Origin of the sequence: Pantoea sp. B550 (assembly GCF_024158165.1) — a bacterium.
Lineage (GTDB): Bacteria > Pseudomonadota > Gammaproteobacteria > Enterobacterales > Enterobacteriaceae > Pantoea > Pantoea alfalfae.
The window spans coordinates 57,672-115,342 of the sequence record NZ_JAMYXI010000002.1; the positions used below are offsets into that span (position 1 = coordinate 57,672).

General features: G+C 53.3%; 45 protein-coding genes (2 of these 45 cut by a window edge). 30 read left to right on the forward strand and 15 right to left on the reverse strand.

All coding sequences use genetic code 11. From position 1 onward, the window contains the following. Positions 1-1,305, reverse strand: partial view of an efflux RND transporter permease subunit gene (locus NIM72_RS02685; RefSeq protein ID WP_253418500.1) — the start only. Its footprint begins 1,800 nt before the window's first position; the window shows 1,305 of its 3,105 coding nt (coding positions 1-1,305); its start codon is at positions 1,303-1,305; its stop codon lies off the left edge, out of view. Positions 1,306-1,589: 284 nt separating this feature from the next. Here NIM72_RS02685 and NIM72_RS02690 point away from each other — a divergent pair, with 284 nt between their 5' ends. Next, positions 1,590-1,757 carry a hypothetical protein gene (locus tag NIM72_RS02690; RefSeq protein WP_190285975.1) on the forward strand — a complete coding sequence of 56 codons (168 nt, stop codon included), beginning with the start codon at positions 1,590-1,592 and terminating at the stop codon, positions 1,755-1,757. Positions 1,758-1,989: 232 nt separating this feature from the next. Next, positions 1,990-2,337 (forward strand): HNH nuclease YajD, encoded by a 348-nt coding sequence (gene yajD, locus NIM72_RS02695; RefSeq protein WP_013356513.1) that lies wholly within the window; start codon positions 1,990-1,992, stop codon positions 2,335-2,337. A gap of 54 nt (positions 2,338-2,391) precedes the next feature. Here the strand turns inward: yajD and NIM72_RS02700 are convergent, their stop codons facing one another. Next, entirely contained in the window at positions 2,392-3,120 is a 729-nt protein-coding gene (locus NIM72_RS02700) for a 2-phosphosulfolactate phosphatase (protein WP_253418503.1), read from the reverse strand. 202 nt (positions 3,121-3,322) lie between these two features. Here NIM72_RS02700 and NIM72_RS02705 point away from each other — a divergent pair, with 202 nt between their 5' ends. The 4 genes from NIM72_RS02705 to NIM72_RS02720 all read left to right on the forward strand — a co-directional run bounded on the left by NIM72_RS02705 (position 3,323) and on the right by NIM72_RS02720 (position 8,728). After that, entirely contained in the window at positions 3,323-3,661 is a 339-nt protein-coding gene (locus tag NIM72_RS02705) for a cupin domain-containing protein (protein ID WP_161736674.1), read from the forward strand. A 526-nt stretch (positions 3,662-4,187) separates the two neighbouring features. Further along, a complete protein-coding gene (locus tag NIM72_RS02710) occupies positions 4,188-6,515 on the forward strand; it encodes an FdhF/YdeP family oxidoreductase (protein ID WP_161736675.1) in 2,328 nt (775 codons plus the stop codon). A gap of 219 nt (positions 6,516-6,734) precedes the next feature. Further along, on the forward strand, positions 6,735-7,850 hold the full coding sequence (locus tag NIM72_RS02715) for a metallophosphoesterase (protein WP_253418506.1): 1,116 nt from the start codon (positions 6,735-6,737) through the stop codon (positions 7,848-7,850). Between the two features lie 77 nt (positions 7,851-7,927). Further along, positions 7,928-8,728, forward strand: a complete 801-nt coding sequence (locus NIM72_RS02720; protein WP_161736677.1) for an MBL fold metallo-hydrolase — start codon at positions 7,928-7,930, stop codon at positions 8,726-8,728. Between the two features lie 51 nt (positions 8,729-8,779). On the opposite strand, the gene NIM72_RS02725 is transcribed toward NIM72_RS02720, so the two are convergent. Continuing rightward, positions 8,780-10,705, reverse strand: a complete 1,926-nt coding sequence (locus NIM72_RS02725) for a methyl-accepting chemotaxis protein (protein ID WP_253418509.1) — start codon at positions 10,703-10,705, stop codon at positions 8,780-8,782. A gap of 614 nt (positions 10,706-11,319) precedes the next feature. Then, positions 11,320-12,978 (reverse strand): methyl-accepting chemotaxis protein, encoded by a 1,659-nt coding sequence (locus tag NIM72_RS02730; protein ID WP_161736642.1) that lies wholly within the window; start codon positions 12,976-12,978, stop codon positions 11,320-11,322. A gap of 620 nt (positions 12,979-13,598) precedes the next feature. On the opposite strand from NIM72_RS02730, the gene NIM72_RS02735 reads away from it, so the two are divergent. Beyond that, positions 13,599-13,928: a hypothetical protein gene (locus tag NIM72_RS02735; RefSeq protein ID WP_161736643.1), complete on the forward strand. Its 330-nt coding sequence runs from the start codon at positions 13,599-13,601 to the stop codon at positions 13,926-13,928. A gap of 80 nt (positions 13,929-14,008) precedes the next feature. Here the strand turns inward: NIM72_RS02735 and NIM72_RS02740 are convergent, their stop codons facing one another. Beyond that, positions 14,009-14,242, reverse strand: a complete 234-nt coding sequence (locus NIM72_RS02740; RefSeq protein WP_161736644.1) for a DNA polymerase V subunit — start codon at positions 14,240-14,242, stop codon at positions 14,009-14,011. A gap of 944 nt (positions 14,243-15,186) precedes the next feature. Between NIM72_RS02740 and NIM72_RS02745 the strand changes: the two genes are divergently transcribed. The 3 genes from NIM72_RS02745 (at position 15,187) to NIM72_RS02755 (ending at position 17,748) form a co-directional block, all read left to right on the forward strand. Further along, complete coding sequence (locus NIM72_RS02745) at positions 15,187-16,401, forward strand: diguanylate phosphodiesterase (RefSeq protein ID WP_222925688.1); 1,215 nt, start codon at positions 15,187-15,189, stop codon at positions 16,399-16,401. Positions 16,402-16,573: 172 nt separating this feature from the next. Then, positions 16,574-16,783: a CsbD family protein gene (locus NIM72_RS02750; RefSeq protein WP_010256969.1), complete on the forward strand. Its 210-nt coding sequence runs from the start codon at positions 16,574-16,576 to the stop codon at positions 16,781-16,783. 200 nt (positions 16,784-16,983) lie between these two features. After that, complete coding sequence (locus NIM72_RS02755; protein WP_253418512.1) at positions 16,984-17,748, forward strand: MerR family transcriptional regulator; 765 nt, start codon at positions 16,984-16,986, stop codon at positions 17,746-17,748. Positions 17,749-17,821: 73 nt separating this feature from the next. Here NIM72_RS02755 and NIM72_RS02760 read toward each other — a convergent pair whose 3' ends face one another. Next, positions 17,822-18,310, reverse strand: a complete 489-nt coding sequence (locus NIM72_RS02760; RefSeq protein ID WP_253418515.1) for an Hsp20 family protein — start codon at positions 18,308-18,310, stop codon at positions 17,822-17,824. Between the two features lie 173 nt (positions 18,311-18,483). Next, complete coding sequence (locus tag NIM72_RS02765; protein WP_161736648.1) at positions 18,484-18,723, reverse strand: transcriptional regulator; 240 nt, start codon at positions 18,721-18,723, stop codon at positions 18,484-18,486. 371 nt (positions 18,724-19,094) lie between these two features. Here NIM72_RS02765 and NIM72_RS02770 point away from each other — a divergent pair, with 371 nt between their 5' ends. The 3 genes from NIM72_RS02770 (at position 19,095) to NIM72_RS02780 (ending at position 23,122) form a co-directional block, all read left to right on the forward strand. Continuing rightward, on the forward strand, positions 19,095-19,319 hold the full coding sequence (locus tag NIM72_RS02770) for a DUF3606 domain-containing protein (protein ID WP_013356498.1): 225 nt from the start codon (positions 19,095-19,097) through the stop codon (positions 19,317-19,319). Positions 19,320-19,831: 512 nt separating this feature from the next. Next, positions 19,832-21,616 (forward strand): bifunctional diguanylate cyclase/phosphodiesterase, encoded by a 1,785-nt coding sequence (locus NIM72_RS02775; RefSeq protein WP_253418518.1) that lies wholly within the window; start codon positions 19,832-19,834, stop codon positions 21,614-21,616. Between the two features lie 318 nt (positions 21,617-21,934). Next, positions 21,935-23,122 (forward strand): diguanylate phosphodiesterase, encoded by a 1,188-nt coding sequence (locus NIM72_RS02780; RefSeq protein WP_161736650.1) that lies wholly within the window; start codon positions 21,935-21,937, stop codon positions 23,120-23,122. Positions 23,123-24,559: 1,437 nt separating this feature from the next. On the opposite strand, the gene NIM72_RS02785 is transcribed toward NIM72_RS02780, so the two are convergent. After that, a complete protein-coding gene (locus NIM72_RS02785) occupies positions 24,560-25,633 on the reverse strand; it encodes a RepB family plasmid replication initiator protein (protein ID WP_222925685.1) in 1,074 nt (357 codons plus the stop codon). Between the two features lie 1,996 nt (positions 25,634-27,629). On the opposite strand from NIM72_RS02785, the gene NIM72_RS02790 reads away from it, so the two are divergent. From NIM72_RS02790 to NIM72_RS02820, 7 genes are all read left to right on the forward strand, one after another. After that, on the forward strand, positions 27,630-28,832 hold the full coding sequence (locus NIM72_RS02790) for an AAA family ATPase (RefSeq protein ID WP_161736566.1): 1,203 nt from the start codon (positions 27,630-27,632) through the stop codon (positions 28,830-28,832). Then, positions 28,829-29,800 (forward strand): ParB/RepB/Spo0J family partition protein, encoded by a 972-nt coding sequence (locus tag NIM72_RS02795; RefSeq protein ID WP_253418521.1) that lies wholly within the window; start codon positions 28,829-28,831, stop codon positions 29,798-29,800. The genes NIM72_RS02790 and NIM72_RS02795 overlap by 4 nt, the downstream gene beginning before the upstream one ends. A gap of 220 nt (positions 29,801-30,020) precedes the next feature. Then, complete coding sequence (locus tag NIM72_RS02800) at positions 30,021-30,947, forward strand: aminoimidazole riboside kinase (RefSeq protein WP_253418524.1); 927 nt, start codon at positions 30,021-30,023, stop codon at positions 30,945-30,947. A 161-nt stretch (positions 30,948-31,108) separates the two neighbouring features. Continuing rightward, positions 31,109-32,644: a carbohydrate porin gene (locus NIM72_RS02805; RefSeq protein WP_253418547.1), complete on the forward strand. Its 1,536-nt coding sequence runs from the start codon at positions 31,109-31,111 to the stop codon at positions 32,642-32,644. A 67-nt stretch (positions 32,645-32,711) separates the two neighbouring features. Next, positions 32,712-34,082: a sucrose-specific PTS transporter subunit IIBC gene (locus NIM72_RS02810; protein WP_161736562.1), complete on the forward strand. Its 1,371-nt coding sequence runs from the start codon at positions 32,712-32,714 to the stop codon at positions 34,080-34,082. After that, the gene (locus NIM72_RS02815; protein WP_253418550.1) at positions 34,082-35,491 is read left to right on the forward strand and encodes a sucrose-6-phosphate hydrolase; all 1,410 of its coding nucleotides are present in this window, start codon (positions 34,082-34,084) and stop codon (positions 35,489-35,491) included. The genes NIM72_RS02810 and NIM72_RS02815 overlap by 1 nt, the downstream gene beginning before the upstream one ends. Positions 35,492-35,520: 29 nt before the next feature. Next, a complete protein-coding gene (locus tag NIM72_RS02820; protein WP_161736560.1) occupies positions 35,521-36,525 on the forward strand; it encodes a substrate-binding domain-containing protein in 1,005 nt (334 codons plus the stop codon). Between the two features lie 28 nt (positions 36,526-36,553). On the opposite strand, the gene NIM72_RS02825 is transcribed toward NIM72_RS02820, so the two are convergent. From NIM72_RS02825 to NIM72_RS02840, 4 genes are all read right to left on the reverse strand, one after another. After that, the gene (locus NIM72_RS02825; protein WP_161736559.1) at positions 36,554-37,744 is read right to left on the reverse strand and encodes a cytochrome P450; all 1,191 of its coding nucleotides are present in this window, start codon (positions 37,742-37,744) and stop codon (positions 36,554-36,556) included. Between the two features lie 22 nt (positions 37,745-37,766). After that, a complete protein-coding gene (locus NIM72_RS02830; RefSeq protein ID WP_161736558.1) occupies positions 37,767-38,312 on the reverse strand; it encodes a chorismate mutase in 546 nt (181 codons plus the stop codon). A gap of 321 nt (positions 38,313-38,633) precedes the next feature. Continuing rightward, positions 38,634-39,806, reverse strand: coding sequence for a zinc-dependent alcohol dehydrogenase (locus tag NIM72_RS02835; protein WP_253418553.1), 1,173 nt, complete (start codon positions 39,804-39,806; stop codon positions 38,634-38,636). Next, a complete protein-coding gene (locus tag NIM72_RS02840; RefSeq protein ID WP_253418556.1) occupies positions 39,807-40,340 on the reverse strand; it encodes an SRPBCC family protein in 534 nt (177 codons plus the stop codon). Positions 40,341-40,555: 215 nt separating this feature from the next. On the opposite strand from NIM72_RS02840, the gene NIM72_RS02845 reads away from it, so the two are divergent. After that, the gene (locus NIM72_RS02845; protein ID WP_161736555.1) at positions 40,556-40,801 is read left to right on the forward strand and encodes a hypothetical protein; all 246 of its coding nucleotides are present in this window, start codon (positions 40,556-40,558) and stop codon (positions 40,799-40,801) included. Between the two features lies 1 nt (position 40,802). On the opposite strand, the gene NIM72_RS02850 is transcribed toward NIM72_RS02845, so the two are convergent. Then, positions 40,803-41,714, reverse strand: coding sequence for a GNAT family N-acetyltransferase (locus NIM72_RS02850; RefSeq protein WP_161736554.1), 912 nt, complete (start codon positions 41,712-41,714; stop codon positions 40,803-40,805). Between the two features lie 476 nt (positions 41,715-42,190). Here NIM72_RS02850 and NIM72_RS02855 point away from each other — a divergent pair, with 476 nt between their 5' ends. Both NIM72_RS02855 and NIM72_RS02860 read left to right on the forward strand, forming a co-directional pair. Beyond that, entirely contained in the window at positions 42,191-42,400 is a 210-nt protein-coding gene (locus tag NIM72_RS02855) for a hypothetical protein (RefSeq protein ID WP_061061018.1), read from the forward strand. A gap of 396 nt (positions 42,401-42,796) precedes the next feature. Then, entirely contained in the window at positions 42,797-44,380 is a 1,584-nt protein-coding gene (locus NIM72_RS02860; protein ID WP_161736553.1) for a diguanylate cyclase, read from the forward strand. A gap of 24 nt (positions 44,381-44,404) precedes the next feature. Here the strand turns inward: NIM72_RS02860 and NIM72_RS02865 are convergent, their stop codons facing one another. After that, positions 44,405-46,186, reverse strand: coding sequence for a GGDEF and EAL domain-containing protein (locus NIM72_RS02865; RefSeq protein ID WP_253418558.1), 1,782 nt, complete (start codon positions 46,184-46,186; stop codon positions 44,405-44,407). Positions 46,187-46,533: 347 nt separating this feature from the next. Here NIM72_RS02865 and NIM72_RS02870 point away from each other — a divergent pair, with 347 nt between their 5' ends. The 3 genes from NIM72_RS02870 to NIM72_RS02880 all read left to right on the forward strand — a co-directional run bounded on the left by NIM72_RS02870 (position 46,534) and on the right by NIM72_RS02880 (position 51,128). Further along, complete coding sequence (locus tag NIM72_RS02870) at positions 46,534-47,916, forward strand: methyl-accepting chemotaxis protein (RefSeq protein ID WP_161736629.1); 1,383 nt, start codon at positions 46,534-46,536, stop codon at positions 47,914-47,916. Between the two features lie 415 nt (positions 47,917-48,331). Then, positions 48,332-48,571 (forward strand): transcriptional regulator, encoded by a 240-nt coding sequence (locus NIM72_RS02875; protein ID WP_161736630.1) that lies wholly within the window; start codon positions 48,332-48,334, stop codon positions 48,569-48,571. A gap of 427 nt (positions 48,572-48,998) precedes the next feature. Beyond that, a complete protein-coding gene (locus NIM72_RS02880) occupies positions 48,999-51,128 on the forward strand; it encodes a bifunctional diguanylate cyclase/phosphodiesterase (RefSeq protein WP_253418562.1) in 2,130 nt (709 codons plus the stop codon). Between the two features lie 59 nt (positions 51,129-51,187). Here NIM72_RS02880 and NIM72_RS02885 read toward each other — a convergent pair whose 3' ends face one another. After that, on the reverse strand, positions 51,188-51,766 hold the full coding sequence (locus NIM72_RS02885) for a GNAT family N-acetyltransferase (RefSeq protein WP_222925672.1): 579 nt from the start codon (positions 51,764-51,766) through the stop codon (positions 51,188-51,190). Between the two features lie 253 nt (positions 51,767-52,019). Between NIM72_RS02885 and NIM72_RS02890 the strand changes: the two genes are divergently transcribed. From NIM72_RS02890 to NIM72_RS02910, 4 genes are all read left to right on the forward strand, one after another. Next, positions 52,020-52,589 carry a pyridoxamine 5'-phosphate oxidase family protein gene (locus tag NIM72_RS02890; RefSeq protein WP_253418572.1) on the forward strand — a complete coding sequence of 190 codons (570 nt, stop codon included), beginning with the start codon at positions 52,020-52,022 and terminating at the stop codon, positions 52,587-52,589. A gap of 276 nt (positions 52,590-52,865) precedes the next feature. Beyond that, on the forward strand, positions 52,866-54,329 hold the full coding sequence (locus NIM72_RS02895) for a YsnF/AvaK domain-containing protein (RefSeq protein ID WP_253418575.1): 1,464 nt from the start codon (positions 52,866-52,868) through the stop codon (positions 54,327-54,329). Positions 54,330-54,683: 354 nt separating this feature from the next. After that, entirely contained in the window at positions 54,684-55,076 is a 393-nt protein-coding gene (locus NIM72_RS02905; RefSeq protein ID WP_222925669.1) for a type II toxin-antitoxin system HigA family antitoxin, read from the forward strand. 220 nt (positions 55,077-55,296) lie between these two features. Further along, a protein-coding gene (locus NIM72_RS02910) for an excinuclease ABC subunit UvrA (protein WP_253418578.1) crosses the window boundary here: on the forward strand, positions 55,297-57,671 show its 5' portion. It continues 163 nt past the right edge of the window; 2,375 of the gene's 2,538 nt are visible here — the first part of the coding sequence; the start codon lies at positions 55,297-55,299; its stop codon lies off the right edge, out of view.

A 57,671-nucleotide genomic window follows, 5' to 3' on the forward strand; every position in this document is an offset into this window, starting at 1 on the left:
CGACTTTTCCGTTGCCTCACGCGCCGGCAAACCTTCGTCATGCATAATGCGCTCGACGTTTTCCACAACCACGATCGCATCATCCACCAGTAGCCCGATAGCCAGTACCATCGCAAACAGCGTCAGGGTATTGATGGTATAGCCGCACAGCGCCAGTACACCAAAGGTGCCGAGCAGCACGACCGGCACCGCCAGCGCCGGGATCAGCGTCGCGCGGATGTTTTGCAGGAACAGGTACATCACCACCACCACCAGCGCGATGGCTTCAATCAGGGTGATCACCACATCCTCAACGGAGATTTTGATGAAGTCGGTGCTGTCGAGCGCATAGGCCACTTCGTAGCCCTGCGGCATCGAGTGGCGATACTCTTCAACTTTGTTTTTGACCAGCGTCGCCGTGGCCAGCGCATTCGCACCCGGTGCCAGCATTACGCCGACACCCGCCGCAGGATGCCCGTTGAGTCGGGTGGTCATGTCATAAGATTCGCCGCCCAGCTCTACCCGCGCCACATCCCCTACCCGCACGATGGCGCCGCTTTTATCACTTTTAACAATGATGTTGCGAAATTGTTCCGGCGTCTGCAGCCGTGACTGCGCTCTGACCGTGGCCGTGAGTTGTTGATTGTCAGGTGATGGAAGGCCGCCGATTTTACCGGCTGAAACCTGAATGTTCTGCGAGCGTATTGCTGCCGACACGTCAGAGGGCTGCAACGCATAAGAGTTTAGCTTGTAGGGATCGAGCCAGATGCGCATCGCATACTGGCCGCCAAACACCTGGATGTCACCGACGCCTTCAGTCCTGGCCAGCGGCTCCTGCATATTACTGACCAGCCAGTCGCCGATATCGGTGCTGTTGCTTTTACCTGTCGTGTCATACAGCCCCATCACCAGCAGGAAGTTCGACTGTGATTTGGTCACGGTGACGCCAAGCTGCTGCACCTCGCTGGGCAGACGCGAGAGCGCCTGCTGCACCTTGTTCTGCACCTGCACCTGCGCGGTATCCGGATCGGTGCCCTGACTGAAAGTGACGGTGACCGACACATTCCCCTGCGAGCTGCTGCTGGAGGTAAAATAGAGCAGATTATCCAGCCCGGTCAGCTGCTGCTCAATCACCTGAGTGACGCTGTTCTCCAGCGTCTCCGCAGAGGCACCGGTGTAAGTCGCACTGATATTTACCGAGGGCGGTGCAACATCAGGATATTGTTCAACCGGCAACAGGGTGATGGAAAGCGCACCAAGCAGCATAATTAAAATGGCAACAACCCATGCGAACACGGGACGATAAATAAAAAAGCGAGAAAACATCAGCGGGATCTCATCCTTTGGGGCGGGAGTAAAACCTGCATTCCTGCAGGTCAACAAACTGCGTTGATTATAGGTTGTCACATCCGGTTAAACATCCTGACATGATCTTTTCCTCAACCGGGCTGATCGCGACGCGGTGCCGCCAGTTTATTTTGTAGCGGCCTGATCGGGTCATATCCGGTGTGATTGCTAAAAACATCGGTGTAGAACGAATCTGATGATGAACTGAGCAAAATAGTCATCCCTGACTATCCTGAAAAAAGGATATCAATCAGGAGAGAACAATGAAATTTTTCTACTTCGTTTCGCTTATCGCCTCTGCACTCTATTTACTGATCTTTCTGCCCAAACTCCGTACCCGACGCGAACCCATTGCCTACTGGGGGTGCTGGATTTATCTGGGAGCCAACGCGATTTTCTGGGCAGTTTATGGCATCCGGCATTACATTTAGCGCGGAATTTTAAGCAAAGCGGTAAATCTTCATGTTTCTGGCGTTATCCTGCTGATAGGCAGGGCTAGCGCTGGCAACAGGTTAAGTTTTTAGTAGCGGGTAGCTGCCGGTTATCGCTTTGAGCTTGTCAGCCCGCCTTCCCGCGTAACAGGATGATTTTTCCTCTGGTTCCGTTGTGGGATATAGTGTCTGCACTATCGTGAACACCTCTGCAAAACAGGTAATCAATGCCATGGCTCTGATCCCTAAAAACTATTCGCGGCTGGAAAGCGGCTACCGTGAGAAAGCACTTAAAATCTATCCGTGGGTGTGTGGGCGCTGCTCACGCGAATTTGTTTATTCAAATCTGCGCGAGCTGACGGTTCACCATATTGATCATGACCACACCAATAATCCGGAAGATGGCAGCAACTGGGAGTTGTTGTGTCTCTATTGTCACGACCATGAGCACTCGAAGTACACCGAAGCTGACCAGTATGGCACCCGCGTGGTCGCAGGCGAGGATGCACAAAAAGATGTTGGTGAGGCGACCTACAATCCCTTTGCCGATCTGAAGTCGATGCTGAATAAGAAGAAGTAACCACTTAATTTTTGGGCCTGTCAGGACAACAATGCGCTGACAGGCTCAGCCTCGTTACGAACCTGCCGCATAAAAATCACCCTGCAACTGACAGGCCCACTGCGCGCTATTCAGATCCAGACAGAGATCGACATCCTCCTGAAATCCGCGCTGTTGAAGTTCCAGCGCTGAAGCGCATTCGCGAAGAGATAATAGATTCAACTGCTGCCAGGCGGCAACCGCACCTGCTGCTTCCGGGGAGCAACGGTCATGCCCGATTGCCGCAATAATGCCACCGGCTGCAGCATAGTCCTCTGTGGCCGGCCGAAGCGTGCCATCGGGCCAGCGCTCCCCACAGGGGATAACCAGAATGCGTTTAAAGTCCCGGCAGGCCATTGCAGTCTGCGAGAGGTTCCTGAAGCAACCGCTGAATACGGTGACGTCCGTATCCACATCCCGGGCCAGGAATGAAATCGCTGATCCATTGGGAGACGGCAGTACCAGTTTCTCGCCCTCTGCTATTTTCCTGATCGACGCAGGCGAGAGACTAAAACCGTCCCTGTCAGATAACCTGTCGAAGCTGGCGAGCCGTGCGCCGATGTTGTTTGCAAAACCGATGGCAGATGCATCCTTCCAGGGGTAAGGATAAACCTGTGCGCCATTATCGACCGCTATGCTGACACAGGTGGAGAAAGACATCACATCGACGATCACGATACACTCCACATTCTTTGCCGCGTAACGGACTGCTGCTGTCCCCCACTCAAGGCGAACGTCAAATCTGTCCTGATTAAACCAGTGCATATCTCATCCTCCGTTACAGCCTGTCAGGCGTGCACCGCTCAATCTATGACACGCCATTGGCGGGTCATGATCGATTAGGTTACCACCACAGCCAAAAATCCATTGAGGTTATTACCAACACTAAAATTTGAGCGTCAACAACCTGGCCTTGTATAGTTAGCCGGGGTTTGAATCCTTACAACAACAATCAGGGCGCAGGACGATGATTTCAAAAGAGAATGCAGAACATTATGTCTGGGGAGACGGGTGCGATGGCTGGTATCTGATAAACCGCAAAGATATGTTAGTCATTCATGAAAAAATGCCGCCCGCCACCCGTGAGAAAAGACACTATCATGCTTCATCCCGGCAGTTTTTCTTTGTTCTTCAGGGCGTACTGTCGATGGAGCTGGAGGGCGAAGTGCATGATATCAGTGCGCAACAGGGAATCGAAATTCCGCCACACGCTAAACACCAGGCCAGAAATAACAGCGATGCGCCAGTGGAGTTTATTGTGATTTCTCATCCGACAACACGAGGCGATCGTACAGACCTCTCCTGATCGGCCAACAACGCCCGGCAACGGTGCTGTCTCATGATGTGAACAGATACCTGCAGAACGATACTTTAAATACCAGAGCGGGTTGTTAATTTGTGCGGTAATAACGATCTGTTATATTTTCCTGTGCCCGGATCCCGTTACACCAACACTGCCGTTGTGAATATTTTTTCCGCTTTAGTGTACAGGTAGAAATATTAACCGTAATGACTTTCCCCCTAAGAAATTAAATACTTCAGGCTCGCTATCAGATTATCAGCCTTCTATAACAACCATTTACCTGCCATCGTTTTATTACCAGTCATAGTAACCTTTCAGTCTCTGATAAATTACCCTGATGATAACGCAGTACCGTCTCGTTTATTATCACCTGACCCTCCCTCTTATTTCATACCAGAAAAACAGAGTGCAGGATCCCTGCCGAAACATTTTGAGAAAAAATTTTGCTGAATAATAGCCACAATCCACATTGCTGTTCCTTTTTATGTACCAGGCTTAGCCGATAACAATAGAGACAATGTGGAGCATTATGAAAGAGCAAAATCGCACAAATGGCATCGCCCCTTATGGGGGTGCTGCCGGTGGTTGGGGCGCACTAAAGGCGGTTGCCGATGCTATCCGCGGCCAGATGTCAGTAAAGCAGGATGTGATTGCCCTGTTTAAAGTCAACCAGCCGCAGGGCTTTGACTGTCCGGGCTGTGCCTGGCCAGACCCGCAACACGCCTCATCTTTTGAATTCTGCGAAAACGGGGCGAAAGCCGTCTCGTGGGAAGCCACCAGCAAGCGCACCACGCCAGACTTTTTTGCTGCGCATACCGTGACTGAATTGTGGGAGCGCAGCGCACTGCATCTGGAGGGAGAAGGACGGCTGACCCATCCCATGAAGTACGATGCCACTACCGACACCTATCAGCCCATTGAGTGGGAAACGGCGTTCCAGGAGATTGGTGAGCATCTGCGCAGCTATGACGATCCCGATAGCGTGGAGTTCTATACGTCGGGCCGCGCCTCCAATGAAGCGGCGTTCCTGTGGCAGCTGTTCGCCCGCGAATATGGCACCAACAACTTCCCGGACTGTTCAAACATGTGCCACGAACCGACCAGCGTCGGGCTACCGGAGTCGATTGGCGTTGGTAAAGGTACGGTAGAGCTGGAGGATTTTGACCACTGCGATCTGGTGCTCTGTATCGGTCATAACCCTGGCACCAACCATCCGCGCATGCTCGGCACGCTGCGTGAAGTCTCTAAACGCGGGGCCACTATCGTGGCGATAAACCCACTGCGTGAGCGCGGGCTGGAACGCTTTACCTCGCCGCAAAGTCCGATTGAAATGCTGTCAATGAGCTCTACTGAGCTGGCGTCGACCTATTACAAAGTGCGGGTTGGCGGCGACGCGGCAATGCTCAAAGGCGTGATGAAGATCCTGCTCACTATGCACGAGGAGGCATTGAGCCAGGGCAAACCCGGCGTCATTGATGACGCATTTATCAGGGAGCACACAGAAGGTTTTGATGCCCTCAAGGCCGACCTGGAGAGCACCGACTGGGAGCATATCCTGAAAGTCTCTGGCATGGCGCGCGAGGAGATCCAGCATATCGCCCGGCTGTATGCCAGCGCCGAACGGACCATCATCTGTTATGGCATGGGGATTACCCAGCACCAGTATGGCACCCAGAACGTGCAGCAAATCGCCAACCTGCTGCTGATGCGCGGCAATATCGGTAAGCCGGGCGCAGGTATCTGTCCGTTACGTGGACACTCCAATGTGCAGGGCGACCGCACTGTAGGCATCACTGAGATTCCGCCGCAGTCGCTACTGGATGGTATTGAGAAGGTGTTTGGTTTCAGGCCGCCGCAAAAGCATGGTCATGGCGCAGTGGAGGCGATAAAGGCCATGCGCGATGGCAAAGCTAAAGCGCTGCTCTGTCTGGGGGGTAACCTGGCAGAAGCAATCTCCGATCCCCAGGTGACGTTCCCGGCCATGCGTAATTTAGATCTGGTCGTGCATATGGCCACCAAACTCAACCGCTCACACCTGTTACTCGGCAGGCACAACTATCTGCTGCCGGTGCTGGGCCGGACTGAGACCGATGTTCAGGCTACCGGCGCGCAGAGCGTAACCGTTGAAGATTCCATGTCGATGGTACATGCCTCGCGCGGTTCGCTGAACCCGGCTTCACCTCATCTTAAATCTGAACCCGCGCTGGTCGCCTCACTGGCTAAGGCAACCCTGCCAGACAGCGTGGTTGACTGGTCAGCCATGGTCGCCGATTACAGCCGCATCCGTGATGCCATTGAAGCGGTGTTCCCGGCGTTCGAAAACTTTAACGAGCGGATTAAGCATCCGGGAGGTTTCAGGCTCCATAACGCCGCATCAGAACGGGTCTGGCTCACGCCTTCCGGTCGTGCGCAGTTTAAAGTGATGCAGGGCATTAACGAAGATCCCCGCTCGCTGAAATGCCATGATCTGGTCCTCACCACCCTGCGCAGTCACGACCAGTACAACACCACGCTGTACGGACTAAATGACCGCTATCGGGGCGTGACAGGCCGCCGCGATGTGCTGTTTATCAATGCCGAAGAGGCAGAGAAACGAGGACTGCGGGTGGGTGACCGTGTCGATCTTATGGCACTGGATCCGGAGGGTAATCCCACCTCGCGTCAGATGAAAAACCTGACCATCGTGATTATTGATATGGCACCAGGTTCAGTCGGCGCTTACTACCCGGAAGCCAATGTGATGGTTCCGCTCGACAGCCACGATACGAAAAGCGGCATTCCCGCCTATAAAAGTATTCCGATCGCTATGACGCGGGTAACCGACGAGACGCACACCACCTCAGGTATGCTTCGCTAGTCTGACCTGCCAGACAGTGAATGTTGTCAGCGTGGCCAGTGTTCCGGTCACGCTGTTTTTACTTTTTCGGCCCTCAGCTTCTTTTATCACCGGTAAAGCACCCCGCGCGAAGTAACCCGAACGGCAGCATCGTATACACTGATGTGCGGAAAACAGTTCTATAAACGATTGTCTCATATTTGCCTGCGCTGACGTTTAGCGCCCTACCGGAAGACTGCCATGTTTCACCTGATTTTCAGCTTACCCAGCTGGTATGTTATTGCGCGCGTGATCATTCCCTTATCCCTGCCACTGGCCATCAAGGTCCTGCTCTCAGCACTGGTGCTGCTGGCCTCACAATATCTGCTGGTAAGCCGCTTTACGTCAGGCGGCATTTTCTCGGCAGAAATGCCCCGCATTATCATCATCCTGTTTAACTGGGCGTACAGCACCGTGCTGCTGCTGGCGCTGCTGCAGATGCTGATGGATGCAGTCATGCTGATCGCGCTGCTGTTGCGGCATCCGCTGGAGCTGGTGCCTGGTGTTCGCTATCTGGCTGCGGTGCTGGCGATGGTGCTGGCTGCTGTTGGAGTGCAGCAGGCGATTCGGGTGCCGCCGGTCAAAGAAGTGACGCTGGTCCTGCCCAATCTTCCGGCTGAGTTCGAGGGCTATCAGCTGCTGCAGCTGACCGACCTGCATATCACCCGGTTGTTTAATGCGGCCTGGACCGCCGCGATGGTTCAGCGAGCGATGTCTCTTAACGCCGATCTGATTGTGATAACGGGCGATGTGATCGATGGCAGCCTGGAACACAGGCGTCATGACGTCGCACCACTGCGCGCGCTGACCGCCCCTGACGGCGTATGGGCGATTACCGGGAACCACGAATATTTCTTCCATCAGGCAATCTGGACAGCACATCTTGCCTCACTAGGGCTGCAGCCGCTGCTCAACAGCCACACCGTTATTCAGCGCGGAACCGCAAAGCTGGTAATTGCCGGCCTGCCAGACGCCTCCGCACCCGGCAGAAATGCGACCGGCCCCGATCTGGCCCGCGCGCTGGCACAGGCACCTGAAAGCGCACCGGTGATCCTGCTGGATCATCAGCCGCGCAATGCCCGCCAGAACGCGGCGCAGGGCGTGGATGTGCAGCTTTCAGGACATACGCATGGCGGTCTGATTATCGGACTGGACCGGCTGTTTGCTAAACCCAATGCCGGATTTGTGTCCGGGCTTTATCACGTTGGCGGAATGCAGCTCTATGTGAATAACGGCACGGCACTCTGGCCCGGCATGGCGGTCAGGCTGGGCCGTCCATCGGAACTGACGCGGATTACTTTACGCCGCCAGCGGTGATCGTGTGACGAAACTGCGTCAGGAAAGTGCGGTTTTTGCAGGTGTGCATAAGCTTGAGTAAGACAAAGGAGATCACCATGACGATGTTATGTACCGCCTGCGGCACCGCTTATCCGCCCCAGTCTTCTCATCAGCATTGCAAAATCTGCGAGGATGAACGTCAGTACGTTCCTGCCACGGGTCAGGGCTGGATCGCGTTTGACGCGCTGCGCGCCAGCCACGCGAATAAGTGGACGGCCCACAGCGATGCGCTGTTAAGCCTTAAAACCGTGCCTGAATTTGCCATTAATCAGCGTGCCTTTCTGCTGCGTACGCCACACGGCAACGTGCTCTGGGACTGTATTGCTAACCTCGATGACGCCACTTTTACGCTGATCACGGCGCTGGGCGGCATTGATGCTATCGCGATTTCACATCCGCACTATTACACCACCATGCAGGAGTGGGCAGAGGCGTTTAACGCGCCCCTGCATCTGCACGCCCGCGATCGGCAATGGATTGTCCGGGATAGCCCGCATATCCGGTTCTGGGAGGGTGAATCCCTGGCGCTGATGCCATCGGTGACACTGTTACGGCTGGGCGGCCACTTTCCTGGTGGCAGCGTGCTGCACTGGGATGAAGGCGGAGGCGTAATGCTGGCGGGGGATATCATGCAGGTCACGCCGGGTGCGCATGGCGTGTCATTTATGTGGAGCTACCCGAATATGCTGCCACTGTCAGCCGCCACAGTAGGCGACATCCTGCATCGGCTTGATGACGTGACATTCGGGGAGCTTTATGGCGCGTTTGAAGGTCAGGATATTCGTGAGCAGGCGAAAGAGAAAGTGATTCGATCGGGAGAGACCTATCTGGCCTGTCTGCGGGATCATCAGGCGTAGCAGGCGTTGAGAGAAAACAGCCGCCCACAGGTGGCGGCTGCTTTAACACTATTATGCCGTCTGGAACACCGCAACCATAGTACGCAACTGGCCTGCGCGTGCGGCAAGCTCATCAGCAGAGGAGGCCGATTCTTCTACCAGCACGGCGTTCTGCTGCGTCACCTGATCCATCTGGTTCACTGCAATATTGACCTGAGAAATACCACTGCTCTGCTCCTCAGATGAAGAAGAGATATCACGCATCAGCTGAGAGGTCTGTTCAATAGCACTGACGCTCTGCTTCACTTTGTCGCCTGCGTTCTGCGCCATCGCAATCCCTTCCTGCGCATGACCGACCGACTGCTCAATCAGGCTCTTGATCTCTTTTGCTGCACTGGCGGAGCGTTGTGCCAGCGCACGCACTTCGGATGCGACAACCGCAAAACCTTTGCCCTGCTCGCCGGCGCGCGCCGCTTCAACCGCGGCGTTCAGTGCCAGAATATTGGTCTGGAAGGCAATGCTGTCGATCACAGAGGTGATCTCTTCAATCTGACCCGAACTGCCGCGGATTTTGTGCATGGTCTGCATCACGGAATCCATCGCCGCGCCGCTTAACAGTGCCGCCTGCGTCGCTGATTCTGCGCGATCAGAGGCAAAGCGGGTGTTATCCGCATTCTGCTGAATAATTGATGCCAGCTGTTCCATGCTGGCCGCTGTTTCAGCCAATGAAGCCGCCTGCTGTTCGGTGCGAGACGAAAGGTCGCCATTGCCACGGGCAATCTCTTCCGAAGAGTTAGCAATGGTGGCGGCGTTACCTTTGATATCCGAAACCAGCTGGGCAAGACGCTGCTGCATCCGCATTAACGCATTCAGCAGTTCAGCCATTTCATTACTACCGGAAATCGTCAGCTGTGCTGTCAGATCGCCTGCCGCGACGCGACTGGCCACTTCGACCGCTTCTTTGACCGGACGGGTCACCGAGCGGGTGATCATCACCGCCACCAAAATGGCCAGCAGAGCGACGGCCAGCAGACCTGCCAGCAGCAGATACTGCGCCTGACGCCTTTTATCAATCTGTACTTCCATCAGCTGTTGCAGGCGGATACTGGTTTGCTCGCCCAGCTCCGCATAGCGGTTAATCGCCTGAGTAAACACCCGTACATATTCAACCGGCGCCACACTGGCGTGCCCGCTCACAAATATACTATCAGCCAGTTGCAGTGCGCCTTGTGCCTGCTGATTCGCATCCTCTGCCAGACCAGAGAACGTGGTTTTCAGATCCGGCTCAATGAAGAATACCTTGTCCATATTTTTGCTGAACTGTGCCAGCGCGGTTCTGCCATTATCAAGCTGGAATGCCAGACGACTGCGATCGGCCTCAGAAATATTTCCACTGGCAATCAGCGACGTACCATTGGCTCGGATCTGACCCAGAGTTTCAGTCAGCAGCGGCAGGCGACTATAGATGCTGACGATCAGCTGGTAGGTATTTAAATCTGCATCCAGCGAAAGCTGATAAAAATCCAGCACATCCTGATTGGTGTCCAGTAAGACCTGAATCAGATGGGCGTGACGCGTCAGGCTGGTTGCCAGCGTGAGTTTGCCAGCGTTGATATCATCCTGCAGCTGACCCCACTCCTGATTAACCCGCTGCAGCGATTTCAGCGGTTGTGCCTGCTCGTCATCCTTGCGCAGATCGTCAGCAATCGTTCCGGATAACGTATTGATTTGCGAGACCAGCGCCAGACGTGGTGCGTTATCAGGCTTGTTAAGGGAGATGGCGATAGCGCTCTCTGCACGATGACGCTGTAACAGGTTAAGGAGTTTCAGGACTTTTTTCTCAACCGGTATGCCAGATAGCTCTACATTCTTGGTATCGATAAGCTGATTACCTGTCTGAATAAACAGAAAGGTAGGTAAAATAAACAACACCAGTGCAAAGGTGCCCAGTAACAGGAATTTTGCTGGCAAATTAATCCGGTCGAGTATTTTTTTCATTCTTTTCCGCTCTGATGTGTGAGGCGTGCTGGTGAGTAGTGCACAAAATTGCTCGTGTAATATTATTTTTACCCTTTCTTTTGCATAGCCAGAGGCGCCTCATTCAGCACAACATTGCTATAAAGGAAGGAGTTTCGTATAAAATATCAGAAATGTATATCGCAACAGAAAGGAGTATAGATTGTGATACGTTACTTTACAGTGAATAAAATGACGATATTTACTGCAACATTCACCTAAGCCAAATCTATAAATAGCTATAAATATCAATAACATAAAATAACAATACACATACCTGCCTTTTTAGTCGTAAGCCTGACTTCAGCATCAACGTTATGAAAATAAAGAAACTCAAGTTAATGTTATTGTCGCCGATAACAGTCATCCGCACTGTATCGAATTAACTTTCATTATCCTATTAACCCTGGCGAGACCTTCCCCCCTGAATATCGATATAGTCTCACCTCACTCGAAAGAGTTAATCCCAGCAGGTTATTTTAATAATGAAATCGATTTCATTAAAAGTTTATTTTGCTTAGCACTGTTTCATTTAGCTAATTAAGGATATAAAAAAGCCCCCACAGTATGGAGGCTATCATTTTACTGCTCAGCTATCAGAAACTTTCCCAGTTCGCCTGAGTCAGGTCGATAGTGTGGCGCTCAGGCTGCTTCGCCGGCAATCCCGGACGACGTACACCAGCGGGCTGTTGCGACGACGCCACACGCTGGTTACTCTCCAGCGTAAAGGTCGCCACCAGCCCTGACAGCGTCTCTGCCTGCTCCTGCAGGGACTTAGAGGCGGATGAAGCCTCTTCTACCAGTGAGGCGTTCTGTTGCGTCACCTCATCCATCTGGCCAATCGCCTGATGAACCTGCTCAATGCCCTTGCTCTGCTCAGACGTCGCCGCGGCAATTTCGTTGACCAGATCGGCTACCTGCTGAATCGCCTGACGGACATTTTCACTGTTTGATCCCACGCCGCTGGCCTGCTCTAAACCGTGTTCAACCTGTGAAACCGACGTTGAGATAAGGTCTTTGATTTCACGTGCGGCAGACGAGGAGCGCTGCGCCAGATTACGCACTTCAGACGCGACCACAGCAAAGCCGCGACCATGTTCACCTGCACGTGCTGCTTCGACTGCCGCATTCAGTGCCAGGATATTGGTCTGGAAGGCGATGCCTTCAATCAGCCCGGTGATTTCAGAAATTTTGGCGGAGCTGGCGCGGATTTCATCCATGGTGTTGAGCATCTGCTTCACTGACGTGCCATTCTGGATCGACATGTGATTGGCGTTATTCGCCAGGCTGCTGGCCTGATGCGCGCCTTCTGAGTTCTGACGAACCGTTTCGCTCAGGGTCGCCATGCTGGCTGCTGTCTGCTCAAGAGATGCCGCCTGCTCTTCAGTACGCGCGGAAAGATCTTCGTTACCTGCAGCAATTTGCGTGGATCCGGCACTGACCGACTGTGCGGCGTGACTGACCGAAAGCAGCGTGCCGGAAACGCGTGACAGCAACTGGTTAAACGCCATCGCCGTTTTGCCGATCTCATCTTTACGGCTGACTTCAGCGGTATGGGTCAGGTCAAGCGTATGGCTCACCTGCGTCATGGTGTTGACGATGCCTGACAGGCTCCTTTTAATGCCGAGGATCACCTTAGCGGAGAAACCGGCCAGCAGCAGAACAAGCAGCAGCGAACCGCCAGACATCATCCACAGCGTCTGTGTATAAATGCGCTTGTTCTCAACCCTGAGCTGTTCGCCAATATCAATATTCAGCTGAATCTGGCGGGTAAAATCTGCTTCCATTTTACGGGCTGCAGCACCTACTCCATTATCACTCTGCAGTAACGGAAGCGTAACAGCATCATTCTGAGCGCGTGACGCGGCAAGAAAAGCTGGCAATGCGCTGCGTACATCATCCAGATTTTTATAAGCCTGCTCGGTCATGGCTTTATCTTCATCGTTTGAGATGTCGTTAGCCATATAATAATCATTCAATGACTTAACCTGCTGAAGCAGATTTTCAATACGTTCCTCTGCCGCAGGAAATTTGGTCGCATCGGTAATGCTCTGGTATCGATAGAGAGCGATCCCTAACTGATTGGTGACACTAATCGATTTATTAAGGTCACGAATGCTGGGTATCGCGTTCATCTGTACATATTCAAAACGGGATTGAAAGCCCGAAATCACTGATAAGGAAATAATCACCAACGCAATCAGTGACATTGCAAGCAGTGAGAAAATCAATACCAGACGCTGCGTAATAGTCATAAACGTCCCCTGGAGAGAAAATAAGTGTGATCCTGGTTTGAACTGGATTATTTTTATCGGCTTTGGTCTGCGGGGCTTTAATCAATCGTGGAGGATATATTTTTTTATTTTTCCTTGCATCTGTAACAGAGTGAACTATCTCCCGACGTTCTCAGTTAATAATCCATTTCATCTTTCCCCTTTAACAACGTATCCCAACGTAAAGTTTTGCCAGCCTGCTTACACAATCCGATGGTCAGGATCAGGCTTCAGATGCTGTCCGTTGGAATCTGATGATTAGCCTGCTAATTCAACAGGATCGCTGACGATAATGGTTGTTGAGAGGCACGTTAACACCACGGGAGAGGGCTACAGATCCTGCAACATCAGTGTTGCGAATAGCAGGCGTTACCGGGGACGAAAATTCGAAGTGTGGGCGTGACATCAGATTAACTGATACGTGTAAACATGGCGGGATATACGCTGGGGGTACTACTCTGAGTTTTTAACCATTTGTGTCAGGGCCAGATTAAATCAGGGAATTCACTGGCGGAATGCTGATTCTGGTCTATGCTCACTGGCCCGACCAGGCTTAAGCCTGTCGCGCAGCAATAACGCTTACAATAAAAAAGGTAGTTCTCATGGATTTAGCCACATTTGAAACCAGAACCGGTCTTTGGCCACACATGCAGTTTACGGATGTTGAATATGAAGAGTGCAGTGCTGGCTTTGAAATCTACGCCATTGATGTCAGCCGCCAGACGAAGAGCAAGCTGTTTATCTGTCGCGTCGCAACTGAACAGCAGGCAGCGTCGCTGACGGCACAGTTCAAAGAGTGGCTGCCAAAGTTAAAGCTTAAAAAACGTAAAGTTGCGCTCAACCTGGCACGTATGGCCTGCGACAAGAGCTATCCTGCAAATCCTAACTTCCAGGAGCGGCCGGATAGGCGTCGTCATTCGTCCAGGCTCTGAAGCTATTCAGTCAGCATCTGCCAGAGCAGAGTGGCTGAGATGCCTGCACTATCGTGTTATTTTCAGTTCTGCGGCGCGTATTAATCGTGCGCCGCAGGCATCTGAAACAGCCGGCACTCTCCAGGCTCAACAGAGATATCACTGAAGGTCGTGATATGCATCTCTATCCAGGTATTTGCGGCTCGCAGTGTATGAGGTGCGTTGCGCTGTTGCAGCTCCGCCACAAAATCCTGGGTGCTGACGGTAAACTGACCGGCATCATCCTGTCTAATCGCCTCTCTGAATGCATACCAAATCTCATCATCCTGTGACATCACATTGACTCCACAATGGCTTCTGTTTGAAACAATGCTGTATGCATGAACAGTATAATTAATCCGTCAGGCGGTCAAGTTTGCTCTCACATTGGTGCACGATGCCTGAATTATGGCCATTTGTAGCCGTAGCCGCAGGCAGATCAGGACTTTAATCCTAATCTTAGTAATCGTTTTCATACCTGATTAAATGATTGATCATACTCATTATTTTACATTGTAAGCATTTTAATTATTTGATATCTAACTAAAAAAATAGTAACCGCAGCGGAAATAACAGCGGTTTTGCCCTATCTTTAAATGGCTCTGCAACGAAATCCACTTCTGTTTCAGAGTGATCTGACTCCTACCCTTGCCCCCTTCGAAAGGGGGCACTTTTTCCGATACCGCCGATGTCGACACGGAGTAAATCTGCAGAACGGTAATGTTTACGCGTACCGGTTAAACCTGCAGAAGACGTCAAGACTGTGACTGGAAAAAGGAGAATTTGTAATCTGGTAATTTAATGGTTGCCCTGATGTTATCAAAAGCCTAAACCAGTTGATTGAATATCAGGACAATTTTCTGACATATCAGAGAAACTGATTTTACCCGCTTAATAATTCCGCCAGTTCAGCATGGTAAGGAGAACATAAAGCGCGCAATAATCAGGCACAAACCGAATGACCGGCGCCTCACCAGGGATGTCGTTGCGTGATAATAATATGCTATGTCCGCTCTTCGCCCCCGCTTTTGCGGGGGCTATTCTTTTATCTCTGCTTATTCGCCGGTTTATTATTGAAACACCATCGGACATGCGTACGCTTAATTCCTGATGTGCTGCCCTGCCCTATGCCCGGTTTGATGCCGCAAGCAGAACGATATATTGGCCGCAGTTATGCCCTTAACCCTCAATATTTCTGTGATATGGTTAATCAGTAACTTCCTGCCATATGAGGCTGCTTATGCTCTCCACCCTGATTTACCGTAGCCAGCTTGCGGGTTTGGTCTCGCCAGAGAAGCTCAAAGCGCTGGTGGAGCGCGCCAGTATCAAAAACGCTGAAGCTGAAGTCACCGGGATACTGCTCTATGACGGGCTGCACTTTTTTCAGGTGCTTGAAGGGAGCGTTGAGAACGTCCATACGGTTTTCCAGCGTATCAGCCAGGATGATCGGCATTTTAATCTGATTGAACTGATGCGAGATTACGCCCCTGCGCGTCGCTTTGGTCATGCCGGCATGGCCTTATTTGATTTACGTGACTATCAGAAACATACCGTCGTGGAAGCCCTGCTTAAACGGGTCACCCTGACTGATGAGCGAATCAGACATGACCGGGTAGTGAAGTTCCTGCGTTCTTTTGTCGAGGGTAGGGACAAAGAGACGTTTATCGGGATTGCCCCTGCAAGCGAGTGGACACTGACTACGCCCCTTGCCGTCAGTGCCCAGCCACCTCTGCAGCCTGCACCGGATCAGCGCTGTGAATTCGCGCTTCAGCCTATCGTAGACGTAGCGAATCGCCGGATTGTCTCCTGCGAAGCCCTGATACGCGGTCTTCAGGGCGCATCACCCGCAGACTACTTTTTACAGCTGCCGGAAGGCGAGCGTTACCAGGCGGATCTCCATTCCAAAACCTACGCGTTTCAGCTGGCCAGACATCTCGGCTTGCGGGAGCAGACCCTTTCCGTCAACCTGCTTCCCATGTCGCTGGTCGTGATCGACGATGCGGTTGACCATCTCATTCAGCAGATCAGGCAACAAGGATTGCGCCCTGAGCAGGTGGTGGTTGAGGTGACTGAAGATGAGGTCATCTCCCGCTTCGATGCCTTTCAGTTTGCTGTACGGCAGCTGAAAGCAGCCGGAATCAGCCTGGCCCTTGATGATTTTGGTGCCGGTTTCGCAGGCCTGTCGCTGCTGGCCGATTTCCAGCCCGACAAAGTTAAGATCGATCGCAAGCTCATTACCGATATTCACCGCAGCGGCCCGCGTCAGGCGATTGTGCTGGCCATCCTTAAATGCTGCCATGCGCTGGAAATCACGGTCATTGCGGAAGGCGTCGAGAAAATGGAAGAGTGGCTCTGGCTGGAAGGTGCCGGGGTCCGCTATTACCAGGGCTTTCTGTTTGCCCGCCCTGCCCTTAATGCCCTGCCTGCCGTGAGCTGGCCTGCACGACGTCCGTAATTTTACCGGCAAAATATTCCCCTGCCTGCGCTTTTGCTCATAGTTTGAAGCGGCTCACACCGCTTCGCTGCAAAAAGCAAAAGCTGTGCCATGCTTAATTCATCTGACAGCCTTCTGGCAAGACAGATATTCATCAGGTCCCTGGATAACAACCGGAATTGGGAGATTCACCATGAACGAAGATCGCATTGGCGGCAACTGGAAGCAGTTCAAAGGTAAGGTCAAGGAAAAATGGGGTGATCTTACGGATGATGATATGACCGTTGTAGAAGGGAAGCGCGATCAGCTGGTCGGTAAAATTCAGGAACGCTACGGCTACGAGAAAGACCGTGCCGAAAAAGAAGTGAAAGAGTGGGAAGATTCCAACAAGTACCACTGGTAAAGCGTTCTTCATCGCCGGGCGTCTCTGCGCCCGGCACCTGCCCATCAGCGCTCTTCTCCGTATGTGCGTTTACTCCACGCCATCTCCGCACCAGTCGCGGGCATAGATTATGGAAATGATTGTTTCTTTATTTATTTCTGGCGTGCATACTGCGGCCATCTTCCCCGATCGGGGGGCGTTACGCTTCACGGATATCAACTATGCCTCAGCACTCTACCGACACCGTATGTGGTCTCGTCGGTGTTCTTCCTGAAACTCTGCGTCGCTGGCGCCGTGCCGGGCTGCTCACACCGCCTGGCCCTGCTGGCTACTCAGATCAGCAGCTTACGCGCGCCCTCTGCGTTCGTGAAATGACATCAGGAGGCCATACGCTGTTTGATATCCATGCTGCCCTTAACTGTCCCAACGTCACGCTGCCTGGCGGCTGGGCCTGCCGGGAAGAGGATATGTTGCAACTGCTGGCGAACAATCCGGACGCAGATGTTGAACGTGAACTACAGATGATGAATACCGACTACTGTGGCGATGATTATGTTAACCGCTATCTGCGGCCGCTCAACCTCTGGCTGCGTTCTGACCTCAGTAAAGGAGCAGCCCAGCGTCAGCAGCGCTTTCATACTGCCGTAATCCGCCAGTGGGAGAGCCTGTCGCTGGCCGCACGGCGACGCAACACCGTACCGCTGTTTCTTGAAGCGGTCAGCGTGACGGATGAAACCGAGATCTGGATGGAAGCGATACGGCTCAACGGACAGGGCTTTCGGGTTGAAGTCGCCGCGGCCACACGCGGTGTTCCCGCCGTGGCGCATCGCCGTTTTGAGCATCATCTGATGTGGTGTGGCGATGGTATCAGTGTATCGATGAAGGCGGCATTTCACTCCCGTCTTGAGGCGGGTGCGCCCATTATGCTGACCGGAACAAATACTGGCGTGCACTCATCCGTTTGCCCGATGTCTGCCAGCGCCTGACGCGGTTGATCTTCTGCCCTGCCGGCAGTTAAAAAAGGCGGAAACAGCCTGAGCCGCTTCCGCCCTGTTCACATTACTGATGTTCCAGCGTTCGTGGTCCGCCGATTGCAATCGGGATGCGGCGCGGTTTCTCGCTCTCCGGTATCTCCTGGATCAAATCAATGCTGAGTAAACCGTCCGCCAGACTGGCGCCGGTCACCTTCATGTGCTCCGGAATAGTAAAGCTCATCTGGAAATCATGCCAGGAAATGCCGCGATGGATCCAGCTGCTGTTCTCCTGCCGGGTCTCGCCAGACGATTCCTCTGATGCATCATTCCGGTGACCTGCTACGGAAAGCCGTCCGCCACGCAGTTCTATTTCCAGCTCATGCTCTTTCCAGCCGGGTACGCTGACGGTCAGCGCGTAACGGTTATCCTCAACCCGCTGCAGATCATAAGCGGGAACTGACGTCACCGGATTGTCGCCAGTCAGCTGGCTGAACAATTTATCGATACGGCTAAAACGGTCTGAAAAGACAGAATCAGCCAGCGAAGGGAAAACAGAAAACTGTTGCACTGACATGGTGATAATCTCCTGAACAGGTTCATCCAAAAGTTCATCTGACCGGTATCATATTTCCGATCACCGTTAAAATAGGGATCGGTTGTCAGCTTTCAAGTGGCTAAATAGAATTTTTTTACGTGACGGTACGGCCTGTTATCACAGAAACAAATTTAAGGATATTAACTGAGCCGTTACTTTTTGCTCTGAGGCGCAAGAACAAAATGGGGATGACAACCCGCCAGTAACAACAGTAGTTCATATTCGCCCTGGCTAAGTAGCGTCGGATTACCTGCAGCTTCTTTGGTTTGCCAGACTCTCAGGCTCAGGTCAAAACGCTCAGCGGCGCTCTGCTGTGAGAGGCCAGCGGCAAGACGAAGTTCACGCACATTACTCTGGACAACCACAGGCGGCTTGGGGGGACGATTAACCAAACAAAGACTCCTTAAACATGATAAAAACCGCTAAAGCACAGCGCTTCGCCAGCAATTAAAGCGAAGCGACCCGAAAGCGCTCAGAGCGAAAAGACCAGAGAATAATTGACTATTTTGCTTAAATGTCAAATTTCAGAATCAACAATTAAGCGAAATTTTTCTGTAAGCGAAACGGCATATTTCGTCCTGACAGCGCTTTTCCTATTTCCTTAGAATGCTTTATTTCTTCCGCCAGGAATTATCCTGTTATTTGACTTAAGGACCATTCAGGGATTAATCCGCTACCTCAATGCCCCTTTCTTCATCAGGATGGATGTTTAGCCTGAGGTCCCTGTTCAGGCTGCATCATTGAAACCAGAGGAGGATAATGAATGAAAAATCCCATCCAGCGTCGCTCACCCGACGATCTGTCGCATGTGGAAATTCGTGAACAGTGGCAAATCACCTACTGGACTCAGGAGCTGAGGACAACCCAGGAAAGACTGACACGCGCGATCCGTGAAAGCGGCGCACGAACCGAACAGGTTCGTGACTGGCTGGAACAGAACCCACCCCCACGTCGCCCGGCTCAATCTCTGAATGGCATCAAACGTTAAGCTGATTGCTGTCAGAAACGCTGTGTTAACGCCGGCATTACGGTGGATTGGCCTGCATCAGCCGGGAGCACGCTGACAGGTCACCTCTGCCGGTCTGGGTTCCTTCCCGGCTTTTACGTTGTGTTTGAAGAGGTTATCCCGCAGAGTAGCCTGTGCATAACGATCCTGCCTCCGTCATCTGGGCTGTTTCCCATGAAAACCGACTTAGAAATAATATTAACCATCCTGAATGCTTGTTGATTTTCTGCCCGTAAATGAAGCTTAAACGTGCTGAAGTGGCTGGCTGAAAATATAAAAGGTAAATAATCAGACACCGCTTCGATTAAATTTTCGAATCGTTAATATTCCCTTTATGCGTTAAAGAAAATATTAAGAGACACCCGCCGCATACTCCCTTATTATCAGGCTGACAATAAAAAATACGCTATATTTCCTGCCGCCCGAATCAGATTTCGCTCCGGACAGTTTTCTTTTTTCGCCCCGTAATCAGCCGGTGCGGAGGTTACACACACATGCTCAAGAATCTAGACGGCGACAATGAGCGCCGAAGTCGTGCTTTGCAGGCACTGCGCAACCCTGACGAAAGTCGCGATGACGTTCTGCGAAAATTTGTCCGGTTAGCCAGTCAGGCCCTGGGTATCCCGGGAAGCTTTATCTCGGTGCTGGATGACGAATTCCAGACCGTACGCGCGTCACATAACTTTGATCTGCAACGCTCGACGCGTGGGGATTCACTCTGCCGTCATGTGGTAGACAGCGACAGCGCAGTGATCGTGCCGGATACCTATCACGATGCGCGCTTTGTCACGCATCCGCTGATCACTGGCTCACCTTTTATTCGTTTTTATGCCGGTGTGCCCCTGAAAACCCGCGACGGCATTATTCTGGGCACGCTCTGTGTTACCGACACCGAGCCGCATGCATTTGCCGTTGAGCAGGTGACGACATTAACGCTGCTCTCCACACTGGTCATGTCCTTTCTTGAAGCCTGGCATTCGGCTGGTTTTTGCGATCCGGTGACCGGATTGCCTAATCGCCAGCGCCTGATACGTGATTTGCAATATCTGGCTGTGGCCGGCGACACCACGCCACGCCGTCTGGTGCTGATTGATTGCATCGACATGTCACGTGCTTATGAACTGGCCCGCACCATGGGAATGAATCCGGTTGAAAGCCTGCTGAAGGATATGGCTACCCTGCTGCCGCTGCGCCTGCGTCCGGCGGTAGGTGAAATGATCTACACTGTGGCCACAGGGCGGTTTGCCATCTTGACTCGTGCCGATAGCCGGCTAAGTGCAGACTGGGTCGCCGATCGCCTGGAGGGTATCAGTGCAGACATGGATGAGGGGCTGTCAGTTGCACTGACGCCTCATACCGGTGAGGCCGGCTTTGTTGCCGGCAGCATGTCAGCGTCGGAAGTGTTGCGCCGCGCGGTGAGCGCGCTGAATGAAGCGGTCGGGCGCGGGCTGCCTTCTCAGCGTTTTGATATTGAGGCGGAGACACAGCGCTCAGAAGATTTCCTGCTGATGACCGATCTGAAAACAGCTCTGCGCGATAACATCGGGCTCTATATGGTCTATCAGCCTAAAATTTGCCTGCAGAGTGGTAAACCGGTGGGCCTGGAAGCGCTCATCCGCTGGCGACATCCCAGCAGAGGGGAACTTTCACCGGCTGCCTTTATTCCGCTGGCCGAGCAGACCGATCTGCTCTCGGTGCTGACCGCCTGGATTATCGACCAGGCCGTTGAACGTCTCAGACGACTGCGTAATAACTGTATTCAATTGCCATTAACCATAAACGTCAGCGTGCGCGATTTTGCATGCGAGGGATTTGCTTCCGCGCTGGAAAGCAAAATGCTGAAGTCTAAGCTTCCGACCTCGCTGCTGGGCATCGAATGTCTGGAGACAGAGCGCATCCTTGAAAGCCCCACCGCTCTTCGCGGACTGGAGATGCTCAGAGAACGGGGATTCACGATTTCACTCGATGATTTTGGCACAGGCTACAGCAATATCAGCTATCTGCGTCGTATGCCGCTGGATGTTATCAAGCTGGATCGCTCTCTGATCAGTGAGCTCTCTTCAGATACGGCTTCACGCATTATTGCCCGTAGCATCATCGCCATGCTCAAAGAGCTGGACTATACGGTGGTGGCAGAGGGCGTTGAGTGTCCTGACGCCGTGACATCCCTGACAGAATATGGCTGCGATCAGGCCCAGGGCTATTTCTATTCGAAGCCATTAAACGAAGAAGCGCTGGATCACTGGCTTCACTGGAAACTGCGTGGTGAGTGCCATTAAACCTGCGCGCTAAAAAATCATCGATGCCTGTGTTGAACATTACGCTTATGTCACTGCTGAGCCGATGATTACGTTTCCGCGAGAACCACAAGGCCGCCCCGATGACTGCCTTATTTATGATGCAATGACATGATTTCATCGGCACAGATCCAGCAGCGTCATTACGGTTACGTTAACTGAATGCAGATCTGCCGATTTGCCGTTTCGCTTAGTGCCACCTGCTCTGTTGCAGTCCGTGCGACAGCAATCAAGTATAGATGAAACATTTTTTGATCAGTGTTAGCGTGTCCGCAACAATTACGTAAAACGGAGCTGCACATGCTAACTACCATAATCTATCGCAGCCATATTTCAGATGACTTTCCGGTCAGAACCCTTCCGGAGATGGTCGATAACGCCAGCAAAATCAACAGCACGCACGATGTAACCGGTATCCTGTTATTCAACGGCACCCATTTCTTCCAGTTACTCGAAGGTCCTGAAGCGGGCATTCAGGCAGTTTATCAGCGAATCTGTGCCGATCGGCGGCATCATAATGTCGTCGAACTGATGCGTGACTATGCGCCTTCCCGACGTTTTGGTAATGCGGGCATGTCGCTGTTTGACCTGCGCGAACACGATCGCTCATCACTGCTACAGGCGGTGCTGGACAAAGGTACGTCTAAATATCGCCTGACCTATGATGATCGGGCACTGCAATTCCTGCGTACTTTTGTAGAGTCACGTGAGAAAGAAAACTACTACGAGGTTCTTCCGCCAGGTTACTGGGAGTTTATTTCAGAGCACACTCATGTGCCGGACTCCCGCCCGGAGACAGAAGGCGTGAGCTTCCGTCCGGTGGTCGATCCGCTGGCGCGTCAGGTGACCGCCATTGAAGCTGTTACCCTTCGTCCGGCGCTTACCGATGAAATTTCCGGCGACAGGCTTTATGTTGACGACCTGGAAACCGTGAAGAAAACCTTTTCCCAGGCTGGTCTGGTTTGTCCCGATGGTATGACGCTCTACGTGAGTCTGCTGCCAATGACGCTGGTTGTCATACCCGACGCCGTCGAGCACATTGTGGCAGCAATTCAGCAGGCGGGGCTGGTACCGGAGCAGGTCGTTATTGGTGTGAGTGAAACCGGCGTGATTTCACAACTGGACGCGTTCTCTGAAGCCGTACGCGCACTGAAAGCGTTCGGGATCAGCCTGTCTATCGACAATTTTGGAGACGGCTCCGCAGGATTATCATTGCTGACTCATATTCAGCCCGACCGTATCCGTATTGATGCCGGTATTACCCGCGACGTTCATCGCAGTGGGCCAAAGCAGGCGGTTGTGCTGGCGATCATCAAGTGCTGCTCAGCGCTGGAGATCACCGTCATCGCGGCAGGGATCGTACAGGCAGAAGAGTGGATGTGGCTGGAAGCAGCAGGTGTAATCAATTTCCAGGGTACGCTGTTCGCCGCTGCGGGCCGATATGAGGCGCAAGCTGTCGCCTGGCCGGAATATCGCGAGGCCATGTAACGTACGCAGTCCTAATAATCCTAAAGCGGTGCGCCAGCGAGCGGCCGCTTTCTTCATTTATGGCCCTGCCAGCTCTCAGGAACAGGTGTCATTGACAGGCATCCCCTGCGTCCCCGTATTTATCCACGCATTCAGCACTTCTTTTGCAATCATTCTGAACGCGATACTGACACTTTTGAATGAGCTGATGACGCGTATCCGGCATGCATTTCCGGATAACCACTATAGCGAGTAACTCTGACAGGTTAACCACTATAGGAAGTAAATCGGAGACCGAACTGCGCTATCCGGCCAGGGAATGTGACAAATATCCACTATAGCGAGTAAACGTGCGCCAGAAGCGTTACTGTTAACCACTGTAGCCAGTAAGTTGCGCAATAATCATCCGAATCATAACGATAACTAACTCGCGCAGAGAATAAGCGCAAAGATAACCACTGTAGCGAGTGCCTGCTCACCTCTCTCCTAAGAGGATAACCACTATATCGAGTAAGTCATTCAGACAGAGGAGCCTGAAAATATCCGTGCTTAGCAGGGCACCTCGCACGATTCACCTGCGGGGTAACCACTATAGCGAGTAAAAAGGTCGTGTGAAGATGTGCATGTAGCAGGAACAGAATCATAGCCCTGCCCTGCTCTATGCTGTTATTCAGTAAAATAACTTTGTTTTGTTAGCGAAACCATTCTGCTCATCCTGTAACGCAACCACTGTAGCGAGTGCCTGCCTGATCTCTCCTGTCGCGCTGGTTTTTTATCCTCATGATACGGTGAGAGACATATAATGATAGTAAGCACTCACTTTAAATTACTGAATATTAGTAACAAACAGTATAAAACGATACCGCTAACCACTATAGCGAGTGATCTCCTCCCTTCTATCCCAAAAAATAACCACTGTAGCGAGAATGTTGTAACAGCCAGGTCTGTCATCTGATCATTATCTGAACGTATTAGCCAATAAATCATCAGAAAACCACTATAGCGTGTAAATCTTATGGGCAGAATGAGGTAAACAAAGATGAGATGGTCATTTCAGAATGGCCATAACCACTGTAGCGAGTAAGGCCGAAGAGCTGAATATCGCCAGCGAAACACGACATATGGCGTCGGGAGGTAAATCCGTATGCTGTTAACCAGACCAGACTAACCACTATAGCGAGTGCTGACACGCTAAAGCGTTAACGCAACGTTTGCAGAGATACCGCGGGACGAACTGGCTAACTACTGCAGGAAGTCGATCTTTTGCGAAGCTTAATGCACCCTCCTGATCAGAGAGGCGCAATGGAAAACCAGAGCAAATAGCAGGATGTTTTTCAGGCAGGCGATTCAGGATGTAGATGCTCCGTCGGGAAAAGATTAACCACTATAGCGAGTAATCTTACTCGCTATAGTGGTTAGCAGGATCCATCAGCCATGAGCGGTGTGGTGAACAGGTAACTAACGGTTTTTCTGTTTCCTGATTTTATTAAGTAACTCTTTTTCCTCACGCGATACCATGACAAGCTCACTGCTATCATCCTCACTCACCGGTTCGGGCAGATTGACATCAATCATAGTGGAGTCGCTGTCCAGATCGTCAAACTCGTCCATCTCATCATCGATTAAGCCTGCCTTACTGAGCGGCAGTTCGGCAGGGCGCAGCTTGGGATGACGATAATGGACCCAGAAGTACACAGAAGAGCCGCGGCGGGTCTCGGTATAGTCGAGATAACCAATCTCTTTTAGCTGCTCCATCGCCTTTCTGACCGTCGCATTCTGGGTGATCACGCGCGACGTAAGGTTGAGCCGTGCACGCAGGCGCGCCATAGATATTGGCGCAGGTTTGGGCGGAAGGCTTTCAATAAACGTATAAAGTGCCTGAGCGGACTCTTTGCGTGCCAGCTCATTAATAGCCTTAAGCTGCAGCAGAACCTTTCTGTCGAACTGATAAAGCTCAAAGATCTTAGGATCGGCCTGTAAGGTCACCGTGTCCTTTTTAACGCTGTATTTGGCGGACTGCACCAGATGCGTTGTGTAGTTCTCTCCGCCCTTGCTGGTAAAAGTCAGGGTGTTAGACGCAATCCGCGTCAGCGAAGCGTCCAGACGGCTCCTGAGCTTCGATGAGAGGCGCGCAGAAGGTATGCCGCAGAGTTTTGCAAATTCTACGAACGAGAGCGTTACCGTGTCTCCCAGACACTCATGCGTGGCGAATGCGCGAATGATCCCAACCCAGGTCTTAAAATCATTATCCATATCCAGTCGGGCACCCAAAATCTTGATGTTGTCATACCCTTCCGATCTGACCAGGGATAACTGTTTCAGATCCTGAGTCACATCCATCGCATTCATCTGGTTTTTCTGACTGCGCGCTGTGGATTTCAGCGTTGGAACAAACAAGCCGAGTCGCATTAACGCGACCGGCTGCACGGTGTTATTACTGTTGGGCGTCAGAGTAACAACTTCGCCTGTACGCTTGTCTGTTTCGCTAAACGCATCAGCTATGTTCAGGATATCTGGTTCTTTTCTTGGCATTAGGAAGATCCGTGATGTGAACAGGCGAGAGCCGCTGTTACTCAATACAGTGGATACTAGCACTCACTATAGCGGTTAATCTACTTGCCATAGTGGTTATTTATCTCGATACAGTGGTTGTTTTACTCGCTATAGTGGTTAGCCATCCTTCTTTATCGCAGTGATACCAAGGGCTAAGGCGGCATGGGGATCTTTCAGGACCTTTAAAGGGATCTAATGTGGATCTGTTATGGGATCTATTCAGTGGAAAACTTGCCCAAAAAAACCAGCAGGTCCGTCAGTTAACACCTTAGCCTTCTCAGATAACGTACTGTTTTATTACCCAGGATAAGAAAAATGACAGCGACCAGGCTTATACACATCATAAAGCACGCTCTACTCGCTACAGTGGTTATTGCGTACTCGCCAGCGCGGTTGGTTTACTCGCTATAGTGGTTATTGTGCTCTCTCCAGTGGTTATTCTTCTCGCTACAGTGGTTACCAACACCCTTTCAGACCTTGTGCTACGTGGCTTCAGAGCCTGCAGGGATCTGTTAAGGATCTCAATTTGATCTATTGAGGATCGACCAATTGGATCTGGCCTGTGAATAACGGGGATAAAACATACCTGATTCAGAAATCATCGAGGCTGACATCAGACAGATTTTCAGTTGCGGATATGAAATAGAGAATCGCTATAAGCAGGTTATTACCTGTTAACGCAACCGGTTACTGGCAAGACAAAACAAAACATGAAACCAGACATCCGCTGATAACCTTGTAGGTGTAAAGGTTTTTAGCCCTGAGGTAATAATTTGGCGCTATTCAGATAATAATCCGGGAGGGGAGCGCAATTTTCACCATGAATTAAATTACTTATGTATCTGATAGTAAAGATATTTTTTTAAATTTTCACTGTGAAAACACCAGCAGTATAACGCCAGATTCAGCTTTTCTGAGGCTTAAACATCGTTTTATTATGTCCGATGAGCCCTCTCCTTACTGCATTAAAGTAGCCATAAATTAGTTTGAAATAAGGTACTCTTTTACCCGGCATAATCAACACGGCTCATAAAGGAACTCGTTATGCATAATCACATTATTATCTGAAAGCAAGTAATCCTTGATAAGGAGGGGGAAAGAAAGTGGATGGGCCTACTGGTGCGCAAATGATTTAAAAGATTAAATTATGCAGATTTCTTTTTGCTGCTTATGCGAGGTTTTATTGCTTATTATTATCTCGCGTGACGCTCTCAATCCCCTGCTCCGTTCAAAGGTATCAATATGTCATGGTAGTAATTCATAACGCGACTAAACCGATTGATTGAAAGACCGCTTTTTTATGAGAAAAATAATTAGTCAGAAATAACAAAAGAATCTCTATCAGATGTAATGAAAAATGCTGCTGAACCAGGCTGGAAAACACTCATGCAGACTCTAAACAAATCGTAATCGAGTAATGTAAAGGTATGAACTACTGGCAGGGCTAACAAGGGTTTACTGACAGTATGGCTACTTATCAATTTCATCAACGTTTAATTCACTATGGTTGATCAGAACCCATGCTCTGGTAATGTCTGATGAAACAAATTTACAAATAATAGTAAGCTTGATAAAAACACGTTTTCAATACGCATTTTCACCAAGCTTATATTCATTTAAGTTTATGATTTTAATAGAGATATCTGATATTTTCATGATGAAAACACCATGTGGAGCGTCTGTAATATGGGTCAGCGTTGCTGGCCGATCATTTCTGCCTTACCAAAAAACAGATATTGAGTGCTGACATCCGCCATCCATTATCAAACTTAACTCTGATGTCTGTTCAACATACTCAAACTGAATGAACAAAAGTCATAGAGCTTAAGCAAACCTCTTTTACAGCCAACCATAAATCTCAGATCATCATTCCACTACCTGAGACAAAAAATCCAGGTTTTTGGCATTTTCCTAAAAAATTGGCAGATATTCGCTTTTTGTGTAGTATGCAAAAAACATTAACGCAGAGGGGCTTATGAAGCGTGATTATGGTGGAGTGCTGGAGATGGCAACACGTGCCAACTCCATGTTACATGGACTTAGTGACCACATTGAGCAGCAGCGTCAGGAATTTAACCAGACAGGGTTTTACCAGACTTTCTCTCGCAATGCTGTAGCAAATATGCCACTGCTGAGTAAGCACGCTGTCGTCGCAGCGATTAGTGATATGGAAGCAGCAGGATACCAGTTTGGTAAAAAGCAAACCGGCAGTACATCGCAATATGCCCTGACCATTCAGAACGTCGTCGACATTTATCAGCATCGTAAAGTGCCTAAATATCGCGATCGGCATGCTGGCCCCTTTGTCGTGTTTGTTGTCAGTCTTAAAGGCGGCGTCTCTAAAACCGTCAGCACCGTGACGCTGGCTCACGGTATGCGCGCCCATCCTTCTATGCTGCACAATGACCTGCGTATACTGGTTATCGATCTGGATCCACAGGCATCGAGCACGATGTTCCTGAGCCATACCAACAGTGTCGGTTCCGTACTGGAAACAGCAGCGCAGGCTATGCTCAACGATCTGGATGCAGATCAGCTTCGTGAGCAGTTTATTAAGCCTACCGTTATGCCCGGCGTTGACGTTATTCCGGCCTCAATCGATGATGGCTTCGTTGCCAGCGACTGGGAAGAGCTGGTTGCTGAACATCTGCCCGGTGTTGCGCCTTCAGAGGTCCTTCGCCGTAATGTGATCGATCGTCTGGCAGGTGACTATGATTTTATCTTCCTTGATACCGGTCCTCATCTTGATTCCTTTATGCTGAATGCCATCGCGGCCAGCGATGTGCTGTTGACACCGACGCCACCGGCACAGGTCGATTTCCATTCCACCATGAAGTATCTGACGCGCCTGCCAGAAATGCTGGAGCGTATCGAGTCCGAAGGTATCGAACCGCGGCTCAAAGCTAATATCGGCTTTATGTCTAAGATGACATCCAAGCATGACCACCTGACGTCGCAAAGTTATGCACGTGAGGTGTTTACTAAATCGATGCTGGACTGTGGCTTACCTCGTCTTGATGGATTCGAGCGTTGTGGCGAATCCTTTGACACGGTAATCAGTGCTAATCCCGCTTCCTATCCCGGCAGTGCAGACGCCCTGCGTAAAGCCAAATATGAAGCTGAGCAGTTCTCAAGGGCTGTGTTTGATCGCATCGAATATATCAGGAGTACCCTGTGAGCAAACCTATACAGCGCATTGGCCGCAAGTTCGGCGATTCTGCTATTGCGAACATGATCGACAGCAGCAGCCAGTCGCGCACCTTTACGCTGAAGTCAGGTGCGAAGGCAACTTTTGTGCGCCAGCTGGTCCTGCATGATGATATAGAAACCCGAACCAGTGTTGACCCGAAGATCAACGGACGTGATCAGAGCACGCTGACGCCGGAATCGCTGCAGGAAATCACCCGTACGATTACACTGCAGCAGTTTTTCCCGGCCATTGGTCGCGTAAACGGCGACCGGATTGAGATTATGGATGGTTCGCGCCGTCGTGCTGCCTGCATTCTTTCCGGGGCCAGTCTGGAAGTGCTGGTTACTGCAGATGAACTGAGCCTCAGCGATGCGCGTCAGCTGGCTGCTGATATTCAGACGGCTAAAGAGCATAACCTGCGTGAATTAGGTCTGCGCTTTATGCTTATGAACGAAAGTGGCATGAGCAAATCAGAAATTGCTAAAGCGGAAGGCATCTCAAACGCTAAGGTCTCACGTGCATTTCAGGCCGCATCCGTGCCCGCTGAGTTTATCGAACTCTTCCCGGTCGTTTCTGAGCTGACCCTTCAGGATTATCAGTTACTGCTTGATGTCTGGGAGGAGGCGAAAGCGGAAGCGATGGATGCCGCCGGACTGGCCAGCGAAATCCAGCAAAAGCTGGAGGCAGATGATTCACTGCAAAACGCTAATTCAGATGAGAAGAAGAGCGCAATCCTGAATGGTTTCAAAAGCGCCCGTCGTCAGTTAAAAAAACCTGCACCGGTCAGCAAAATGGTGACGGAAAAGCTGGCAACGTTTACTACAGCCAATACCTATGCGCGTCGTAAAACCAACGATGAGAAGCGCACCGTGCAGTATGAATTCAGTCGTTTGCCAAAAGAGATTGCTGAACAGATTGATGCGTCGATCAGACAGATACTCTCTACGCTTAAATAATCTTCATCACACATCACTGACAATCAAACCGGCCGCTGTGCCGGTTTTTTTTATACCTGACCTCTGCCCGTAATTATCGGGCATGTGCCTGTTCGGCTCTCTACCATAAACGTCTTATGTTAATCACATATCACTTCAGCATGTTAATGCTTGAACCTTACGCCATTTAGCGCTATAGCTAAAACGGTTTAGCTTTCAGGTTTAATCATAGGAGTTTTTTATGTCTGTTCGCGTATGGTGCCTCGGGGATGCCGTGGTCGATTTGCTACCCGAAATACCGGGGCGCCTGATGCAATGTCCTGGCGGAGCACCTGCCAATGTTGCCGTTGGCATTGCCCGACTGCAGGGAAACAGCGGTTTTATCGGACGGGTGGGTGCCGATCCTTTTGGTGAGTTTATGCGGCAGACGCTAAATGAGGAGAATGTTGATACCCGCTATATGATCGCTGATTCACAGCATCGCACGTCAACCGTGGTGGTCGGTCTGGATGAGCAGGGCGAGCGCACCTTTACCTTTATGGTGCGGCCCAGTGCCGACCTGTTTCTTGAAACGTCCGATCTGCCCGAATTTAATCGAGGGGAGTGGCTGCATTGCTGTTCAATTGCCTTAGCGGCGGAACCTTCACGCACCGCGACGCTGACCGCTATGAAACAGATTCGGGCGGCAGGCGGCCATGTCAGTTTCGATTTAAATCTGCGGGAAGATCTCTGGCCCGACCCGGCGCTGCTGCATACGGTGGTGAACGAGGCCCTCAATCATACAGACGTGGTGAAACTCTCCGACGAAGAACTCGATTTTCTCAGCCCGGGTCAGGAAGCGGCTGTCAGCATGCCGCAGCTGGCCGCAAAATTCAGCATTCGCTTGTTACTGGTGACACGGGGCAGGGAAGGGGTGATGGCCTGTTATCAGGGCCGAATCACCCACCATGCTACCACGCCCGTTAACAGCGTCGATACTACCGGTGCAGGTGATGCCTTTGTGGCCGGATTACTCTGGGAGCTGGCGAAGTCAGGTCTGCCTGTTAATGAATCGCAGCTTGTCAGCTGCCTGCTGACTGCCCAACGTTGTGGCGCACTCGCCACCACGGCAAAAGGTGCCATGACAGCACTTCCCTTGCGCCACCAGCTGGACGATCTGGCTGGCTAATCGTCATCTGACAGCCCTGTTTTGCGAGCTATCTCACAATCACTAAACCGGTTTAGCATTTTTCATTGCAGAGGGAAATTACCCGTGGCTATGATTTGCGCCTAAACCGGTTTAGCAAAAAAAACCGGTGATGATAGCCTCTCCTCAGGGATATAAAAAAAATGAAACTAAGCACGTTAGCCATCGCCCTCTCTGCAATATTCTTTTCCACATCCGTCTGGGCCGATCCCAGCATGAGCAGCATCGAAGCCCGCCTGGCGGCAATGGAGCAGCGACTGCAGGCTGCCGAGCAGCGGGCGAATGCGGCTGAAAGCCGTGCAGAGATCGCCGAAAAGCAGGCTCAGATGGCTGAACGGCAGGCTCAGCAGCTGGCGGCGGTTCAGCAGCAGACCCAGACCTCCACCGCTGAGGTCGCGCAGCGCACCGCGAAACTGGAACAAAAATCTGCCGATGAAGGTGGCTTTGAGTTCCACGGTTATGCACGCTCCGGATTATTGATGAACAGCTCCGCCGCCAAAACGCAGGGCGGCCCGACCGTAACCCCGGCTGGAGAAACCGGCGGTCACGTCGGGCGTCTGGGTAATGAGCCGGATACCTACGTTGAGCTCAACCTTGAACATAAGCAGACGCTGGATAATGGTGCCACCACCCGCTTCAAAGCGATGCTGGCCGATGGACAGCGCACTTATAACGACTGGACGGCCGCCAGCAGCGATCTCAACCTGCGTCAGGCGTTTGTCGAACTGGGACAGCTTCCCACCTTCAGCGGTGCATTCGATAACGCAACGGTCTGGGCAGGTAAGCGTTTTGATCGTGATAACTTTGATATTCACTGGATCGACTCCGATGTCGTGTTCCTTGCCGGAACCGGCGCCGGTATTTACGACATGAAATGGGCAGAGCAGGCGCGCAGCAACCTCTCGCTTTATGGTCGTACCTTTGGTGACATCGAAAACAATGAAAACACCGCGCAGAACTACATCCTGTCGCTGAATAATTTTGTCGGCCCGGTGCAGATGATGGTCAGCGGTATGCGGGCGAAAGATAACGACGATCGTCGGGATATTGACGGCCTCCGTGTTAAAAGCGATGCGGCCGAAACCGGCGTCCATGCGCTGCTGGGCCTTCATAACGACAGCTTTTATGGGCTGACAGAAGGCACGTCGAAAACAGCCCTGCTCTATGGTCATGGCCTGGGCGCTGAGGTGAAGTCGATTGGTTCTGACGGCGCACTGTTGCCGGAAGCGAACACCTGGCGGCTGGCAAGTTACGGGATCACTCCCCTTGGCGGCGGCTGGCACATTGCGCCCGCCTTACTGGCACAGCGCAGTGACGATCGCTACGTCAAAGGTGACAGCTACGACTGGGCGACAGTCAACCTGCGGCTGATTCAGGAAATCACGCATAACTTCGAGATGCAGTATGAAGGCTCTTATCAGTACATGGATCTGCGTCCGGAAGGTTACAACAACCGTAACGCGGTCAGCGGCAGCTTCACCAAACTTACTGTTGCGCCAACCCTGAAAGCCGGTGATGTCGGCGACTTCCTTAAACGTCCGGAAATTCGTCTGTTTGCAACCTGGATGAACTGGGATCACCGGCTGGATAACTATGCCAGTGACGACGCGTTCGGCAGCAAAGGCTTCGATGCCGGCGGTGAATGGAACTTCGGTGTACAGATGGAAACCTGGTTCTGATCGGGCGGCCCCGGCTGCCGGGGCCTGAACGTCACGCGGATAAAAACATAACAAGAGTGAGGTATGTATGGACTATGTAAAAATATCGCGGGCCCTGCTGCCCCTGCTGGGTGGTAAAGAGAACATCGCCAGCGCGGCTCATTGCGCGACCCGACTGCGGCTGGTGCTGGCGGATGATGAGAAGGCGGACACCAAAGCGATTGGCCAGATTGAAGGCGTTAAAGGCTGCTTCCGCAACGCGGGACAGCTTCAGGTTATCTTCGGCACCGGCGTGGTGAATAAGGTCTACGCCGCTTTTATCGCCGAGGCGGGCATCAGCGAATCGAGCAAGTCAGAAGCTGCTGATATTGCCGCCCGCAAGCTCAATCCTTTCCAGCGCATCGCTCGCCTGCTGTCGAACATCTTTGTGCCGATCATTCCGGCGATCGTGGCGTCGGGTCTGCTGATGGGCCTGCTGGGGATGGTTAAAACCTACGGCTGGGTCAATCCGGAAAATGCGCTCTATATCATGCTGGATATGTGCAGCTCGGCGGCCTTTATTATCCTGCCGATCCTGATTGGTTTTACGGCGGCCCGCGAGTTTGGCGGTAACCCGTTTCTGGGTGCCACGCTGGGCGGTATTCTGACGCATCCGGCGCTAACCAACGCCTGGGGCGTCGCCGCCGGTTTCCACACCATGAACTTTTTCGGCATTGAAGTGGCGATGATTGGCTATCAGGGTACGGTATTCCCGGTACTGCTGGCGGTGTGGTTTATGAGCATGCTGGAAAAGCAGCTGCGTCGGGTGATCCCGGATGCGCTCGATCTGATCCTGACCCCGTTCCTGACGGTGATTATCTCCGGCTTTGTCGCGCTGCTGATTATCGGTCCGGCGGGCCGTATGCTGGGCGATGGTATCTCCTTTGTGCTCAGCACCCTGATTGCGCACGCCGGCTGGCTGGCAGGTCTGGTATTTGGCGGACTCTATTCGGTAATTGTCATCACCGGTGTCCATCACAGCTTCCATGCGATTGAGGCGGGACTGCTGGGCAATCCTTCGATTGGCGTGAACTTCCTGCTGCCCATCTGGGCGATGGCAAACGTCGCTCAGGGCGGGGCCTGTCTGGCGGTGTGGTTCAAAACCCGCGATGCGAAGATCAAGGCGATTTCGCTGCCCTCCGCGTTTTCAGCACTGCTGGGGATCACCGAGGCGGCTATTTTTGGTATCAACCTGCGGTTTATGAAACCCTTTATCGCGGGTCTGGTGGGCGGCGCGCTGGGCGGTGCCTGGGTGGTGTCGGTCCATGTTTATATGACGGCGGTCGGACTGACCGGCCTGCCGGGTATGGCGATTGTCAAAGCGGGTTCTCTGCTCAATTATGTCATCGGCGTTGCTATCGCGTTCACCACCGCGTTTGTAATCTCTTATCTGCTCAAATACAAAACGGACTCTGAATAATGGCCTCATCAACACGTCTTGCCGCCATTCTGCAGGCGGTGATGCAGGGTATGCCAAAGGCGCTCAGCGACAGCCACTATCCTGGCTGGCATCTGGCACCGGTTACCGGGCTGCTTAACGATCCCAACGGCTTCATCCATTTCGACGGTCACTATCATCTCTTCTACCAGTGGAACGCGCTGGGCTGTGCGCATCAGCATAAATGCTGGGGGCACTGGCGCTCAGCCGATCTGCTGAACTGGGAGCATCAGCCCATCGCGTTGATGCCGGATGAGGAGTATGACCGCAGTGGCTGCTACTCCGGCAGCGCAGTCGACGATAACGGCGTACTGACACTGGTCTACACCGGCAACGTAAAATTCGATGATGGTTCGCGCACGGCGTGGCAGTGCCTGGCACAGCAGAACAGCGCGGGCGGTTTTGACAAGCTTGGCCCGGTCATTGCCGTGCCGGAGGGTTATACAGGCCACGTTCGCGATCCTAAAGTGTGGCGTCATGACGATCGCTGGTACATGGTGCTGGCGGCACAGAATATGCAACGGCAGGGCAGGGTGCTTCTGCTGCGTTCTGACACGCTGCGGGAGTGGCAGAATCTCGGCGAGATCGCGGGCAGTGAACTGGGCGGCCTGGATGCCGCGGGTTATATGTGGGAGTGCCCGGATATGTTCACGCTCGGCGACAGCACCTATCTGATCTGCTGTCCGCAGGGCGTTGCGCCCGAAGAGAAGCGTTATCTGAACAGTCACGCCTGTGCCTGGCTGAGTGGGGAGCTGGATTATCAGCAGCCTGCATATCATCACGGCCCGCTGAACGAAATGGATGCCGGCTTTGAATTTTATGCTCCGCAAACCACGCTGACCGCTGATGGCCGGCGTCTGCTGGTGGGCTGGATGGGGACGCCGGACGGTGAAGAGATGGCCCAGCCAACCGTGGCGCAGGGGTGGATCCACCAGATGACCTGTCTGCGCGAGCTGAGCTCACGTAACGGCCGGCTCTGTCAGCAGCCCATCGCGGAACTGCAGGCCTTGCGCGGGAACGAGCAGCACTATCAGGGCCGCGCCGATGATGCGCCGCCGATTGCCGCCCAGCGGCTTGAAATTGAGCTTGCGAGCCAGGGCGACATCGAACTCAATTTCGCCGATACCCTGATCCTGACCTGGCAACACAACGAACTGCGGCTTGCCCGTCGCAGCCTGGTGTCGGGTGAATGGATAACCCGCTACTGGACCGGTGCAGCGCGTCGATTGCAGATCCTGTGTGACCATTCGAGCGTTGAGATCTTCATCAACGACGGGGAAGGGGTGATGAGCAGCCGCTATTTTCCGGACCAGCCGGCGCTGCTGACCCTGCGCGGGCGCGCAGAACTGCAGGCCCGCTACTGGTCGTTACGTCACTGCATGGTAGAATAAACCCTTGTTTCACTAACCGATGTCTTGCCGTGAGAAAAACAAAACGCGTTACCATCAGTGATATCGCCGGGCTGGCCGGGGTTTCAAAAGCCACTGCCAGCCTGGTGCTCAACGGCCGTGGCGAAGAGTTACGGGTTGCGAAGGAGACGCGAGAGCGGGTTCTGACGCTGGCCCGCGAACACCATTATCAGCCCAGTATCCATGCGCGGATGTTGCACGATGCCCGCAGTCATACGCTGGGGCTGGTGGTACCGGAGATCACTAACCACGGTTTCGCTGCCTTTTCTCATGCGCTGGAAAATCTCTGCCGCGCGGCGGGTCTGCAGCTGCTGATCTCCTGTACCGACGAAAATGCCGGTCAGGAGAGGGTCGTAGTCAACAATCTGGTGGCACGTCAGGTCGACGGGCTGATTGTTGCCTCCAGTATGCTAACCGACAGCGACTATGTCAGTCTCAGCGAACAGCTGCCGGTGCTGCTGTTTGACCGCCACATGAACAACACGAAGCTGCCATGGGTCATCACCGATGCCGTGACGCCCACCGCTGAGCTGGTTGAAAAGCTGGCGCGCGCCTGTCCGGAGGAGATCTACTTTATGGGCGGACAGTCCAATCTTTCCCCGACCCAGGATCGTCTGGCGGGATTCAGAGAGGGGCTGGCGCGGGCGGGTGTGACGCTGCAGCCGGAGTGGATTATTCAGGGGAACTACCATCCCGGCAGCGGCTACGAGATGTTTGCCGCGCTATGTAAGCGACTGGGGCGTCCACCCAAAGCGATGTTCACTGCGGCCTGCGGCCTGCTGGAAGGGGTACTGCGCTACATGAGTGAGCACAACCTGCTGACCAGCGATATCCGCATCGCCAGTTTTGATGACCACTATCTCTATGATTCACTCTCGATTTCTGTCGACACTATAGAGCAGAATGTTCCGGCGCTCGCGCAGGCCTGTTTTTCTATGCTGACCACGATGATTGCCGGAAATGATCCAGCAGACAGCCAACTGGTGCTGCCCGCCACGCTGCGTCTGCGCGGTTAATCGCCGGGCGCAGCTGGCCCGGGCGGCTTTACCACTCGACCGGCAGTGCGCTGACACCGCGCAGGTTGGCTCTGTGGTTGCGGCGAACCCCGGCGGTTACCAGCCGCATGGCTGGCAGTCGGGTCAGCAGTACCTGTAACGCCACCTCCATTTCCGCCAGTGCCAGCCGGTAGCCCATGCAGTGATGTATCCCGCCACCGAATGCCAGGCAGCGTCCCTCATGCCGACGGATATTGACCCGCTCCGGCGAGGTAAAGACAAGCGGGTCGTGATTGGCTGCGCCCAGACTCAGAAAGAAGCGCGTTCCGGGCGGGATGAGCTGGCCTGCCACCTCAATCTCTTCCAGCGTCGTGCGGTAAAGCATCTGGACCGAACTGTCGTAGCGCAGACATTCCTGTATAGCATCGGGTATCAGCGCAAGATTCTGCTGCAGACATGCCAGTTCCTGCGGATGGTCATGCAAAGCCAGAATGGTATTACAGAGCATATTTGAGGTGGTCTCATGACCGGCAAGAAACAGAAGTATCACATTGGCGATGATCTCATCGTGACTTAGCCGGTCACCGTCGTTACCGCTACGCAGGAAAAGGGACACCAGATCACTGGCGCTGCTGTCACGGCGCGCGACGATCAGGGCGCTGAAGTAACTCTCCAGTACGGCAAACGCATCGGCGGCTTCAAGCAGATCTGTCTGGCTGATTTGCGGGTCGAAAACTTTGACCAGCACAGACGTAAGTCGACCCAGTTCAGGCGCATCCGACTCCGGGACTCCCAGCATCCTGCAGATAATGCGTACCGGTAGCGGAAAAGCGAATGCCTGGACTAAATCGCAGGTGCGAAGGCCTGCCAGTGCATCAACCAGATCATTGGCTATCGTCAGCGCCATCTCTCTGAGGGGATGAATCTCCCGGGCGCTGAACGCTTTCATGACCAGTGCTCTCAACCGGTTGTGGTCCGGCGGATTCAGCACCAGAAACATTCTGCCGATGCTCTGAAACAGCGGCATGTCGGCGGCGGCATCACCAAATCTTAACCTGACACTTTCTATATAATTCTTACCGACCCGCCGATCGTTCAGCAGGGCATCCACCACCGCGTGACTGCCGCTGATGATGATCTTATCCCCGGCTGGAATAAGCGGGCCCTGCCGATGGAGTTTCCGATAAAGCGGTAAGGGATTGTCAGCGTAGTCGGGGTTCATGAGTTCATGAAGCTGCATAGCTTACTCCAGGGCTTGAGGATTAATGCGAGCGCTGAATGCGGGCGAGAGAAGCGAAAAGGTTGTTTTTATCACTTTCGCTGAGGTGGGGGGCCGTGAGCTGTGACATCAGAAACACGTTGTCCTCCTGCGAGAAGCTACCGGTCATCAGGCGCTGGCTGATCGCAGCCAGGAGCTGGGTATCCAGCCGTTCAATCTGCTGCCGGGTCCCGGCCAGATCGGTGACGGATACGTCACTCTCCGGTGTTGAGAGCCAGTCAGCCCGATAGCGATACTGAATCGCTTTGCTGGCGTTCATCAGAGCCTGGACAAAAGGTTCAACCGATTGAGGTTCAAGTCCTGCCTGCTGCGCGTTATGCAGCATATTTTCCAGAACAACCTGCTCACGAGGCAGATCCTCAACAGGTAAATGATGCTGCGCCTTATAACCCGCCACAGCCTTCATGACCTGCATGCGTTCATTCAATGCGGTGGAAAGCGCGTCGAGTGATACGGAAGAAACCGAACCTGCGAAAACGTTGCTGCACATGAACAGTGAAGAGAGAAAAACCGCCACATATTGCGTCATTGGCCTGCTCCATAAATGAAAACTGGCACTAATTTACGCATGAAAAAATAACTTAGTGTGATTATTTTGTTTTCAAAATGTGAACAGGCAGAAGTGTCCGCATGGCGTTTGCAGGGATATGATTCAGATGTGTTTTTTTCACTTCACGTTCATAAAAAATTCATATCTGCATGGCGTTATGGTGGGTTAATTCAGATTCAGCCTGGCCGTGACAGGCTCTTATCATCTGTCTTTCAGCGTCCGAAAATAAGTGGGATTTTTGCCAGGGTTCAGGAAAGGTCTCGCCGGGCGGCAGCGCCGCCCGAATCGGTTTATGTGTTTTCAGGGTACGAACACGGCACGAACGCAGCCATCTTCTTTGTGTTTAAACATCTCATAGCCTCGCGGGGCCTCTTCCAGTGGAAAACGATGTGTCGCCATAAAAGCCGGATTAAGTTCATTTCTGGCAACATGCTCCAGCAGGCGATGCATGTAGCGTTGCCCGTGCTGCTGGGCGGTACGAATAGTCAGGTTTTTATTAATCATCAGCCCCAGCGGAAACTTATCCATCACGCCATACACCCCCAGAATCGCGATGTTGCCGCCTTTACGGCAGGCATATAACGCCTGGCGCAAGGCTGCACCGACATCCGTTTCCAGATGCAGCATCTGTTTGGTCTTGTCATAGACCTGACTTAATCCTTCACCGCGGGCTTCCATGCCGACAGCATCAATACAGCTGTCCGGGCCGCGCCCGCCGGTTAATTCCAGCAGCGCTTCGTTGATATCGACCTCGGTGTAATCCAGCGTGATGCTGCCTGCGAAGTCGCGTGCCATGGCCAGCCGTTCAGGATAGCGATCGATACCAATGACCTGATGCGCACCCATCAGCCAGGCGCTTTGCTGTGTCATCAGTCCGACACCGCCACAGCCCCAGACCCAGACCACTACGGTGTCACCCGGATGAATATTACAGAAGTCGGCACCCATATACCCGGTCGGCGTCGCATCGGAGAGGAACAGCGCCTGCTCATCGGTTACGCCTTCGGGCACGACGAAGCAATCATTGTCGGCAAAGGGCACGCGAACATACTCTGCATGTGAACCCGCATAACCGCCAAACGCGTGGCTGTAGGCGTAAATGCCGCCCGTGGCATGACCCAGCACCGTTTCGCCTTTCTCCCACTGCGGATGCGTATTGTCACAGCAGGAGGGCAACTGATGCTGGCAATACCAGCAGGAGCCACAGGAGATAAAAGAGGGCACCACTACCCGATCGCCGCGCCGGATATTTTTTACCGCACGGCCAACTTCAACGACCTCGCCCATGAATTCATGACCCAGGATATCGCCCTCCCGCATACTCGGGATCAGGCCGTCAATGACGTGCAGATCGGAGCCGCAGGTGGTGGTGAGCCTGACGCGAATAATGGCATCATGAGGATTGAGCAGACCCGGGTCGGCCACGGTTTCAACGCTTAAATCGTTGACGCCATTCCAGCAGAGTGCGCGCATTTATTTCTCCTTATCCTGACGTCCGCCATGATGACCCGCAGGCTGCCCGTGCAGGGTAGGAATCTCACCGGTTTCAGCCAGACTTTTAAAGCGATGTAACGCTTTGCTGGCCACCTCTTTTGGCAGCAGATCAAATAACGTTGTTACCTTTTTTCCCAGTGCGCCACCCGGCGGCGTGAACTGCAGAGTCAGAGCCAGCTCGGTGCCCCATTCCCCCGGCGCCGGGCGCAGTCGCAGTTCACCTTCGTTAGGAATGTCTGCATCCTCAAGCGAGCGCCAGGCAATAACTTCGCCTGGCTGCGCTTCAACAATGCGGGAATCCCAGCGGTAGTGCTTACCCAGTGGGCCCTCAATCTGCCAGTGTGCATCGCTTTTATTGACCGGTGTCACGCTGGCAAAGTGGCTCATAATGCGGGGCAGAGTATCGGGCTCAAGCCACAGGTTAAAAAGCTCGGTAGCGGGCAGGCCTACAGTAATCCAGCGCCGTAGCGTGAGGGTATTATCACTGGCGGTAATCAGAGATGTTGATGTCAAAATGTCCTCCGATAGTTCTCTCAGTGGAACAAAATCACTGATTTTGAGTTAAGAACAGCTGGCGGAATTTTGCGAGCGAAGCCGCGCCCTGCAGGGCTATAAAGCTTCTGCGATGCATGCCGGGTTATGCGAACAGAGAGGCGTCATGCCTGTCGGATAGTCGGTAGAATACGTGCCGCCAGTTTGGTCATTTTTAGCAGCAAAAAGAGGCAGATATGTCTGTAACTGAAACGTCAGCCAGGGGTGAAAATGTCGCGGAACTCGTCGGCCCCCTGGAAAAACAGGCGGCGAACCGTGCGGATGTCAACTGGCACGACGGTCTGCAAAGCAGAACCAGAATCGCACTGGAAAAAAGTAATCATGTGGTTGAGGCAAAACGGATCGGCGCAGAAGAGAGCCTGAACCTGAAGCTGCGTGTTTACAGCATTCAGCATAAATTGATTGAGCTGGCGCTGGGGTGATTTAAATGGCCCGCTGGTCCGCCCGTAAATCTGCTGGGGTAAAAAAGTGATATTTCAGCACGCAGCGCCGTCCGGCATTTTGCGCGCTTCGCAGAGAAGGCGTATTGCCGGGCAGAATGGTGCCGGTCAGCATCGCATGCTGACCACAGTAATGGTGAAGCTGCTGCAGCAGACGCTGTTGAGCGCGTGCAGCGAGTCCACGACCCTGATACACCGGCAGAATCACCTCATCCATGATCTGAAATCCCTCAATAAAAGCCAGTCGTCGCGGCACACAAATCATCAGCCCAGCCACCATGCCCTGCCAGAGGATCAGAAAAACATGCCCTCCGGCAATATCGTCCCGTAATTCCTGCCTGCTGGTGGCCATCAGCTGATCCCGCAGATGCGGAAGCGTGTGCCAGCTGGCACGATAAGCGCGGTTAATGGCGGAGCTACAGAGGGGATAATCTTTCCGGCAGGCCGTAATCAGCGAAATCTCTTCGTCGTCAGACGCGGAGTGTGAGCCTGGAACGCTAAGGTAAATCAGCTGATCGGTTATACCAATATCAGGATTGGTGGCAGGTAACAGAATACGCATCTTCAGCGGCTTGATCGTTTGCCACTCACGCATGATGGCGGCTGCGGCTGCGTAATCCAGTGCGCCATCACGGGCCACGATCTCAATAAAAGGCTGAGCGGGGTCGCCGCCGAGATAGCGCGGGCCGGTGAGAAAACGCTGGCCGTTAATCGTCAGTTCGCGCTGCAAAAATGTGTGCTGGGGCAGGCCGGTTTCACGCCAGGGGAAGGCGGCGGAGAAGTGATGATCGTGGCACAGGGCCTGCTGCTGAGTCAGCCAGCTGGCAAGCCAGTCGCTGAGACATTCAGATGAGACAGGCACAGTGCGGTAGAGCGATAACATATAATTCAGCATAAGATTCCTTATTGCCCGCCGTCAGTAATCTCCTGCCTCTCTGCGTACACTACAGAACCGTGCCGATAAGGCTGCTGAGAGTGTAAACGATACGTTCGCTTTATGACCATCACCATCGCATCGTTCAGCAGGAATATTTAACGTTTCATAACGGTTCCGGACCTGCCGCACACACGTTCTCATGCCGGAAATGGAGTCAGATAAACGTCATCCTCCTGTGCGCTTATTATTGCCGCCGGCTGTGCTGATTTAAAAAACAAAGAGTATTTCCCCGATTTTTGGCATGTTACGCAAACATGGTCAAATTAATTGATGTAATGGGGCTAAGTTGCCCAAAAATTAAATGAAAAATAAAAATATTCATTTTTTACGTAAATATGACGGAATCAGATAATCGGCGGCCGGTAAATGGATTATGCTAAACAGGCTGTTCAATAATTATAAGATTTACGATCTTTTTAACTCCCGGGGGTTATATGGTCCATATTGATTTATGTACCAAAGAGGGTGTGATGAAGGCTTATGCTTTCCAGACGCCCATGCAGGCGATGAACCTGCTGGACAAAATTAAAGATGATGAATTCCAATGGTTTAATCTGGAGTGGGAAGGGTGTCGCTTTACCTGCCCGCATCAGTTTATTAAAAGACTCAGCAGCCGTTCTTATATTAAGTCGTTCTGGCGTTAATCCGACCGCAATGATTAAGCCTGTGCCTGACTGCGTATTCATAACGCAGATTTAATTTAACTGTTTCCGAGCATTTCATTCACCATATTAAACGGGGCAGATTCTGCCCCGTTATTTTTCGTGCCTGCAGTACCTCACGCTGGCGCTCAGCAATAATAATGCACCTCACCTGAGACGGTCGCAGGTTAAACAGTTTCATTATTACTGCTTAATTATTTTAGGCTGCTGTTTATCAGTGCCTGAGAAATGCTCAACAAGGCCTTATGCAAGTGCGTACGGATTTGTCCTACACCCGGCAATGCATCGTGATCCACTGTAAATCCTCTTCTTTTCTTCCCTTGACGTTAAGCATCAACTGTTACACTCAGGTGATACTTCATCCGGATCCCGACTGCAATGCCCCATAAAAAAATGCGCCTTCGTTCGCTGCTGACTTTACTTTCCATTGGGGGCGTCATTCTGACCTCCGGTCTGTTGCTGAGTGCGCTGCTACTGTTTCAGAAGGCCAATATTGAAGACAGTCTGCTAGAAGGAAACATTGCCTATGCCCGTAAACTGGCCGATACCACCGATCGTTACCTGACGACAGCGCAACGGGAATTGGCCTGGAGTGCATCGCAGATCAAGAGCCTTAGCGATCTGAAGCAGCTAAAAGCAGAAACTGAGCGCCTGCGCATGCAGTCAGGCTTCTTCAACTCGGTGGTAGTGGTTAACCATGATGCCATCATTGCGGCAACCTCACCGGATAGCCTGAATCTGACAGGCATGAAACTTCACTCAGCAGCCAGTCTGCAGGCTATTACGACCCGTAAGCCCTTTATCTCCGCGCCCTTTACCTCTGCCGCCGGAAACTATGTGGTGTTTTTATCTCAGCCGCTGTTCAGCGAAGAGGGGGGCTATCTGGGTTATATCGGCGGCACCATTTATCTAAAAAAACAGAGCATGCTGAGCGAAATCCTGAGCCAGCATTTTTATACTAAAGGATCGACGGTCAGCGTGGTCAGCAATGAGGGGCTGATTATTTTCAGTCATGACCCGACGCTTGTCGGAACAAAGATGCTGCTGAGTCTGGCCCTGCAGAAGCGCCTGTCCACCACGGAAAGTGGACATTTTACCCTGGAAAATGGAGGGCAAAGCTATCTGACCGGCTATGGCACGCTGCAGAAAACCGGCTGGAACGTATTTATTACTGGCACCTCTGAAACGGTCAGGCATATTCTGCTGCGCACGGCGGAAAGCGCCATTTGGTTCGTTCTGGGCATTATTCTCCTGACGGCCAGCGTCATCGCGTTTATGGCGGGTCGGATCGCTTCGCCACTGGAAAAGCTGGCGGACAGAGTGCGGGATGGCGGCAGCGAAGCACAGGCGGAGTCACTCGCTACTGTCAAAACCTGGTATTACGAGGCTGACCGGCTCAAAGAAGCGGTGCAGGAGCATCGCCATGCCGTGGCAGGCCATCTGGCTGCGCTTAACGATGAGGCGATGACCGATCCGCTGACCGGGCTTTGCAACCGTCGCGGATTTTCGGCGCTGGCGGCGCAGGCAGACAGTGAGCATGAACAGTGTGTCATCGCAATTGATATTGACCATTTCAAGAAGATCAATGACTGGTATGGGCATGACGCGGGCGATGCGGTTCTGGTGAATCTGGCGGCGTTGCTGCGTCAGGCCTGCCGCACCGGCGATATCGTCAGCCGGTTTGGTGGCGAGGAATTTATACTGCTGCTGCCACACACGACGCTGGCCGATGCTGCCCGTACCGCGGAACGCATCCGCGAGACGGTCTGCGCCACCACCTTCCCGTTCGCCGGGGCGATGACCATATCAGCAGGCGTGGCTTCACGGGATGACCAGAGTCGCGATCGCGAGGCGCTGCTGCGCCGGGCGGATGAAGCGCTTTACGAAGCAAAAGCGGCCGGCCGCAATACGGTGATCATTGCCGGGCCGGACGGATTCAGTACGCCTGAGTCTGCCAGATAAGATTGCGGGGCAGGGAAGTCAGGATCAGCACTTACTGCGTAATCGCCAGCCAAGCCACTCATCCAGCGCCGCTTCCGGTAGCGGCCTGGAGTAGAAAAATCCCTGGGCCTGGTCGCAGCCGAACTCAGTCAGCGCCGTAACGGTTTCCGCATTCTCCACGCCTTCGGCCAGCACCATGTAATCAAGGTCTTTGAGCATTGCAATAATACTGCGGGCAATAACACGCGATGCCGTGTCAGACGAAATTTCGCTGATCAGTGAGCGGTCCAGCTTGATCACATCCAGCGGCATGCGCCGCAGATAACTGATGTTACTGTAGCCGGTACCGAAGTCATCCAGTGAAATACCAAATCCCCGTAGCTTCAGCATCTCAAGCCCCTGCATCGCGGTCGGGCTTTCCAGAATCCGTTCCGTTTCCAGACACTCAATGCCCAGCAGCGAAACCGGCAGCTTCGCTCTTAGCATCTGTTCTTCCAGTTCGTCAGCAAAACCGTCACGGGAAAAATCGCTGCTGCTGACGTTAATGGTGATGGGCAGCTGAATATAGCTGTCGCGAAGACGGGCAAGGCGGGCGATGGCGTGCTCTATGACCCAGGCGGTCAGTTCGGTAAGCAGTTGGGTTTGCCTGGCAACGGGCAAAAACTGCGCAGGCGAAAGTTCGCCGCGCTGGGGATGCTGCCAGCGGATCAGCGCTTCCAGTCCTATCGGCTTACCGCTGTGAAGGCAGATTTTCGGCTGCCAGGCGAGCCATAACCCTTTATCTTCGCGAATGGCAGTGGCCAGGTCATGCATCAGGGTGAAATCCTGGGTATGGCGCGTATCCGTGGCTTCACTGAACGGCATTGAGGCAACGTTGCGGGTAATGGCTTCGTGCAACGCGCTGACTGCCCGCCGCAGGATCTCCTGGGCAGGCAATTCACCCGTGTTGAAACTTGCCTCACCGGTATGGGTCATCAGCGCAACCGACAGCCCATCACCAAGATCGGCGCTGATCCCGGCCAGCTTATTGGCCACCCAGCTGGCAGTGAGTCTGCTCTCCTGCCGTGTCAGCAAGGCAAAGCGTCCGGTTGCTACGGTGTAAAGCATTTCTCCTGGGGCAGGGCGCAGACGCAGCGGCAGCAGTGTCGCCACATCCTTCAGCAGGCTCTCAACCGGCCCCATGCCCATTGAGCGTGCCAGTTCGTAGGCACGCGGCATATCGATACAGTCAATCAGCACCAGCCGCCGTGGCGTGGTGTCTCCGGAGGTCGCAAGGAACTGCAGGTCGCGGATCAGACGCTGACGATTGGGCAGGCCAGTTACCGGGTCGGCAAAGCCAGCCGAGTACCAGGCGTCAAGAAAGGACATCACCAGCGCTGCGAGCATTTTCAGCATTGTTACCTGATCGTCACTGAAGCGATGAGGTGCCGTGTCGGTAACGCAGAGCGTACCCAGAATCAGACCGGTACTGCTTTTAAGCGGCACGCCAGCATAGAAACGGATAAAAGGCGCGCTGGTAATCAGCTTATGGTCAGCAAAGCGGCTATCAAGCAGGGTATCAGGCACCACCACGGTGCTGTCACTGTCCACGGCGTGCCGACAGAGCGAGTCCTGTCGCGTGGAATGAGTGAGTGTGAAATTGTGCGCCGCTTTGACGTGCTGCATCTCATCATCCAGAACGGAGATAAAGCTGCCGGGAATACCAATGGCCTGGCTGGCCAGTCGGACGAACTGTCGCAACACATCGTCACGACTCTCGTCGTTACTGCGCAGCGCGTGCAGGGTTCGCGTACGGCAATCGTCGCCGCCGCTAAGGCTCATGAGCATGAATTCCTCCGCACCGTCTGGTTACGGAGCGAAATTAAACAGAAAAATTGAAGGTTATAGCGTCATGACTACAGACTATTTATGTAAAAAGAAAGAGCCATGACGATTTATTTTTTATTACACCGCCTGCCAGACCTGAACAGAATAGCAAATCACTTTTCTTTAACGAAATATTTTAAGAATGACGATTCTATTATTTTGTCGTTAAAAACTTTTAATTTACGAAATATCCTGCCAGGATAGTAAGCACAAACATAGCGTGCTATATAATAACGCATTAAAGTAGATGACATAACTTATTTTTGTTTAATTTTAACTACACCAATGACAACATCGGGGAAAACCTCATGAACTCACTCAGGCATTTCACTATTCGCCGCGTTGTGCTGTGGATAATGATCGTCTCACTGGGCGTGGTCGCGCTGGCAGGTGGCTACAGCAGTCAGATCGTGCGGGACATCTTTCGTCAGACCGATCGCTCAGCCGTGCTGACGCAGCAGCTAAGTTTTCTGACGCACAGCGCTCTTGTCATGCAGGGCGGAACAGGCGCAGATAAAAATGGCCTGATCGCCTTAACGCCGGCCAGTGCTGACTGGGATAGCTTTCGCGCAGCACTTACGACCTCACCCTCAGAGTATGCAACGGTTACCCGCGCGAAGCTGGATAGCGTGACGCAGCAGCTGGCACAAAATCAGGCTCTTCTTAACGCTGACCGGCGTCAGCTCGAGCGCGTACTGCTGGCGGCACTGCTGGCAGCATTCGCGTTGCTGCTGTTCTGCGACCGCTATCTGGTCGTCCATCTGGTGCGTCCGGTCGGTAAAATCCGCGGTCATTTAAAAATTATTGCCGGAGGTGATCTGACGCGTGAGCCGGAAGATCTGGGTCGCAACTGCGTCGGGCAACTGGTGCCGTTGGTGAAAGAGATGCAGCACAGTCTGTTGCAGACGGTCAGCGCTATTCACGACAACGCAGCCATTCTTCATCGTGAGGCTGGCGACATCGCGGCGGGTAACGCCGATCTCTCCGACCGGACCTCCACTCAGGCCGCTGCGCTGGAACAGACCGCCGCCAGCATGGAAGAGATCACGGTTACCGTGCGTCACAATGCACAGAATGCCCGTGAAGCGCGTGAACTGGCTGCCAGTACCACGGATACGACCCATCAGGGCGTGGAGCTGGTTCAGCGGGTGACGGCAGCCATCACCAGCATCGCACAGGGATCAGAGAAAATCCGGGAGTTCACCACCACCATTAATGGCATCGCATTTCAGACCAATATTCTGGCGCTCAACGCCGCCGTAGAGGCCGCCCGTGCGGGCGAGCAGGGCCGTGGTTTTGCGGTGGTTGCCAGTGAGGTACGTTCACTGGCACAGCGAAGTGCTGCAGCCGCGAAGGAGATCGAAGAGCTGATAGCCGATACCGAGGCACGCGTGGATGATGGCCGACGCGCAGCAGAGAGTGCAGGAACGACTATGGAAGCCGTGCTGCGCGGTGTGGGTGGCGTCAATGAACTGATTGGACAGATTGCGCTGGCTTCGGATGAGCAGAGCAAAGGAATTGCCCAGGTCACCGTGGCGGTGGCTGAACTTGATCGCGTGACACAGCAGAATGCAACGCTGGTCCAGCAGGTTTCGGCAACAGCAGGCAGCCTCAGTGGACAGACTGAAACGCTGGGCAGCGTCATTACCCGCTTCACCCTGCCGCTTCATGCTGTCGGAGTGGCAAACTGACGTGTTATACCGATGAAAAACAAGAGGCTGTGCGGATGCCGGTCAGGCATAGCCTGATGGGCCATTTTATTCATCCGGAGATAACGGCTCTGTAAAATAAAATAGCCGTTAATATTCACTCTTTTTTTATCGCTGAATGAAACGGTCGTTTTTAAAGACGGTGGTGAATGTTAACCACGGGCTGAGCATTATCACTATTCAGAACAGCGATGATTATTTTTAGTGCGCAATAATTATCCGGTTCACGAAATAAATTTAATTACAGTTTATACCTGTGGTTATACCTGAGCTTTACGCTTTCCTGACGATTGCGGATTGCCGCGCATTCAAAGCTTAACTCAAATTTATGTGTTGGCCACAGGTGAATTCGGTTGTCTGGCCATCTCACCGGGGCACCGTATGCGGAGCGTTTCATATGGGAAATCAGATTTTACAGCGGCCTGTTGCCGTTCAGCATAACGTACGTGAGCTGCGTCTTGCGGCCGGTCTTTCGCAGGAGATTGCAGCTGAACGCTTCGACCTTAGCCAGCGAGTCTGGCAGACCAAAGAAGCATCCAAAAATCCTGCCCTGCTCAGCCAGGGAGAATATGAACTGCTGATGCTGCTGGCAGGAGAGCATCCGCACTTCGAACTGGTTCCAAAGCTTAAAAAGTAAGGCGTTCTGCCGCTATTTTCCGCTGAAGTTAACGTATTTCAGGCCGATATAAAGAGCTAAGCGAAGCGCATTATTTCGCGCGTCTTATCTGCTCTGGCAGGATTGTTCTGGCATGGTCCGTTATTAACCATCGTACCGTCACGATCTCACTGCCTGGCATAACGTATTAACCGGCATCCCGCTGTCTGTGATGCCGGCTTTATCGGGCTCATGGCGGCGGGCTTTTGCTGCAGAGTTCACTGACGGGCCTTTCTTCCGGCAGCGGGTCGGCAGCCAGTTCTGCGCGTCCTGTCTGATTGAACGTGTCCTCTTCATGCTGCGTCATGCCGGCCACAGCAGATAACATCAGAGGGGATTTACGCTGAAACGTCCAGTTTATCATGATGCCGAGGCGGCTCGCCTTGATGCACTTAAGCAGTATCATCTGATGGATTCACCGCCGAGCGATGCGCTGGATCGCCTTACCACGCTTGCCGCGCGACTGTTCCGCGTACCGGTTGCGTTTGTATCGCTTATTGATGAGAAGCGACAGTTTTTCGCTTCACGGTACGGTTTGAATATTTCCGGTACATCGCGCAACGTCGCCTTCTGCCACCATACGCTGGCGCAGGGCGATATCCTCTGCGTGCCCGATACGCTGAAAGATCCCCGCTTCCGCGACAGTCCGCTGGTTCATGGCTACCCCTTTATCCGCTTTTATGCCGGGATCCCGCTCTCAACGCCGGATGGTCATCATATTGGCACCGTCTGCCTGACCGACACGCATCCGCGCGATCTGCTGACTTCAGAAGATCGGAAGCATCTGGCCGATATAGCTGCGCTGGTGATGGATCGCATGGAGATGCATCGTCTGGAGTTACTGCGCTACACCAGTCAGCAGCGGCTTCAGGCAATCTCATCCACCTCACCCGACGCCATTGTCTGTACGGACCTGCGGCGCGGCATCACCTTCTGGAATCCGGCAGCCACTGCTCTCTTCGGCTACAGCGCAGAGGAGATGAGAGGTCAGTATGTCAGCGAGCTGATCCCGGCGCGCTGCCAGACTGACTACCGTAACGAGCTGGCCCGGATTACCTCAGACGAAGCGGCTATCTCTCATCCTCGTTCGTTGCAGATATGGGGCGTCACGCGTGACGGCCGTGAATTCCCGGCAGAAGTCTCTTTTTCGGGCTGGCGTGAAGAGGGCGAGCGGCTGGTGGGCATGATCATCCGTGACGTCACGGCCCGCTATGAAAGTGAGGCGCGTCTCTGTGAGCTGGCTTCTCTGGATATGCTGACGCGACTCGCCAGCCGTAGCGCGTTCATGGATCAGGTCGGGCAACTGACCAAAGCGGGCGTTCCCTACACCTTACTGATGACCGATCTTGATGGTTTCAAAGAGGTGAACGATACGCTGGGACATGCAGCAGGCGATGCGCTGCTGTGTCACGTTGCCGAGCAGATTCGTGCGGTGTGTACCGGTGCCGTGACGGCTGCGCGGCTGGGCGGCGATGAATTTGTGATCCTGCTGGCGGGCGGCAGCGCTGAGGCGGCGATTACGGCGGAAAAACTGATTGCGGCCGTACAGACGCCGTTCCGCTATCACGACTCGCCGGTTGTGGTCGGTGCCAGCACCGGTATCGCTTCCTACCCGGATCACGGTCGCGATCCCTCTGCGGTGATGTCCGCCGCTGATCTGGCACTCTACCGTGCCAAAGCCTCAGGCAAAGGCTGCAGTATCCTGTTTATGCCCGAGTTTCGTGAAGCGGAGCAGCAGCGTCGCCGTTTCGAGCGCGAACTGGAAACGGCGGTGCGGCAGCAGCAGTTCACACTTTACTATCAGCCCCGCTTCGACGTGGAGAGTGGAAAGCTGGTGGGTTGCGAGACGCTGGTACGCTGGCAACACCCGACACGTGGGCTGCTGTTGCCTGCCGACTTCATCGGCATGCTGGTTAAAAGCCCGCTTTCCGTAACGCTGGGGGAATGGATCATCCGCAGTGCCCTGGCACAGGTCCGGCAGTGGCAGGTGCGATCCCCCGAGCTTCGCGTCAGCATCAATCTTTTTCCGCGTCAGCTGACAGGGAACAGCCTGGAAACCGTTATACGCGAGAGTGCCGGCGGCGATGCGGGTTTTGTTGAGCTGGAAGTGGATGAACCTCTGCTGGCTGTGCTGGTGCAGGATATGCCGGTTCAGGTTGAAGCGGTGCGCCGGACCGGTGCCTCATTTATCATTGATCATTATGGACGCACGCTGGGGGCCATTAATTTGCTGCGCCACAGCTTTGTGGCAGGTTTCAAAATCGACAAGTCGCTGACGCACGAGCTCAACTCCAGCATGCGGGTGCGAATGATGTTCCGATCTATCACCGCACTCGGCAAAAGTCTGGGTATTCGGGTGGCTGCTGAAGGGGTTAAAGACAAAGAGCAGATCGCCTTTGTCACGTCAGCCGGATGTCACATTATGCAGGGCAATGGCCTGTGCCGGCCACTGACACCGGCGGACTTTGAAGCGATGCTGTACGGCGAGGAGCATTCTGTGCCCGCTGTTGCCAGCGGTTACGATGTCACATTACCCTGAACCCTCTGACCCTGGCAGTCGAAGAAAGGGGACGATCGACGCCCGTCTGTCTGTCCGGGTCAGCGAACGGGCCGGTACGCCTGTTTCAGTAATCCGAAAATCCAGTCATCCTGCCACTGACCATTGAGGAAGAAATTCTGCCGCAGAGTGCCTTCCTGAATAAAGCCTGCGGAGAGCAGCGTGCGGCGAGAGGCGACATTGCCAGCCGTCACCGTTGCGGTCATTTTGCGGTAACCCTGTTGCTCAAAGCAGAAGGCGATAATGGCATGCAGCGACTCGCTGCCGTAGCCTTTGCCCTGTGCCTCCGTGGCCAGAATAAATCCGGACTCCGCAACACCTCCTCCACGATCGATAAATCCGCAGAAGCCAGCAGGATGACCCGTCGTTTTTTCCTCAATGACCAGGCAAAGCCAGTGTGTGCAGCCTTTGTACCAGGCTGGCAGGCGTACGTCGAATGACAGGGTTCGGATCTCTTCAGCACTGCGCGGATCGCTGATGTACTTCATCACCGATCTGTCCTGACTGAGCGCAAGATAAAAGGGCCAGTCTTCCTGTTTCAGTGGCCGATAGGTCAGGCGTGGCGAGGTGACATCAATGGGCATTTCTGGCCGAACTTCAGCGGACTTTTCAGCAGACATAGTGCCATTCCCTGCGGACAAGACGGTAAGGTGATGGCGCAAAGATAGCACGGAGCGGCAGACTGATGGCACGTGCGTTCGCGACTTTGCGAGGCGTTTCGCAATCCCGCGGCAGTCTCACCCTGCGCGATATTACCCGGCGACTCGCGGATCATATTTTCCTGTCAGAGCGGAGCGGGCAGGCCATCTGCTCACATCATTGCTACGCTTTTAGCGAGATGGCTGACTTTGTCCCTGATGAGAGTAATTTCCAATGGATCTGAAAACTTTTGAAATAGCCTGCTGGGCAGTACTGACAGAGGCTGCCGCCGATCCGCAGGCTGGATTTCGTTATCTGACGCTCGCTACCGTGGATGCTGCACAACGGCCTCAGGCACGTACTGTGGTACTGCGCGAGTGCCATGATGTACGCCGGACGCTGACCTTTTATACCGATGTGCGTAGTCCAAAGTGGCAGGAGATGGCGGCGAATCCGCAAGTCACCGTGCTGGGATATTGCCATCAGCGTCGCCTGCAGCTGCGTCTGGCAGGGCGGGTTGCGTGTTATGCGGCGGGAAGTGATGTTGCCCGGGCAGCCTGGCGTGCGTTACCGCAGCACACGCGGCAGACGTATATCGCCGGGCCGCCGGGAGAAGCGCTGGCCCCCGCTCACGAGACACCTGTCGCGACGGCAGCGGAAACTGGCGAATCGCGTTTTGGCGTAATGATTGTGCAGGTCAACATGCTGGATGCGTATCAGCTTCAGCGCAATGAAAATCCGCGCGCACTGTTTCACTATCCTGCCCATGGCGAACGGCAGGAAAGCGGATGGATCAACCCCTGAGGTGAGGCACGCCAGGCGTGACCACTGCCTGACCCCTTCTCTTTGGCTCACCTGAAAACAGAGATTTCACTGCTATTGACCCTGAGATCCTCTTTTTATCTGCCGCATCGCTTATCCGATTTTAGCGCCATGTTATCTTCACATCGCGGCATATTTCTGCTTTTTTCTTTCCTTTGTCATTGTTTGTGCCAGGCTTTAACTAACCGAAAAGCAGACACTTATGCTCAAGGTCAGGGAAAGTACAAATGATCGCTCTGTATCACAGGCAGGTTAACCATGAATAATCAACCTCCTGAAAAACCAGGATCAGAGAGTAGCGAACAGGTCTTAAGTCTGGCGGAGGAAACCGTTGAGGTCTCGAAACAGCGGGTCATCGACGGTCATGTCAGAGTCACCCGCCAGGTTACTGAACATCAGCAGAAAATTGCGCTGATGCTCCGGCAACAGACGGCGGACGTTCAACGCATTCCTAAATCGGAGCGGCTGACTGAGATGCCGGCGATCCGTGAAGAAAATGGCGTCCTGATTATTCCGATTGTCAAGGAAGAGGTCGAGATCGTCCGTCATCTGGTGCTGAAAGAGGAGTGGCACATTCGCAAAGTCGTCAGCGAGGTGGAGATAGAACAGATTGTCTCCCTGCGCCGGCAGCAGGCTCATCTGACCCGAATACCCTATTCAGAGCCATCCGAATCCATCACCGAGGAACACAACATGGCGCGTGAAACAATTGTAACAATGTTCAGCAATATCTCACTGGCAGAAGGTGCAAAGCGTAACCTGATTAAGGCCGGGTTCCTGGATGATGACATTGATATCATCTCCGGTGAGCGGCTGCGCACTGAAGGTCATGAAGCCCGTCATCCGGGCTTCTGGCAGCGCCTGTTTGGCAACACGCTGGAAGAGGATCAGGCTGAAGTCTATGAAGATGCGATGCGTACCGGCGGTGTAGTGCTGTCGCTGCGGGCCGATGAAGATGAGTTACCTCGTGCCCTGGGCATCCTTGATGCCCATGAAGAGCTTACCGAGCGCAGTGCCGCACGGCCTGATGACTATGCGACTGATGATGGCCTGACAGCGCCCGCCAGTGGAACGCTTCAGGATAAGGGTGCCATCGATCCGCTCCATACCGATCCTGCCCAGCGCAGCGCGGCGCGTACAGCCCTGACCGGTGATGAGAGTGACGAGGATGTGCTGCGTCTGGCCGAAGAGCGACTGGAAGTAGGTAAACGACTGGTTAGCGAAGGTTCAACCCGCGTGCGCCGCTACACTGTCACCGATCAGGTCTCAGAAAATGTCTCGCTGCATGAGCAGCACGCCGCAATCTTCCGTCGTCCGGTGAATGAATCAGGATCACCTACTCATGTTGACTGGTCTGAAAAAACGATTGAAGTGGAAGAGACGCATGAGCAGCCCGTGATTAATAAGACCGCGGAGATCATTGAAGAGGTGGTGTTACGTAAAGAGACAAGCGATCGGGTTGAAACCATTAACGATTCGGTACGCCGTCAGGAAGTGGATATTGACCATGCCAGTACAGATCCTCTCGGCGCAGACCGGCTGACCGGGAATCGTACTGTGGCCGATCCGTTACTTGAAAGCACGCGTCAGGCGCGCGCTGACGACAGCCGTCCGGTAACGCCAGGCAGCGAACCTGCGCATAAAGAGGGTTTCGCGGAAAAAGCCGGTGATAAAATCGCCGAAGCAAAAGAGAAGGTCGAAGATAAGTTTAAAAAACCGTAATGCTGTCGCGGTGATATTCATCTTTCAGGTCTGAAAAAACCCGTCGCTGACGGGTTTTTTTTACGTGTAGAGTAATTTTGAATTAAATCTCCGGCGCGGGATCGCCTTTCAGTCTTTTTGGCCCGAAATGACCATTATGTGTGCCTGCCTGCCAGCGAAACGTTCACAAGCGGCGCTGAACACCTGGACGCGATTTTTGTGCTCATGTGCTTGGTTTCTGCTGAGCGTGCAATGATACAGCCATCATCTTAAGATAAAACGACGTACGGTTTACAGGTTTCAGGCGGTCTACATAAAGTTTGCAGGAACGCATGCTGAATACGGCAGGGTAAACGCAAATACGGTAAAAATGTGATGACTTATAAAATCAAACCGATTCACAGTGAAGCAGATTATGAAGCCGGTCTGGCCGCCGTATCTCTCCTGTTCGACAATGAGCCAGAACAGGGAAGTGAAGCCGGTGACTTTCTGGAAGTTTTGATCCTGCTTATCGAAAAATATGAGCAGGAACATTATCCGATTGAGGCACCTGATCCAGTGGAGGCGATTAAATTCCGCATGGAGCAGATGGGGCTAACAGCGAAAAACCTGGTGTCGGCAATTGGACGCATGAACCGCGTCTATGAGGTACTGAATCATAAGCGTGCGCTGACGCTGCCGATGATCCGGAACCTGCATAAAATGTTCAATATTCCGCTCGCATCACTCGCAGGCGCAGCTCAATCCGACAGGATGAGCGTCCGGTAACTAAAGCCCGCCCTGCGCGGGCTTTTTTATGTGCTGTTCTTTTTTACAGCCCTGAATCAGTCGCCCCCGCGTTGTGCTGTCTGAAATCCCTGACTACCCTTGCTGGTGTTTCTGGCTCGTAACGGGCCGGATAGCCCGAAAGCCGGGTCAGCCTCTGCAATTTTCAGTTATTAACGGCAGGTTGTCGTTAATCTGCCGTGCATCATCAAACAGGGACACCATGACAGAACAAGACAACGCCCATACTTATCGCGCTGACGAGCACATTGATCCTTATGTCTCAGTACAGGGTGCAAGAACACACAATCTCAAGGATGTGTCGCTGCGGTTTCCCCGGAATGCCATGGTGGTGTTTACCGGGGTTTCAGGCTCCGGAAAATCCTCACTCGCCTTTGACACGCTTTATGCAGAAGCCCAGCGCCGGTTTATCGAGTCGATTTCACCCCATGCCCGTCGCCTGATCGATCAGGCCGCTGCGCCAGATGTAGATAACATTGACGGACTTCCGCCCGCGGTGGCGCTTCAGCAAAGCCGGGCTGGCGCGCAGGAGCGTTCAACGGTGGGCAGCCTGACCCGTATTTCCGTCACGCTGCGTCTGCTGTTTTCTCGTGCGGGCACAAGGCCTGACGGTGTGCCGTTTATGACCGCCGATTATTTCTCGCCTAACAATCCTGAGGGTGCCTGTCCACATTGCCAGGGGCTGGGAAGAGTGCACACCGTTAAAACCGAGTCGATGGTGCCGGATAGCTCACTGAGTATCCGCCAGGGGGCTATCGCGTCATGGCCCCGAGGCTGGCATAACAAAAACCTGCGCAGCATCCTTGAGACGCTCGGCTACGATGTCGATGCACCCTGGAATACGCTTTCAGCCCGCGACCAGCAGTGGATACTGCTGACTGACGAACAGCCATCGGTGCCGATTTTTGTCGGTCTGAATGCTGAACAGCGTGAAAACGCGCTGGCGGCGGGCGAAGAGCCCGCTTATACCGGCACGTACACCAGCGCAGCAAAAATCGTATTGCAGAGCTATTCCAATGGCAGCGAGACGACGAAAAAACGGCTGGCGCGCTTTGTCACGGTGACACCCTGTTCAGCGTGTCACGGCAAAAGGTTAAACCGGAATGCGCTATCCGTGACCTTTGCCGGTTATGACATTGCCAGCCTGAGTGAGCTGTCGGTATCTGAACTTGCTGAACGGCTGAGGTCTTATGCAGACGGTTCATCATCAGATCTGCCTGCCGAGGCGGCACTGCGGGAAGCCGTTATCCGGATGGCGTCAGATATCTGCATGCGGCTTGAACAGCTTGAGACGCTGGGTCTGGGGCATCTGGCACCGGGACGCCGCACCACGCTGCTCTCATCCGGCGAGTTGCAGCGCGTACGTCTGGCCACCCAGCTGATATCGCGGCTGTTTGGTGTGCTTTACGTGCTGGATGAGCCGTCTGCCGGTCTGCATCCCGATGATGTCAAAGCGCTGCTCGCATCCCTGAAGAACCTGGTACGTGCAGGTAACTCGCTGGTGGTCGTCGAGCATAATATTGATCTCATTGCCGAGGCGGACTGGCTCATCGAAGTCGGTCCCGGCCCGGGTACGCATGGCGGTGAGATTGTTTATAACGGTGAACCGGCAGGCCTCAAAGACGTCAACGCTTCACCCACCTCTGGCTATCTCTTCTCCCGCAGCTATACCGGACTGCGCCAGCGCCGGCCCGCGGAGAGCTGGCTCAGGCTTGAGCAGATCCATTGCAACAATATTACCGGCGTGGATATCGCTATCCCGCTGGCGAGAATGACGGCGGTTACCGGTGTTTCCGGCTCCGGCAAATCGACGCTGCTGAATCGCGTGCTTCCGGAAATGCTCGGACGTTTTGATAAAACATCTGACAGTGAAGAGGGTGAGGAAGAGGACCTGGTCCCGGACGTTAAGGGGCAGGTTGTTAGCGGAAATGACGGCATTGGCCGTCTGGTCAGAATCGATCAGCGTCCTATCGGGCGGACGCCACGCTCCAATCTGGCCACCTACACCGGCTTTTTCGATATCGTCCGCAGGCTGTTTGCAGAAACCCCCGAGGCGAAAGCCAGAGGTTTCAGCGCCAGCCGGTTTTCCTTCAATCTGCCCGCGGGTCGCTGTCCTGCGTGCGAGGGACAGGGACAGATTTCGATTGAGCTGCTCTTTATGCCCAGCGCCACCGCAACCTGCTCGGTCTGTGCGGGACGCCGTTACAACCCCGAAACGCTGGAGGCGAAGTGGAACGACCTGACCATAGCGGATGTGCTTGATCTCACCGTAGACGACGCCACCAGGGTGTTTGACGGGTATGACGGGATCCAGCGTTCACTGTCGGCTCTGCGATCTCTGGGGCTGGGATACCTGACACTGGGTCAGCCCGCCACGGAACTCTCTGGCGGTGAGTGTCAGCGCATCAAGCTCGCCTGGGAGCTGCAGCGTGTCCAGCGGACAGCTACGCTCTATCTGCTTGATGAACCGTCTACAGGTTTGCATCCCTCTGACATGGATAAGTTGCTGATTGTGCTGGATGAACTGGTGACGCGCGGCCACACCGTCGTGATGGCGGAACACACCATGCGGATCGT

Excerpts from the sequence above, each read along its gene's own strand:
- NIM72_RS02690 (WP_190285975.1), top strand. The coding sequence starts at position 1,590 with ATGAAATTTTTCTACTTCGTTTCGCTTATCGCCTCTGCACTCTATTTA.
- yajD (WP_013356513.1), top strand. The coding sequence starts at position 1,990 with ATGGCTCTGATCCCTAAAAACTATTCGCGGCTGGAAAGCGGCTACCGT.
- NIM72_RS02700 (WP_253418503.1), bottom strand. The coding sequence starts at position 3,120 with ATGCACTGGTTTAATCAGGACAGATTTGACGTTCGCCTTGAGTGGGGG.
- NIM72_RS02705 (WP_161736674.1), top strand. The coding sequence starts at position 3,323 with ATGATTTCAAAAGAGAATGCAGAACATTATGTCTGGGGAGACGGGTGC.
- NIM72_RS02710 (WP_161736675.1), top strand. The coding sequence starts at position 4,188 with ATGAAAGAGCAAAATCGCACAAATGGCATCGCCCCTTATGGGGGTGCT.
- NIM72_RS02715 (WP_253418506.1), top strand. The coding sequence starts at position 6,735 with ATGTTTCACCTGATTTTCAGCTTACCCAGCTGGTATGTTATTGCGCGC.
- NIM72_RS02720 (WP_161736677.1), top strand. The coding sequence starts at position 7,928 with ATGACGATGTTATGTACCGCCTGCGGCACCGCTTATCCGCCCCAGTCT.
- NIM72_RS02725 (WP_253418509.1), bottom strand. The coding sequence starts at position 10,705 with ATGAAAAAAATACTCGACCGGATTAATTTGCCAGCAAAATTCCTGTTA.
- NIM72_RS02730 (WP_161736642.1), bottom strand. The coding sequence starts at position 12,978 with ATGACTATTACGCAGCGTCTGGTATTGATTTTCTCACTGCTTGCAATG.
- NIM72_RS02735 (WP_161736643.1), top strand. The coding sequence starts at position 13,599 with ATGGATTTAGCCACATTTGAAACCAGAACCGGTCTTTGGCCACACATG.
- NIM72_RS02740 (WP_161736644.1), bottom strand. The coding sequence starts at position 14,242 with ATGTCACAGGATGATGAGATTTGGTATGCATTCAGAGAGGCGATTAGA.
- NIM72_RS02745 (WP_222925688.1), top strand. The coding sequence starts at position 15,187 with ATGCTCTCCACCCTGATTTACCGTAGCCAGCTTGCGGGTTTGGTCTCG.
- NIM72_RS02750 (WP_010256969.1), top strand. The coding sequence starts at position 16,574 with ATGAACGAAGATCGCATTGGCGGCAACTGGAAGCAGTTCAAAGGTAAG.
- NIM72_RS02755 (WP_253418512.1), top strand. The coding sequence starts at position 16,984 with ATGCCTCAGCACTCTACCGACACCGTATGTGGTCTCGTCGGTGTTCTT.
- NIM72_RS02760 (WP_253418515.1), bottom strand. The coding sequence starts at position 18,310 with ATGTCAGTGCAACAGTTTTCTGTTTTCCCTTCGCTGGCTGATTCTGTC.
- NIM72_RS02770 (WP_013356498.1), top strand. The coding sequence starts at position 19,095 with ATGAAAAATCCCATCCAGCGTCGCTCACCCGACGATCTGTCGCATGTG.
- NIM72_RS02775 (WP_253418518.1), top strand. The coding sequence starts at position 19,832 with ATGCTCAAGAATCTAGACGGCGACAATGAGCGCCGAAGTCGTGCTTTG.
- NIM72_RS02780 (WP_161736650.1), top strand. The coding sequence starts at position 21,935 with ATGCTAACTACCATAATCTATCGCAGCCATATTTCAGATGACTTTCCG.
- NIM72_RS02785 (WP_222925685.1), bottom strand. The coding sequence starts at position 25,633 with ATGCCAAGAAAAGAACCAGATATCCTGAACATAGCTGATGCGTTTAGC.
- NIM72_RS02790 (WP_161736566.1), top strand. The coding sequence starts at position 27,630 with ATGAAGCGTGATTATGGTGGAGTGCTGGAGATGGCAACACGTGCCAAC.
- NIM72_RS02800 (WP_253418524.1), top strand. The coding sequence starts at position 30,021 with ATGTCTGTTCGCGTATGGTGCCTCGGGGATGCCGTGGTCGATTTGCTA.
- NIM72_RS02805 (WP_253418547.1), top strand. The coding sequence starts at position 31,109 with ATGAAACTAAGCACGTTAGCCATCGCCCTCTCTGCAATATTCTTTTCC.
- NIM72_RS02810 (WP_161736562.1), top strand. The coding sequence starts at position 32,712 with ATGGACTATGTAAAAATATCGCGGGCCCTGCTGCCCCTGCTGGGTGGT.
- NIM72_RS02815 (WP_253418550.1), top strand. The coding sequence starts at position 34,082 with ATGGCCTCATCAACACGTCTTGCCGCCATTCTGCAGGCGGTGATGCAG.
- NIM72_RS02825 (WP_161736559.1), bottom strand. The coding sequence starts at position 37,744 with ATGCAGCTTCATGAACTCATGAACCCCGACTACGCTGACAATCCCTTA.
- NIM72_RS02830 (WP_161736558.1), bottom strand. The coding sequence starts at position 38,312 with ATGACGCAATATGTGGCGGTTTTTCTCTCTTCACTGTTCATGTGCAGC.
- NIM72_RS02835 (WP_253418553.1), bottom strand. The coding sequence starts at position 39,806 with ATGCGCGCACTCTGCTGGAATGGCGTCAACGATTTAAGCGTTGAAACC.
- NIM72_RS02845 (WP_161736555.1), top strand. The coding sequence starts at position 40,556 with ATGTCTGTAACTGAAACGTCAGCCAGGGGTGAAAATGTCGCGGAACTC.
- NIM72_RS02850 (WP_161736554.1), bottom strand. The coding sequence starts at position 41,714 with ATGCTGAATTATATGTTATCGCTCTACCGCACTGTGCCTGTCTCATCT.
- NIM72_RS02855 (WP_061061018.1), top strand. The coding sequence starts at position 42,191 with ATGGTCCATATTGATTTATGTACCAAAGAGGGTGTGATGAAGGCTTAT.
- NIM72_RS02860 (WP_161736553.1), top strand. The coding sequence starts at position 42,797 with ATGCCCCATAAAAAAATGCGCCTTCGTTCGCTGCTGACTTTACTTTCC.
- NIM72_RS02865 (WP_253418558.1), bottom strand. The coding sequence starts at position 46,186 with ATGCTCATGAGCCTTAGCGGCGGCGACGATTGCCGTACGCGAACCCTG.
- NIM72_RS02870 (WP_161736629.1), top strand. The coding sequence starts at position 46,534 with ATGAACTCACTCAGGCATTTCACTATTCGCCGCGTTGTGCTGTGGATA.
- NIM72_RS02875 (WP_161736630.1), top strand. The coding sequence starts at position 48,332 with ATGGGAAATCAGATTTTACAGCGGCCTGTTGCCGTTCAGCATAACGTA.
- NIM72_RS02880 (WP_253418562.1), top strand. The coding sequence starts at position 48,999 with ATGGATTCACCGCCGAGCGATGCGCTGGATCGCCTTACCACGCTTGCC.
- NIM72_RS02885 (WP_222925672.1), bottom strand. The coding sequence starts at position 51,766 with ATGTCTGCTGAAAAGTCCGCTGAAGTTCGGCCAGAAATGCCCATTGAT.
- NIM72_RS02890 (WP_253418572.1), top strand. The coding sequence starts at position 52,020 with ATGGATCTGAAAACTTTTGAAATAGCCTGCTGGGCAGTACTGACAGAG.
- NIM72_RS02895 (WP_253418575.1), top strand. The coding sequence starts at position 52,866 with ATGAATAATCAACCTCCTGAAAAACCAGGATCAGAGAGTAGCGAACAG.
- NIM72_RS02905 (WP_222925669.1), top strand. The coding sequence starts at position 54,684 with ATGACTTATAAAATCAAACCGATTCACAGTGAAGCAGATTATGAAGCC.